A 54,405-nucleotide genomic window follows, 5' to 3' on the forward strand; every position below is an offset into this window, starting at 1 on the left:
CAGCTGCCCGACCAGCAGTTCGCGAACCTCTACTGGTTCCGCTACGACTGGTTCACCGACCCGAAGACGATGGAGGACTTCAAGGCCAAGTATGGCTATGACCTCGGCGTGCCGCGCAACTGGGCGGCCTACGAAGACATCGCCGAGTTCTTCACCGGCCGCGACATGTCCTACATCGGCGGTCCGGCGACCGGCGTCTATGGCAACATGGACTATGGCAAGAAGGACCCCTCGCTTGGCTGGCGCTACACCGACGCGTGGATGTCGATGGCCGGCATGGGCGACGTGGGTGAACCGAACGGCCTGCCCGTCGACGAATGGGGCATCCGCGTGGACGAAAACTCCCGTCCCGTCGGGTCCTGCGTGGCGCGCGGTGGTGCGACCAACGACGCGGCGGCGGTCTATGCCGTGACCAAGGCCATCGAATGGCTGCAGAAGTACACGCCGCCGGAAGCCCAGGGCATGACCTTTGGCGAAGCGGGTCCGGTCCCTGCGCAAGGGTCGATCGCCCAGCAGATGTTCTGGTACACCGCCTTCACCGCCGACATGGTCAAGGAAGGCCTGCCCGTGATGAACGAGGACGGCACGCCCAAGTGGCGCATGGCCCCCTCGCCGCATGGTGTCTACTGGCAGGAAGGCATGAAGGTCGGCTACCAGGACGCCGGAAGCTGGACGCTTCTGAAGTCCACGCCCATCGACCGTGCCCAGGCGGCCTGGCTCTATGCCCAGTTCGTCACCTCGAAGACCGTCGACGTGAAGAAGTCCCACGTCGGCCTGACCTTCATCCGCGAGTCCACCATCCAGCACGAGTCGTTCACCGAACGCGCGCCGAAGCTGGGCGGCCTGGTCGAGTTCTACCGCTCGCCCGCCCGCGTCCAGTGGTCGCCGACGGGGACCAACGTGCCGGACTATCCGAAGCTGGCGCAGCTCTGGTGGCAGAACATCGGCGATGCCATGTCGGGGGCGAAGACCCCGCAGGAAGCGCTCGATGCCCTCTGCGAGCAGCAGGAAGCGGTGTTGGAGCGACTGGAACGCGCTGGCGTCCAGGGCGACATCGGCCCGAAGATGAACGAGCCGCAGGACCCGCAGGTCTGGCTTGACGCTCCCGGTGCTCCGGTCGCCAAGCTGGAGAACGAGGATGAAACGCCCGAGACCATCAGCTACGACGAGCTGATCAAGTCCTGGCAGCAGTAAGCCAACCGGCCCGCGCGGAGCGCACCAGTTCCGCCCGGGCTCAAATTTCTTGAGTAAGAAATTTGGCAAGAATTTTACTGAAAATTCTTGTCTCCCGGTGCTGGCGTCCGGCTCTGACCACAGGTTAAGATTCCCCTAACGCCCGCGACCAAGCTCTTGTAATCCTTGACACTCCAGCGTTTGTCCACCGTGGACACTTCTTCCGGCAGGCCTCTGACATGACCCATATCCTCGCCATCGACCAGGGCACCACCTCCTCCCGCGCGATCCTGTTCGACGCCGCCCTGAGGCCCGTCGCCTCCGCCCAGGAAGAGTTCCCTCAGCACTATCCCCGCCCCGGCTGGGTAGAACACGATCCCGCCGATCTCTGGTCCACCGTCGCCGCCACCGCCCGGGCCGCGATCGAGAAGGCCGGGAAGGGCGCGACCTCCATCGCCGCCATCGGCATCACCAACCAGCGCGAGACGACGCTCATCTGGGACCGCAAGACCGGCCAGCCGATCCACCCCGCCATCGTCTGGCAGGACCGGAGGACCGCTGACACTTGCGCCGCCCTGAAAGAGCAGGGCCACGAGCCGTCGATCACTGCCAAGACCGGCCTCCTCCTCGACCCCTACTTCTCGGGAACCAAGGTCAAGTGGCTCCTCGACCACGTCGAAGGTGCCCGACACCGGGCCAACCGGGGAGAGCTCGCCTTCGGCACCGTCGATACCTGGCTGATCTGGAACCTGACCGGCGGAAAGGTCCACGCCACCGACGCCACGAACGCCTCGCGGACGCTGCTCTACAACATCGCCGAGGGCGCCTGGGACGAGGAGATCTGCCAGCTCCTCGACATCCCCCTGTCCCTCCTCCCTGAAGTCCGCGACTGCGCGGCGAACTTCGGCACCACGCGTCCCGACCTCTTCGGCCGCGAGATCCCGATCCTGGGCGTCGCGGGGGACCAGCAGGCGGCCACGGTCGGGCAGGCCTGCTTCGCGCCGGGCATGATGAAGTCGACCTACGGGACCGGATGCTTCGCGCTGCTGAACACCGGGGCCGACATGGTCCCCTCGAAGAACCGGCTTCTGACCACCATCGCCTACCAGCTGCAGGGCAAGCCCACCTACGCCCTCGAAGGCTCGATCTTCATCGCCGGGGCCGTCGTCCAGTGGCTCCGCGACGGGTTGAAGATCATCCGCGAGGCGAAGGAGACCCAGCCCCTCGCGCAGGCGGCAGAGGAGGCGCAGGGCGTCATTCTTGTCCCCGCCTTCACCGGCCTTGGCGCACCCTATTGGCGGCCGGACTGCCGGGGCGCGGTCTTCGGGCTGACCCGGAACTCCGGCCCGGCAGAACTGGCCCGCGCCGCGCTGGAGAGCGTCGGCTACCAGACCCGCGACCTTCTGGAGGCAATGCGGGCCGACTGGGGCGCCGCGGCGGATGGGGTGCTGCGGGTCGACGGCGGCATGACCGCCAGCGACTGGACGATGCAGTTCCTGGCCGACATCCTGGGCGCGCCGGTGGACCGGCCGAAGGTCACCGAAACGACAGCCCTGGGTGCAGCCTACCTGGCCGCAATGCAGGCCGGCGTGATCGGCGGACCGGAGGAGTTCGCGAAATCCTGGGCGCTGGACCACCGCTTCACGCCCCAGATGGACGCCGCCACCCGTGACGCGAAATACGCCCGCTGGGGCAAGGCCATCGCCGCCACGATGTCGGTATGACCCCCTTCGGGATCACCCAGCCCGGTCGAATCCTCTTTGGTCGCGGTCAGGCCGCCAAAGCCTCGGCCCTGATCCGCGCCTTTGGGTCGCGCGGGTTGGTCGTCCATGGCGCCAACCCGGCCCGGGCCGCTTGGCTGGTCGAGGCCCTTGGCCCGGAGACGCTTGCGCTGCCCTGCGCGGGCGAGCCGACACTGTCCGATCTGGAGGCCGCCCTCTCCCTCGCCCGCGGCCATCGTCCCGACTGGGTCGCTGCAATTGGGGGCGGTGCGGCGCTTGACCTTGGCAAGGCACTGGCGGCGCTGATCCCCGCACTGGGTGGAGCGATGGACCATCTTGAGGTCGTGGGCAAAGGCCTGCCCCTGACCGCCGACCCGCTGCCCTTCATCGCCATCCCGACCACGGCGGGGACCGGGGCGGAGGTGACGAAGAACGCGGTCATCGCGGCCGACGGCCGCAAGGTCAGCCTGCGCGACGACCGCATGGTGGCGCGGTTGGCCATCGTCGACCCGGCGCTGACGGATGGCTGCCCGAAGGCGGTGACGCTGGCCTCGGGCCTCGATGCGGTGACGCAGGTGATCGAGCCCTATGTGTCGATCAAGGCTACGCCCTATACGGACGCGCTGTCACGGCCTGCGATCGCGACGGGGATGGACGCTCTGATGCGGTTGATGCAGGGCGAGGATGCCGCGGCGCGGGACCGCATGGCCTGGGTCAGCCTGTGCGGTGGGCTTGCGCTGGCCAATTCCGGCCTTGGCGCGGTGCACGGCTTTGCGGGTGTGATCGGGGGGATGACCGGGGCCGCCCACGGGGCAATCTGTGGCGCTCTTCTGGGTCCCGTCCTGTCGGCAAACCGGGAAGCGGCGACAGGCACCGACCGGGCACGGCTGGACGAGGTCTGCGCGACGCTCGCCTCTGCGCTTGGCTCCACTGCGGCCGAGGCACCCGCCGCGCTGCAGGCCTGGGCCTGGGCGGAGGGGCTGTCTGGCCTTGTCGCGCTGGGGGTGACCGAAGACCGGCACGCCGAGATCGTCGAGGCCGCCAAGGGCGCATCCTCGATGAAGGGCAACCCGGTAACCTTGCCGGACGCCACGCTGCGTTCGATCCTGGAGCGTGCCTGAGGCGCTGCCTCGTCCGCCTGGAAGCGCTTTCTTGATGCGGATCAAGGCGCGCGACGGCGAAATCTGGGAGAATTGCGCAGGACCTGCGACGGAGGGACGTCCGATGCGCCTGACGATGATTCTCTATTCGATGATTGCGACCGCCATGGCGGGGACCGGCGTGATCGCCGTCCTGACGGCGGGCTACGGCACGCTGTGGCCGATCCTGATCGCGGCGGCGGTGGGGGCGGTGCTGGCGCTTCCGGTGGCCTGGGCCGTCGCACGGCAGATCGACTAGGCTTCCAGGAAGACGCGGACGGTTTCCTCGAACTCGCGCGGCTTTTCCGCGTGGAGCCAGTGGCCGGCCCCGGGGATCTTCGCGAAGCGTGCCTTGGGGAAGAGCGCGCGGATCGTCTCGCGGTGTTCGGGGCGGACGTAGTGGCTTTCGGACCCGGTCAGGAACAGGGTGGGATGGTCGAAGCTGCTTTTGGTGCCCGGCCAGCCGACGATCTTCGGCATTTCGGCCTCCAGCACCTCAAGGTTCAGCTTCCAGCGCGGCGGCTTGTGGCGGAGGTCGAGGGATTGCAGGAAGAAGGCGCGGAGAGCGGGGTCGTCGATGGTGGCCGACAGGGCCGCGTCGGCCTCGGCCCGGGTGGCGATGCGGGACAGGTCCAGGTCGGCCATCGCGCGGGCGTTGCGGGTCTGGTCGTGGGTATAGGCGACGGGGGCGATGTCGGCGACCACCAGGCGACGGAGCAGGTCAGGCCGCGTGAGGGCAAGCTCCATCGCGGCCTTCCCTCCCATCGAATGGCCGAGAAGGTCCACCGGGGCGCCGAGCGTCTCGATCACCTCGGCCAGGTCGGCGGCCATCTCGGGATAGCTGTGGGTCGGAAAACGCGGGCTGTCGCCGTGGTTGCGCATGTCGACGGCCACCACCTCGCGCCGGTCGGCGAGGCGACGCGCGATCACGCCCCAGTTCCGGCCCGACCCGTAAAGGCCGTGAGCGATGAGAAGGATCGGCGCCGCGGCGGTGGCGCTGGCGGGGTGGCGGATCGTGGCGAGCATGGCTCTTGATACCTTCGTCGGCGGGATCAGGCCAGAGCGGTTGAACATGCCCTGAATCGCTTCTAGGTTCATCGCTCAGAGTCTCGAGGGGGTGGCGCGATGAGTGCGGTGACGATCCAGCAGATGGCGGATCGGGTGGCGCAGCTTCTGGAAGAGAGGCTGGGGCTGGGCGGGCGCGACCTGTCGGCCAAGATGAAGCGGGCGGGGCGGTCGCTGCCGAAGAAGGTCCGCGACAGCGGGCGGCTTCTGGCGACCTCGGCGCACCGGGCGCAGAATCCGAAGTTGTTGAACCAGATCGACATGGCCGAGGTGACCGAGGCCTATGATATCTGCGTGAAGCACCTGATCGGGATCGAGCCGGCGAACCGGCGGCGGGAGCTTTTTGCGGGCGTGCTCGGCTCGGTCGGGTTCGGGGTGCTGGTTCTGGCTGTGGCGGTCCTGGGCTTCCTGGTCTGGCGCGGGTACTTCTAGCACCTGTCCACCGTGGACAATTTCTGATTCACGTTGCGTATCAGGTACTTGACCGAATCCGTTTACCATTTGGCAAGCATGTCGCCCGCGCGCCCAAGGTCCACGGGATCGCGGCTGAGCGCCTTGCGGGTCACAAGCGTCACCGTGACGAAGGCGACATAGAGCAGAAGATACCAGGACCCGAGTTTGGCGAGGCTGACCAGCTCTCCCGTTACCTGGCCCGAATAGAGCCAGGTGCCCGTCGCCGTGCCCACGTTCTCGGCCACCCAGAGCGCCAAGGCGGACAGGAGGGCCGCGACGGGCAGCGGCATCCACCAGTGCCGGTCGTGGATGCGGAACCAGATCCGCGTCCGCCAGTAAAGCGCCACGGTGGCCACGAAGAGCGCAAGCCGGATGTCGGGCAGGAAATGGTGGGCGAAGAAGTTGACGTAGATCGCCACCGCCAGGGCCACGGTGAGGGGAAAGGCGGGATAGGGCGCGAAGCGCATGTCGAAGACGCGGATCACGCGGGCCATGTAGCTGCCGACGGCCGCGTACATGAAGCCCGAGAAGAGCGGCACGCCCATCAGCTTGAAGATCCCGGGCTCGGGGTAGGCCCAGGAGCCGGCGTGGACCTTGAACCACTCCATCGCCGTGCCGGTGAGGTGGAAAAGGAGGATCACGCGGGCTTCCTCCCAGGTTTCGAGCTTGCGCCAGAGGAAGATGACCTGGGTGGCGACGGCGAAGAGGAAAAGCGCGTCGTAGCGGTGGAGCGGCCAGTCGGGTTGCCAGACGAGTTTCGTGCCGATGATGGCGGCGAGGAGAAGGCCGCCGAAAAGGCAGGCCCAGCCCTGTTTCAGGACGAACATCACCAGTTCCGCCACGGCAAAAGGCAGGCGGGCGCGGGCCCAGTCGCCCATGCGGTGTTCGAGGGTACGGGTGTCGCGGGTGGTCATGCGGCCCTTCGGTTTCAGCGGATGAGACCGGGAGGCGGCGCCTGCGTCAAGGTGAGGGATCTCCGACCCCTGGACGGTCGCTTTTCGAAATGAGCGCCTGGCGGCGCGAGCCTTTTGTCTCGCCGTTTTGCGTGAAGGACGCAAAACGGCTCGGCGATGCCTCCGGCGGGGATATTTGGTGCCAGGTGAAAGGATGGGGTCGGCCGAATGAAAAAGGCTCCGCGCCGGGTCAGCACGGAGCCATCTTGAAAGAGGTTCGGGCCTCAGAGGTCCGGATAGATCGGGAAGCTCTTGCAGAGCGCCTCGACCTCGGCCTTGACCTTGGCCTCGACGGCGGCGTTGCCGTCCTCGCCGTTCTTCGCAAGGCCGTCGACGACCTCGATGATCCAGCGGGCGATCTGGCGGAATTCGGGCTCACCGAAGCCGCGGGTGGTGCCGGCGGGGGTGCCGAGGCGGACGCCCGAGGTGATCGTGGGCTTTTCGGTATCGAAGGGGATGCCGTTCTTGTTGCAGGTGATGTGGGCGCGGCCGAGGGCCTTCTCGGTGGCGTTCCCTTTCACGCCCTTCGGGCGCAGGTCCACCAGCATCAGATGCGTGTCGGTGCCGCCGGTGACGATGTCGAGGCCGCCCTTCATGAGTTCATCCGCCAGCGCCTGGGCGTTCTTGATGACCTGGGCCTGGTAGGTCTTGAACTCCGGCCGCAGCGCCTCGCCGAAGGCCACGGCCTTGGCGGCGATCACGTGCATGAGGGGGCCGCCCTGGATGCCCGGGAAGATGGCCGAGTTGACCTTCTTGGCGATGTCCTCGTCGTTCGTGAGGATCATCCCGCCGCGCGGGCCGCGCAGGGTCTTGTGGGTCGTGGTGGTGGCGACATGGGCGTGCGGGAAGGGGCTCGGGTAGAGGCCAGCCGCGACGAGGCCCGCGAAGTGGGCCATGTCGACGAGGAGGTAGGCGCCGACGGAGTCAGCGATCTCGCGCATGCGCTTGAAGTCGATCACGCGCGGGATGGCCGAGCCGCCGGCGATGATCAGCTTCGGCTTGTGTTCGGTGGCCAGTTCCTGGACCTGGTCGTAGTTCAGCTCCAGGTCCTGCTTGCGGACGCCGTACTGGACAGCGTGGAACCACTTGCCCGACTGGTTCGGGGCCGCGCCGTGGGTCAGGTGGCCGCCTGCGTCGAGCGACATGCCAAGGATGGTGTCGCCGGGCTTCAGGAGCGCCTGGAACACGCCCTGGTTCGCCTGGGAGCCGGAGTTCGGCTGGACGTTGGCGAAAGAGCAGCCGAAGAGCTTGCAGGCCCGGTCGATGGCGAGGTTTTCCGCCACGTCGACGAACTGGCAGCCGCCGTAGTAGCGCTTGCCCGGGTAGCCCTCGGCATACTTGTTGGTCATGACGGAGCCCTGGGCTTCCATCACGGCGCGGGAGACGATGTTCTCGCTGGCGATCAGCTCGATCTCATGCCGCTGGCGGCCAAGCTCCTGCGTCACCGCCCCGAACAGCTCGGGGTCGCGCGAGGACAGGGGTTCGGTGAAGAAACCGGTGTCGCGGTGGGAAGCGTTCATCGTTCTGCCCTCATGGTGAAAGTTGCGGGCTATGTAGAGCAGTCGCGGGCGTCGGGAAAGGCAGGAATGCGACCTGTTCGGGGAGCCGGGCGAAATAAAGCGACCTTGCGGAATGTGGGCGGTGCGGCCAAGACTGGCGCGGAAGGGAGACCCCATGACGAAGATCCGGTTCACGGCCTCGAAAGCGCCGGCGGCGGTGGCGGCCTTCCAGGCGCTGACGGCGGCCTATGGACAGGCCGACGCGCGGCGGGCCGAGGTGATCGTGGCGCTGGGCGGCGACGGGTTCATGCTGCAGACGCTGCACGCGGCGCATGGGCGGCGGTTGCCGGTCTATGGGATGAACTGCGGGACGATCGGGTTCCTGATGAACGCCTATGCGCTGGAGGATCTGCCCGCGCGGCTGGCGGCGGCGGAGGAGACTGTGATCAACCCGCTGGCGATGCGGGCGGAGAACGTGAAGGGCAAGGTGACGGAGGCGCTGGCGATCAACGAGGTTTCGCTGCTACGCCAGGGGCCGCAGGCGGCGAAGCTGCGGGTGTCGATCGACGGGCGCGTGCGGCTGGAGGAGCTGGTCTGCGACGGGGCGCTGGTGGCGACGCCGGCGGGGTCGACGGCCTACAACTATTCGGCCCACGGGCCGATCCTGCCCATCGGGTCGGACGTGCTGGCGCTGACGGCGATGTCGGCCTTCCGGCCCCGGCGCTGGCGGGGGGCCCTGTTGCCCAAGGCGGCGGTGGTGCGCATCGATGTGGTCGAGGGCGAGAAGCGGCCGGTGATGGCGGATGCGGACAGCCGTTCGTCGGTGAAGGATGTGGTCAGCGTCGAGGTGCGGTCGGACGAGAGCGTGCAGCACCGGCTGCTCTTCGATCCGGGGCATGGGCTGGAGGAGCGGCTGATCGGCGAGCAGTTCGTCTAGGTGGCGTGACGCCGCAAGGAAGAGCGGTCAGCTTGCCTTGGCGCCCCAGGCCTCGATCTTGCGGTAGAGAGTGGAGGGCGAGACGTCGAGGACACGCGCGGCCTTGGGGATGGATCCGCCATACTGGGCCAGCGTCGCCTCGATCAGGCGGCGTTCGGCCTCGGCCAGGGGCAGGCCAAGCAGGCTGTCCAGGCCGACCGCCTCTGGGCCTGCCAGCGGGAGGGGCGGAGCTTCTGCCGGGCGGCCCTCGTCGGCGAGGCCGGGGGGCAGCATCTCGGGCGTGACCCAGCCGCCCTGGTTCAGCACGACGACGTTGCGCATCACGTTCAGAAGCTGGCGGACGTTGCCAGGCCATGGCAGCGACAGCATCAGGTTGCGCACGGCGGGGTCGAGGCCGTGGAAGGTGCGCCCCTCTTCCTGGGCGAAGCGGGCAAGGGCGGCCTCGGCGATCTCGATGATGTCCTGGCCGCGGTCGCGCAAGGGCGGCATGTGGATCGGGACGACGTAGAGGCGGTAGTAGAGGTCCTCACGGAAATGGCCGCGGCGGACGGCATCGAGCGGGTCGCGGTTCGTGGCGCAGACGATGCGGACGTTGACCTTGCGGGGGCGGGTTGCGCCGACGGGCTGGACGGTGGAGGTCTGCAGGAACCGCAGGAGCTTGGTCTGAAGTGCGGGGGCCATCTCGCAGATCTCGTCGAGGAAGAGGGTGCCCCCGTCGGCCGCCGTCGCCGCGCCCTGCTTGTCCGAAATCGCGCCGGTGAAGCTGCCCTTCATGTGGCCGAACACCTCGGATTCCAGCAGATCCTGCGGGATCGCGCCGCAGTTCAGCGCGATGAAGGGGCCGGCGGCGCGGTTGGAGTTGGCGTGGACGGCCAGGGCGCAGAGTTCCTTCCCGGTGCCGCTTTCCCCGGTGATGAACACCGTGGCCATCGAGCGCGCGACGGATGCGATGGTGCCGTGGATGCGGGCCATCGCCTCGGACGAGCCGATGAAGCCCGAGCTTTCGGCCATCTGGGCGGGATCCGCCTTGCGTGTGACGCTGGGACCGGAGGGGCCGGAGGGCCGGAGCGCATCGCGGGGGCCCGCTTCCGCCAGGGCGTTCTGGACTGCCGACAGGAGGCGGCCTTCGTCGAAGGGCTTGACCAGGAAGTCATGGGCGCCCGCCCGCATCGCCTCGACCGCGCGGTTGACCGAGCCGTTGGCGGTGATCGCGATGACCCGGGTCTCGGGCTGGATCGACTGGATGTCCTGCATCACCTCGAGCCCGTCGCGGTCGGGCAGCATCAGGTCAAGCAGCACCACCATCGGCCTGTGGGTGCGGAACTGTTCCAACCCTTCGGCTGCGGTGGAGGCGACAGCGACGCGGTGGCCCGAGGTGGCGAGGATGGAGCGATAGACCATCTGCAGCGACATCGTGTCCTCGACCAGAAGGACAGCAGGGCGCGTAAGTGCGGTGGAGGACTTCATTCGGCGGTCCCGGTCGGAGCGCGGGTGGCGCGGATGAGGCGGATCAGGGCGGAAAGTTCGGCGTCGAGCGGTGCCATCAGGGCAGCGAGGGCGGTCGCGTCCTGGGCATGAGCGATGGCGTTCAGCGTTTCCGACATGGTCTGCAGCGACAGCGCGCCCACCGAGCCGGAGAGCGAAATCAGCACGTGGCTGCCTTCGCGCAGGCGCTTCCAGTCGCCGGTCTGGCTGCCCGCGGCCAGAAGGTCCTGGGTCGTCGTCAGGTCCTCGGTCAAGCGGGCCAGAAGCTCGGCGGCCAGGGCCGGCCCGGTGATCTGCAACAGGGTGGCAAGGCGGGAGGGGTCGAAATCGGCAATGCCCAGGGCGGGCGGCGCGACGGGCTGGGCCAGCCGAAGGGCGGCGTCCTCGATCAGAGCAAGCTCGGCCTGATCGCCCGGCGTGTCGAGATGCGGGCGAAGCGCCTGGATTGCCCGGCGCAAATCGGCCAGCGCCCCGGCCCGGGGGTCTGTCTGCATCCTGTCAGGTCGAGTCATCGGGCGCGCGGCAACAGCAAACTTTGCATAATGCAAAGATTGCCCGACTGCGTGCCGTCTGTCCAGTGCCGCGTCAGCCCTTGGCGAGGCCCAGGCTTTGCAGCGCGACCGTGATCTCATCCAGGATCGCGGGGTCGTCGATGGTGGCAGGCATCTTCCAGGGCGAGCCGTCGGCGATCTTGACCATCGTGCCGCGCAGGATCTTGCCGGATCGGGTCTTGGGCAGTCGGTCCACCACCACGGCGCGCTTAAAGTCGGCGACGGGGCCGATCTGGTCGCGGACGAGTTGCACGCATTCCTTGACGACCTCGGCATGTGGCCGGGTGGACCCCTTGTTCAGGCAAAGGAAGCCCAGGGGCGACTGGCCCTTGAGGTCGTCGGCCACGCCGATCACGGCGCATTCGGCGACGTCCTTGTGGGAGGCGAGGACTTCCTCCATCGCGCCGGTGGACAGGCGGTGGCCCGCGACGTTGATGACATCATCGGTGCGGGCCATGATGTAGAGGTAGCCGTCGGCGTCGATGTACCCGGCGTCGCCGGTCTCGTAATAGCCGGGGAAGTGGTTGAGGTAGCTCTTGCGGAAGCGGTCCTCGGCGTTCCAGAGCGTGGGAAGCGTGCCGGGGGGCAGGGGCAGTTTCACCGCAATGGCGCCCAGGGTGCCGGGGCTGACCGGGTGGCCGCCTTCGTCGAGGACCTGGACATCGTAGCCGGGCATGGGGACGGAAGGGGAGCCGATCTTGACCGGCAGGTGTTCGATCCCCAGCGGGTTCGCGGCGATGGCGTAGCCGGTTTCGGTCTGCCACCAGTGATCGATGACCGGGACCTTCAGGTGGTTTTGCGCCCAGTGGATCGTGTCGGGGTCGGCGCGTTCCCCTGCCAGGTAGAGAGCCTGGAGGGTGGGGAGTTTGGGGACCAGTTTCCCCTCGGGGTCGTCGCGCTTGATGGCGCGAAGGGCCGTGGGGGCGGTGAAGAAGCTGCGGACCTTGTGTTCGTTGATCACGCGCCAGAAGGCGGCGGCGTCGGGGGTGCCGACGGGTTTGCCTTCGTAGACCACGGTGGTGCAACCGGCGATCAGGGGGGCGTAGCAGATGTAGCTATGGCCGACGACCCAGCCCACGTCAGAGGCGGCCCAGAACACATCCCCCGCGCCGCAGTTGTAGATCGCGCGCATGGTCCAGTTCAGTGCCACCAGATGCCCGGCGGTCGGGCGGACGACGCCCTTGGGCGCGCCCGTCGTGCCGGAGGTGTAGAGGATATAGGCCGGGTGGTTGCCCTCTACGGGCGTGCAGTCGGCGGGGGTGACGCCGTACTGGAATTCGTGCCAGGCGACATCGCGGCCGGGGGTGAGCTTGGCGACCTCCTGCTCGCGTTGGAAGATCACGCAGAAGTCGGGCTTGTGGGTGGCTTGCTCGATGGCGGCGTCGAGGAGGGGTTTGTAGTGCACGACGCGGCTGGGTTCGATGCCGCAGCTGGCCGCAATGATCGCCTTCGGTGTGCAGTCGTCGATGCGGACGGCAAGTTCATGTGCGGCGAAGCCGCCGAAGACGACCGAGTGGATCGCGCCGATCCGGCCGCAGGCGAGCATCGCCTCCAGCGCCTCGGGGACCATCGGCATGTAGATGATGACGCGGTCGCCTTTGGCGATGCCCTTGGCCTTGAGCGCCCCGGCAAGGCGGGCGACGCGGTCCTGAAGCTCGGCGTAGGTGATGACGTGCTTGGTCCCGGTGACCGGGCTGTCGTGGATGATGGCCGGCTGCTTGCCACGCCCGGCGATGACGTGGCGGTCGACGGCGTTCCAGCAGGTGTTCACCTCGGCGTCGGTGAACCATTCATAAAGGGGTGCGCGGTCGGCGTTGAGGGCTTTCGTGGGTTTCTTCACCCAGTCGATTCCGTTGGCGGCGGAAAGCCAGAAGCCCTCCGGGTCCTGCTGCCACTGGCCGTAGACCTGTGCGTAGCTCATCGCGATCTCCCCCCGCTGATGCTCTGAGAGGTTCGTATGCGATGGGATGCGGTCCGCGCAACGGTGTTACCGGTAGCAGGGTGCGACTTATTTGCAGGATTTGCGATCAAGCTGGGCAGAATTTTGCAAAGTTCAGTTCGGGGAAAAGCCGGGGTTGCGGCAGCGGGCGGGTTTGCAAAGCGACGGGTGGCGCGACCGGATGATTCCCGCGCCCGAGCCGGAAAGGTGGGCGGGGGAGGCCCCGCCCGACCGGATCTAGAAGCGCATGACCACGGCGGCGTTGACCGTCTGCATGCTGGATTCAAGCCCGACCTCGGCGGCCACCGGGCCGATGAAGCCGTCGAAGAGCTCGCGGTCCGGGAAGTTGGTCACGCGGTAGTCAAGACGCAGCGAAACCTTGTCGGTGACCCTGGTCTCGATCCCGGCGCCGAGCGTCAGTCCCTGCAGCGACAGGCCGTAGTCAAGCCCAGCGAACCCGTTGCTGGTGAGAGTGCCGTCGAACTTAGCGCGGGTCACGCCGGCCAGCGCGAAGACCATGCTCTTGTCGTTCACGAGATAGCCGATCTGGCCAAGAACCGAAGTCATGCTGCTGGCGCGGTAGCGGTAGGACAGGTCCAGAGGCAGGATGAAGCCAAGGTCGAGCGCGGCATCGGTGTCGATGGCCGCATTGGAGCGCCCGACCTGAAGGCCGAGAACAAGGTTGTCGCCGAAGCGCTTGCTGTAGCCGATCTCCACGCCCGCGGTTCCGCCTTTGCCGCCAAAGTCGGGAAGGTCGAGGCCAAGGACGGGAACGGGAATGCCGGGCACTCCGGCCGTTCCGGTGATGTCGTAGGTGGTGCGCCCCGAACCAAGCGTGAAGGCAGCCCAGGGGCCGGTCCAGGGATCCGCCGGTTTCGGTGCCTCGGCGGCAACGGCGACCGGGGCTTCGGTCGCAGTCGCAATGGGGCCGCCTGCCAGGGCGGGCAGGGAAGTCAGGGTCAAAAGGGCAAGGCTTGCCGCAAGTCGGGCACAGGTCATCATCATCTCCAGGAAGGCGCGTTGGCGCAGCGTCAGCCGCGCGATCCTAGAGGGGCTGGTCGTTTGACAGCAGTCTCGCAAAAGTGAGACGGGCGTATCCTTTGATCAGCCGTAATGCGCGACGGGCGTCCCGGCGATGGCCGACATGTTCAGCAACCCGCGCGCGGTGATCGCCGGAGTGACGACGTGGGCCTTGTTGCCCATGCCCATCAGGATCGGCCCGACCTCCAGGCCCCCCGCTTTGACCTTCAGGATGTTGCGGACGCCCGAGGCGACTTCGGAAGAGGCGAAGACGAGGACGTTCGCGGCGCCTTCGTAGCGGCTGCCGGGCAGGAGACGGTCGCGGATCGACTGGTCAAGGGCCGCGTCGATGTTCATCTCGCCCTCATAGGCGAAGTCGGGCTCGCGCTGGTCCAGCATCTCCAACGCGTCGCGCATCCGGCGGGCGGAGGCGGTGTCCATGTTGCCGAACTGCGACTGGGTGCAGAGCGCGATCTTGGGCGCAAGGCCGAAGCGGCGGACGTGGCGGGCGGCGCCGATGACCGTCTCCATGATCTGCTGCGGCGTGGGTTCGGGGTGGACATGGGTGTCGGCGATGAAGAGCGGGCCGTCTTCCAGGATCATGAGGCTGAGGGCCGCTACGGGGTGCAGACCGTTCCGCGCCAGGATCTGGCGGACGTAGCCGAGGTGCCAGTTGAACTGGCCGAAGGTGCCGCAGATCATGCTGTCGGCCTCGTCCCGGTGGACCATGATCGCGCCGATCGCGGTGGTGTTGGTGCGCATCACGGCACGCGCGGTGTCCGGGGTGACGCCGCGGCGGGCCATCAGCTCGTGGTAGGTGCCCCAGTAGTCGCGGTAGCGGTGGTCGTTTTCCGGGTTCACCAGGTGGAAGTCGCGGCCCGGGCGGATCGGCAGGCCGAAGCGTTCGCAGCGGGCCTCGACCACCTCGGGGCGGCCGATGAGGATGGGCTGGTCGTTCGTCTCTTCCAGCATCGCGTTGGCGGCGCGGAGGACGCGTTCATCCTCGCCTTCCGCAAAGACGATGCGGCGGGCGGCCATCTTCGAGGCCTCGAACACGGGGCGCATCAGGAGGGCGGATTTGAAGACCGAGCCGTCGAGGTTGCGCTTGTAGGCGTCAAGGTCGGCAAGCGGCCGGGTGGCGACACCGGTTTCCATTGCGGCCTTGGCGACGGCGGAGGCGACCACGCCGATGAGGCGGGGGTCGAAGGGTTTCGGGATCAGGTAGTCGGGGCCGAAGGAGAGCGTCTCGCCTCGGTAGGCGGCGGCGGCTTCGGCGGAGGTCGTGGCGCGGGCAAGGGCGGCGATGCCTTCGATGCAGGCGATCTCCATCGCGTCGTTGATCTCGGTCGCGCCGACGTCGAGGGCGCCGCGGAAGATGAAGGGGAAGCAGAGGACGTTGTTGACCTGGTTCGGGAAGTCCGAGCGCCCGGTGGCGATGATCGCGCCGGGGGCGACCTTGCGGGCCTCGTCCGGCAGGATTTCAGGCGTGGGGTTGGCCAACGCGAAGATGATCGGGTTCGGGGCCATGGTCTGGACCATTGCCGGGGTCAGAACGCCGGGGCCGGAGAGGCCGAGGAAAAGGTCCGCGCCCTGGATGACGTCGGCGAGGGTGGCGGGTTTGTCGCCTTGCGCGAAGGCGGCCTTCTGCTGCGTCATCTGCTCGGCCCGGCCGTGGTAGACGAGGCCTTCGAGGTCGCAGAGCCAGACGTTCTCGCGTTTCACGCCCAGCTTCACCAGCATTTCCAGACAGGCGATGCCGGCAGCACCCCCGCCGGTAGAGACGACCTTGATGTCGCCGAATGTCTTGCCCGCGACGATCATCGCGTTGGTGGCCGCTGCGCCGACGACGATGGCGGTGCCGTGCTGGTCGTCGTGGAAGACGGGAATGTTCATCCGCTCGCGGCACAGCTTCTCGACGATGAAGCAGTCGGGGGCCTTGATGTCCTCAAGGTTCACCGCGCCGAAAGAGGGTTCCAGCGCGCAGACGATCTCGGCCAGTTTGACCGGGTCGGGTTCGTTCACCTCGATGTCGAAGCAGTCGATGTTCGCGAATTTCTTGAAGAGGACGGCCTTGCCTTCCATGACGGGCTTGGAGGCCAGTGCGCCGATGTTGCCAAGGCCAAGGACGGCGGTGCCGTTCGAGATGACGGCGACGAGATTGCCCTTGGAGGTGTAGCGGGAGGCGGTCGATGGGTCGGCCTTGATCTCCAGGCAGGCCTCGGCCACGCCGGGGGAATAGGCGCGGGCGAGGTCGCGGCCGTTGGCGAGCGGTTTCGTCGCGCGGATTTCCAGTTTTCCGGGCTTTGGAAACTCGTGATAGTCCAGCGCCGCCTGCCGTGCCGCCTGTTTCGCCTCGTCCTGCCGGTCGTCCATCTGTCCCCTCCTGAAGATGGTTTAACGTTGAACCATCTCTTGTGAGCCGGTTTTATTGGTTGGTGGCCGGCCTTGCGGGAGCCACCATGCCTGCAATTGCGGGTTATGGAAATCGTGGAAATCCCGCAAGCGCTTTTCGGCTTTGCAAGCAAGTGATGGCGCTAGCATTTATGGGAGTATACTGCTTGCGGGCTGTTTTGGCGGATTTGGGCCGGATAGGCTGGACATGAGGCGGAAACTGTATACTTCTTCCCTTCATGTCCCGGACCAGCCACCGTACCCGCATCCATGAGGCCCTCCGCCTGCGCCTGCTGCGCGGCGAGGTGGGGCCGGAGGCGCGACTTGTCGACCATGCGATTGCCGAGGAGATGGGGGTTAGCCGGATGCCCGTGCGCGAGGCGCTGATGCAACTGGTCAGCGAGGGCTATCTGGAAAGCACCAGCCGGGGGTTCGCCCTGCCGAACCTGTCGCCGGAGCGGATCGCCGAGGTCTTCGTGCTGCGTCGGTTGCTGGAGCCGCACGCGGTGGCCTGCGTGGCTCGGGATCGGTCTGACGGGGACCTGGAGGCGATGCGGGCCGGGCTGGACGTGGCCGAGGCGGCGGGGGCCGACGTGGCGGCCTTCCATCGCGGGTCCGAGGCGTTCCGCAATGCCTGGCTGGGGGCGGTGCGGAACGGGGAGCTACGGAATGCCATCCAGCGCTATTCCGGGCAGGTGCAGTCGGTGCGCTTTGCGACCCTGCCGGACCCGGCGGCTCGGCGCACGATCATCGCTGGGCTGCAGGCCCTGCTCGATGCTTTTGCGGCGCAGGACGGGCCGAGGGCCTCTGACCTGATGCTGCGCTTCATCTACGACGCCGAAACCGCCTACCACCGCCTTGAGGAGACACCATGACGCAAGAGATCCGCGCCGAGATCCGGCTGCCGACGCAAGAACTGCGGGACGACCTGCCGTTCTACACGAAGACGCTGGGCTTTCGGCTGGACATGATCTTTCCGGCCGACAATCCGTCGGTGGCGGTGCTGTCGGGGCATGGGGTGCGGCTGCGGATCGAGAAGGGGGCGAGCGAGGCCCCGGGCACGTTGCGCATCCTGACGGATGATCCGGGGTTTGCGGGCGGGGCGAAGTCGCTGGTGGCCCCGAACGGGACGCGGGTGGAGGTGGATGAGCTGAACCCGCCCGTGGTGACGCCCGCGACGGAGCATGCCTTCGTGGTGCGGCGGCTGGCCGACCAGGCGCCCTGGGTGATCGGGCGGGCGGGGATGGAGTATCGCGACCTGGTGCCCACGCGCCTCGGCGGGGCGATGATCGCGAGCCACATCCGCGTGCCCGATGGTCCGGTGCCGGACATGGTGCATTACCACAAGGTGGGCTTCCAGCTGATCTTCTGCGTCGCGGGCTGGGTGGATGTTCTCTATGAAGATCAAGGCGGTATCCGCCGCATCCATGCCGGGGACTGCTTCATCCAGCCGCCGGGCATCCGCCACAAAGTGCTGCATTCCGAGGGCGTGCAGGTGGTGGAGATCGGCGTGCCGGCCGAGCATGTGACCGAGATCGACCACGAGATGACGCTCCCCACGCCGCACTACCGGCCTGAGCGGGAGTGGGACGGGCAGCGGTTCGTGCATGACATCGGGAAGGACGGGGTGTTCAAGCCCTTCCGCATCCCGGGCTTCGAGGCGCGGGATACCGGGATCATGGCGGCGACGAAGGGCGTGGCCTCGGTCATGGTGGCGCGGCCGGTGGGGGAAGCGCCCTGGACGGTGCATGAGGGGGACATTCTGTTCACCTTTGTCATGCAGGGCGGGATGACGCTGGACGGCGAGGGGAAGGAGCCGTTCCGCCTGTCGCCGGGCGATGCCTTCGTCATCCCTCCCGGCATGGCGACGCGGTATGCGGAGGCGACGGCGGACCTGGAGTTGCTGGAAGTGACGCTGCCGGGCAATCCGGAGACGCGGGTAGTCCAAAGGTAGCGCCTCCTCGTGCGCTTCGCTTCTCGTCGGGAGGTCGGCGAGGAGAAGCCGAAGGCGCACGACGAGCGGTGCTTGCGAAAAGCGCGGCGCGGCATCACACTCTGACCAAATGGTCAAGGAGAGCGCCATGACGCTACTGGAAGCGGCAACCGCAGTGCGGGAGCGGGCCTATGCGCCCTATTCGCGGTTCAAGGTGGGGGCGGCGTTGCGGTCGACCTCTGGCGCGGTGCATGTCGGCTGCAATGTCGAGAACGTGGCCTACCCGGAAGGGACTTGTGCCGAGGCCGGGGCCATCGCGGCGATGATTGCGGCGGGGGACACGCAGATCGCCGAGGTCTGCGTGATCGCCGACAGCCCGGATCCGGTGCCGCCCTGTGGCGGCTGCCGCCAGAAGATCGCCGAGTTCGCGGGGCAGGACGTGCGCGTCACCCTCTGCACCACGGACGGAAAGCAGAAGGTGATGACGGTGGCCGAGCTTCTGCCCGGCGTCTTCACCGCCGCGCATATGGAACGGACGTGACCGACGCGCGGGCGGTGATCGCGAAGATCCGCGACGGGGGGCAGCCCTCGGTCGAGGAGTTGCGGTGGTTTGCTTCCGGGTTGGCCTCGGGCGCGGTGACGGACGCGCAGGCGGGCGCCTTTGCGATGGCGGTTCTTCTGAAGGGGCTATCGGAGGAAGGGCGGGTCGCGCTGACGCGGGGGATGCGCGACAGCGGCAAGGTGCTGGAGTGGGTCCTGCCCGGCCCGGTGGTGGATAAGCATTCGACGGGGGGGATCGGGGATTGCACCTCGCTCCTCTTGGCCCCGGCGCTGGCCTGTTGCGGGGCCTATGTGCCGATGATCTCCGGCCGCGGGTTGGGGCATACCGGGGGGACGTTGGACAAGCTGGAGGCGATCCCGGGGTTCCGGACGGGGCTGAACGAGGCGGCGCTGCGCAAGCAGATGGCCGAGGTGAAGTGCGCTATCGTGGCGGCTTCGGCGGATTTGGCCCCAGCGGACCGGCGGCTTTATGCGATCCGCGATGTCTCGGCGACGGTGGAGTCGATCGACCTGATCACCGCCTCGATCCTGTCGAAGAAGCTGGCGGCGGGGCTGGAGGCGCTGGTGCTGGACGTCAAGTGCGGCTCGGGCGCGTTCATGAAGACGGCGGAGCAGGCGGAGGCCTTGGCCCGGTCGCTGGTCAAGACGGCGCAGGGGGCGGGGTGCATGACTTCGGCGCTGATCACCGACATGTCGCAGCCGCTGGCCACGGCGGCGGGTAATGCGCTGGAGGTGATAGAGGTTATGGAGACGCTGACCGGGACCTCTGTCAACGCGGCCTTGTGGGACGTGACGGTGGCGCTGGGCGGTGAGGTGCTGGCGCTGGCGGGGCTCGCGTCGGACGCGGCGGATGGCGAGGGGCGGATCGCGCAGGCGCTCGAATCGGGTGCGGCGGCAGAGTGTTTCGGGCGCATGGTCGTGGCGCAGGGGGGACCCGCGGATTTTGTGGAGCGCTGGCCGGACCGCCTGCCCTCGGCCGCGGTGATGATGGAGGTGCCCGCGCCGAAGGACGGGTTCGTCGCCTCGATCGACGGCGAGGCGCTGGGCCTGGCCGTGGTGCATCTGGGCGGAGGGCGGTTGCGCGAGGGGGACAAGGTGAACCCCTCGGTCGGGCTGTCGGACCTTGCGGGCGTCGGCGAGGAGACGGGCGAGGGCGTGCCGTTGGCGATGGTCCATGCGGTGACCGAGGATGCCGCGCGGGCCGCCGTGCAGGTCGTTCAGGCGGCCTATCGGATCGTGCCCGAGGTTCCCGACGAACCGGCTCTGATCCAGAAGAGGATAACCTGATGGCCCGCGCGTTCCTGATCGTGATGGACTCGGTCGGCTGCGGCGGCGCGCCGGACGCGGCGGCCTTCGGGGACGAAGGGTCGAACACTCTGGGCCATATCGCGGCGGCCTGTGCCGAGGGGCGGGCGGAGGTCGGGCGGTCGGGTCCGCTGAAGATGCGGAACCTGGACCGGCTGGGGCTGGGGGCGGCGATCCGGCTGGCCTCCGGTTCGGCGACGCCGGGGCTGGAGGCGGTGCCGGAGGGGCTGTGGGGCGCGGCAGAGGAGGTGTCGCGGGGCAAGGATACTCCGTCCGGGCATTGGGAGCTGGCAGGGGTGCCGGTGCCCTGGGACTGGACTTATTTTCCGGACACGGTGCCGGCGTTCCCGGCTGACATCGTGGCCGAGGTTTGCCGACTGGCGGGGACTGAGGGGATTTTGGGGAACTGCCATGCCTCGGGTGTGCCGATCATCGCAGAGCATTGCGAGGAGCATCTGCGGACGGGCTGGCCGATCTGCTATACCAGCGCAGACAGCGTGTTCCAGATCGCTTGCCATGAAGAGGCCTTCGGGCTGGAGCGGCTGTTGAAGCTGTGCAAGGACCTGGCCCCGATGCTGCATGCGCGGAAGGTCGGGCGGGTCATCGCGCGGCCGTTCACGGGGGGGCCGGGGAACTTCAAGCGGACCTCGAACCGGAAGGATTTCGCCATCGAACCGCCGTCTCCGACGCTTCTGGACTGGGTGGCGGGGGCGGGGCGGACGACGCACGGGATCGGGAAGATCGGCGACATCTTTTCGATGCGAGGGATTGGCAAGCTGCACAAGGGCAAGTCCGACGCTGACCTCTTCGAACATCTTGTCCGGCTTGGGGCGGAGGCGGAGGAGGGCAGCTTGACCTTTGCGAACTTCGTGGAGTTCGACACGCTTTATGGTCACCCTCGGGACGTGTCGGGCTATGCGCGCGCGCTGGAGTGGTTCGACGCGGGGCTGCCGCGGTTCTTCGCGAAGCTGCGGCCAGGGGATCTGGCAATCTTCACTGCGGACCACGGGAACGACCCGACCTTTAAGGGCACCGAGCATACGCGGGAGCGGGTGCCGGTGGTGGGCTGGGGCTTGGGTCGGCGTGAGGTGGGGCTGCGCGGGTTCGTCGATGTGGGGGCCAGCGTGGCGGCGCATCTGGGAGTGGTGAGCCAAGGGCCGGGGCGGAGTTTCCTGTGACCGGCCCCCGGGGGCGCTTCGCCCCCCGGACCCCCAGAGGATATTTGGGCAAAGATGAAATCAGGAGCGTTTCGTGAGCGGATTGCCGAAGGTCGAGTTGCATCTGCATCTGGAGGGCGCGGCGCCTCCTGCGTTCATCGCGGGACTGGCGAAGGAGAAGCATCTGGACATATCCGGGGTGTTCGATGCGCGCGGTCAGTACAAGTACAGGGACTTCTGGGATTTCCTGAAGGTCTATGAGGCGGCGACCTCGGCGCTGCAGAGCCCGGAGGATTATGCGCGGCTGACGTTGGCGGTTCTGGAGGAATCGGCGAAGTCGGGGGTGGTCTATTCCGAGACCTTCCTGTCGCCGGATTTCTGTGGCGGGCGGGATGTGGGCGCGTGGCGGGAGTACCTTCACGCGATGCGCGAGGCGGCGGATCAGGCAGAGCGGCAGATGGGGATCACCCTGCGCGGGATCATCACCTGCATCCGGCATTTCGGGCCGGAGAAGGCTCGGGAAACGGCGATCTGCGCGGCCGAGACGGCGGGGGACTGGATCGTGGGCTTCGGCATCGCGGGGGATGAGAAGATCGGCGCGCCCAAGGATTTCCGCTGGGCCTTCGACTGCGCGCGGGAGGCGGGGTTGCGGTTGACGGCCCATGCGGGGGAGTGGGGTGGGCCGGACTCTGTGCGCGATGCGGTGCGGGACCTGGAGGTGGAGCGGATCGGGCACGGGGTGCGGGCGATCGAGGACCTCGCCCTCGTCGATGAGCTGGCCGAGAAGGGGATCGTGCTGGAGGTCTGTCCGGGGTCGAACGTAACCTTGGGCATCTACAAGACGTTCAAGGACCATCCGATCAATGAACTCGACCGGCGGGGGGTGAAGGTCACCGTTTCGACCGACGACCCGCCGTTCTTCCACACCACGATGGCGCGGGAGTACGAGGAGCTGCACAAGGCGTTCGACTGGGACGAGGGGCAATTCCGGCGGATCGCGCGGCAGTCGCTTGACGCGGCCTTTTGCGATGCCGATACCAAGGCGAGGATCGGAAAGCTGTTGGAGGCCTGAAATGCTGGATCACCTGACCGTCGTGTCGCACCCCCTGGTCCAGCACAAGCTGACCCTGATGCGCGAGAAGGACACCTCGACCGCGTCGTTCCGGAAGCTCTTGCGCGAGATCAGCCTGCTTCTGGCCTACGAGGTCACGCGGGAACTGCCGATGACGACGAAGCGGATCGAGACGCCGCTGGAGGAGATGGACGCGCCCGCCATCGAGGGGAAGAAGCTGGCGCTGGTTTCGATCCTGCGGGCGGGGAATGGCCTCTTGGACGGCATCCTGGAGCTGATCCCGGCGGCTCGGGTCGGTTTCGTGGGGCTTTACCGCGACCCCGAGACGCTGCAGCCGGTGCAGTACTACTGCAAGCTGCCCGAGAAGATGGAGGACCGGATCGCCATCGTCGTGGACCCGATGCTGGCCACGGGGAACTCGAGCGCGGCGGCGGTCAGCCTGTTGAAGAAGGCCGGAGCCAAGCAGATCCGGTTCCTCTGCCTTCTGGCAGCCCCGGAAGGGATCGCCCGGATGAAGGAAGCGCATCCCGATGTGCCGATCGTCACCGCGGCGGTGGACAGCCACCTGAACGACCACGGCTACATCGTGCCCGGCCTGGGCGACGCCGGGGACCGGATGTTCGGGACGAAATGATGCGGGCGCTGGGGATCGTGCTGGTGCTGGCCGCAGGTCCGGCCGTGGCCGAGCCGCCAGAGCCCGCCGAACTGCCGCCGGCCGATTACGCCGGGCTGCAGTATGTGGACAGCAAGGGGTGCCTCTTCGTCCGCGCTGGTGACGGAGCGGACGTGGTCTGGATCCCGAGGGTGTCGCGCCAGGGCGTGCCGGACTGCGAGAACCCGCCCTCGGGCAGGCCGGTACCCGTCGTCGAGGAAGTGGGTGTCCAACCCATCCCCGAAGCCTCTGCCGACACCGCCGGAGACTGAGGCCGCGCCCTATCCGCTGCAGATGCCCTGCATGGCGATCCAGCTTTCGTCCGGGATCAGCGGCGAGGGCGCAAGGCCCTTGTAGGGATCGTTCGAGGCAAGCCCCGCATTCGCCTCGGGCGAGACGGCAAGGGCATAGGGCGTGGCCGGAATTTGGGCCGCCTCGAAGGCGGACAGGATGCTGGTTTGCGGCAATGCGGCGGGTGGGGCCCGCAAGAGCGCCTCGCCATATCCGGCCAGCGCGGTATCGGGCAGTTCGGCCGTGGTCAGAAGCTGCACCGTGGCCTTCATGCCGGCATGATCCAGAAGGGGAATGATCGGGTCCTGGGTCCGGCTGCGCAGGCGTTCCACCAGCGCGGCCCCGGCAACCGCCTCGGGGCCGTTGGCCTGTTCGATCAGGCGGCGGGGCAGGATGATGACGTCGCCCGGCAGGTGCAGCGGGTTCTCCACCCCCTCGGGCAGCACATAGAGGATCGGCGTATCCACCGGGCCGAACACCCGTTCCGACAGCGCCGCAAGGGCCTGGAGGCCAAGCTGGTTGTTGCAGGCCGCGCCGGTCACGCGGGTCAGGTCGTCCAAGGCGCGCTGCCCGATATCGGCGCGCTGCGCCAGCGGCACGACCGAGGCGGTGTGGCGGACAAGGGCACCGGGAAGCCAGAGGACGCCCACCAGGACCACGGCCAGGGCGGCCCCGCCAAGAAGGACGCCGCGCAGGCGGCCGGGCTTGGCCGTGGCGGCCTGCACGGCATGGCGGACGGCGCCAAGGGCCGCGATCATGTCGGGGTCGGTCAGTTCCAGACTTTCGCTGGCATCCGGGCCGGGGGCGAAGATGGGCGGCTCTTCGCCGCGGTTCACCCGCTCGATGGCGGGCAGGGACCAATGCGAGATGGCAGTGCCGCTTTTCGGGTCGGAGAGGACAAGCGTCGCCTCGCCGAAGCGCACGAGGACTTCGCGGCGCTGGTCCTGCGGCGTCTCGCGCCACAAGCCACCACATTCCAGCCGTTGATACTTTCGGAGCGCCGTCATCGGCTGCGGGGTCTCTGCCTGTTTTGCGGCAAGCTTATCCGTCCCGGCGGTCGGGGACAATCCACCCGTGCCGAGTTCACCGATGCACGCAAGCGACCGCGATTTGCCCCAAATGGTCGCGTTCGGGCTGGCAAGCGCGGCGTATGTCAGGTCCTGTCGGGAAAATTACGCTGGACGTGCATATGACCGAGACGCCGAACCGAACCCTGGCCGCCTTTGGCGCGGTGTTGATCTATGCCTCGGTCATCGCCTTCACCGACAACTATGTGCGGGTCATCGCCCGGGATGCGGGGCTGTGGCAGTTCCACGCCACACGGACGGCGATGGCCTTCTTGATCCTCGCGCTGGTGGCGGTGCCTTTCGGGCTGAAGCTTTGGCCCAAGCGACCCAAGGCGGTGGTGGCGCGGTCGGCCATCCACGGGGCGGCGATGGTGATCTATTTCGGCGCGCTGGCCTTTCTGCCGGTGGCCCAGGTCGCTGCGGGGCTGTTCACGGCGCCGATCTTCGTCCTGTTGATCCAGCGCTTCGCCTATGGCCGCCCGATCCAGGGCCTTCAGATCCTGGCCGTGGTCGTGGGCTTTGCCGGCGTGGTCATGGTTCTGGGACCCGAGGCGCTGTCGGGCGCCACCTTCGCGGCGCTGTTGCCGGTGATCTCGGGTGCGCTTTATGCGATGGGCAACATCGCGACGCGGGAATGGTGCGAGGGCGAGACGCCCGAGACGATCCTGGCCGGGTTCTTCGGAATGCTTGGGGTGATCGGAGTGATTGGCATGGCGGTCCTTCTGGTGATGCCGATGACGGTGCCCGAGGGGCCCGAGGGCTTTTTGCAGCGTGGTCCGGTCTGGCCGACGGGCGAGTTCCTGTGGTGGACCTTCGTTCAGGCGGCGGGCTCGCTTCTGGGTGTCGGGATGATCGTCAAGGCCTATCAGATCGCCGAAGCCTCGCGCGTGTCGGTCTTCGAATACGTGATCCTGCCGGCCTCGGCCGCCTGGGGGTTCATCCTTTGGGGCGAAACGCTGACCTGGCTGGCCGTGGCCGGGATGGCGCTGATCGTGCTGGCGGGCGTGATGATTGCCCGGCCTCAGCCCGTTCAGTCGCCCATCGCCTCGCGCCAGTGACGGCGGCAGAGGCTGACGTAGGTCTCGTTCCCGCCGATCACGACCTGCTCGCCTTCCCGCAGCGCGCGCCCGTCCGGGCCGCGGCGGATGACCATGGTGGCCTTTTTGCCGCAATGGCAGATCGTGCGCACCTCGCGCATTTCGTCCGCCCAGGCCAGAAGCGCGGCCGAGCCGGGAAAGAGGTTTCCCTGGAAGTCGACGCGCAGGCCGTAGCACATGATCGGGACGCCCAGGTCATCGACGGCGCGGGCCAGTTGCCAAACCTGGTCCTTGGACAGAAACTGCGCTTCGTCGATGAAGACGCAGGCCACGGGGCCCTTCTCGAACCGCGACTTCAGCTTTTCGAACATGTCCTCGCCGGGGCCGAAGGTGTCGGCGGGCTCACCGATGCCGATGCGGCTGGCGATCCGTCCCTGTCCGGCGCGGTTGTCGAATTGCGCGGTGATGAGGTAGGTCTGCATCCCACCTTCGCGGTAGTTGTGCGACGCCTGCAAGAGCGAGGTCGATTTCCCCGCGTTCATCGTGGAATAATGGAAGTAGAGCTTGGCCATGGCGCGATCCCCTAGCCGATCACCGGGCCGCGCTGCAAGCCTGTTGGCTGGCAGGCACGGCCCGGCTTTTTGGGGAACCGTTCGATGGGCAGGGTCGCGGCCCGACGTACCACTTACACACACAAGAGCGGCCCATGCCGCTTACCGGAAAACACGGGCCCGCCGCGTTTCGTCGGCACCGCCGTCACCCCGAGGCCGGGGAGATGCGGCGGGCCCCACCCAAACCGATGCTGGGGACATCGGCCACTCACTAACGTTCCGGATGGTCCGGAACCTCTTTGACAAATGGTTTCCATCCGATTAATGGGAAAAAAACAGCCGGTTTCCCCATGCGTTACGGTGGGGAAGGTTCGTGGAGCAAGTGATGTCGGTCGCGTCCTATCTGAAGAAGCACACCGAGGCTTTGGTCAAGGATGTGGGGATCGAGGCGGCCTGTGAACTGACCGGCAAGTCCAAGGCGACCTTGGGACGGTATTATTCGGACAGCGACGAACATGACGACCGGTTCATGCCGATCGACGTGGTGGCCCAGCTGGAGGCGTCGAGCCGCTTTCCCCATGTGACCGCCGCACTGGCCGATCTGCGCGGGATCACGCTTTCCTATGACGGCGAGCGCCGGAATGCCGCCAGCACCGGGGTGAACCATGACGTGGTGGCGCTGGCGCAGCGGTTCGGAATCCTGATGGCCGAGTACAACCAGGCCATCGGGGATGGGAAGATCTCGGTCAACGAGGCCAAGCGGCTTCTGCGCGAGACGCTGGCAATCCAGCAGGTGCTGCTGGAGATGAAACTCAACCTTGAGGAAGAGGCAAGCTGAAGGGCCGGTCGGACCGGCCCCTTAGGCTTTAGCGCGCGTCGCGGCGCGGCGCGAAGCTTCCGCCCTGCGGTTTTGCCGGGCGCTGTCCGCCAGGCTTGCCCTGGCCCTGGGGCCGACCCTGGCCGGGCTTGGCCGGGCGCTGGCCTTGCGGCTTGGCGGTCAGCTTCTGGCCCTGCCGCCCGCCGTTGCCGGGCCGCTGGCCACGGTTCTGGCCGGGCTTCGGGGCGGCCGCGACGACATCCGCCGCCCAGGGAGCACCCCCCACAACCGGCAGGGGCGCTTTCAAGAGCTTCTCGATCGCCTGCAACTCGCCCATCTCGGCGGGCGCGCAGAAGCTGATCGAGGACCCGTTGGCCCCCGCCCGCGCCGTGCGGCCGATGCGGTGGACGTAGTTCTCGGGAACGTTCGGCATGTCGAAGTTGTAGACATGGCGAACGGTCGGGATGTCGATCCCGCGCGCGGCGACGTCGGTGGCGACGAGGACGTCAAGCTCGCCATTCCGGAACTCGGTCAGGGTGCGGTCGCGCTGGTTCTGGCTTTTGTTGCCGTGGATCGAGCCGACCTTGAAGCCCCAGGTGGCCAGAAGCTTCGCCAGTTTCTCGGACCCGTGCTTGGTGCGGCCGAAGACCAGGGCCTGCTCGCCGGGGTGCTTCTTGAGATATTCTTCAAGCAGCTTCGCCTTGTCGCCGTTCGGGATGTAGTGGACGCCCTGGGTGATCCGTTCGACGGGTTTGCCGGGCGGGGCGACCTGCACCTTGATCGGATCGCGCAGGTAGGTGTCGGCGATCTCGCCGATGTCCTTGGGCATGGTGGCGCTGAAAAGCAGCGTCTGGCGCTTCAAGGGGATGTGCTTGGCGATCTTCCGCAGGGAATGGATGAAGCCCATGTCCAGCATGTGGTCGGCCTCGTCGAGGACGAGGTAACCGCATTTCTCAAGGCTCACGTCGCCGCGTTCCAGAAGGTCGATCAGGCGGCCGGGGGTCGCCACAAGGACGTCGGTCCCCTTGGACAGCGCCTGCGCCTGCTTGAAGAGCGAGGCGCCGCCGACGACCATCGTCACTTTGACGGCAGTGCCCTTGGTGAAGACCTCGAAGTTGTCCTTGATCTGGGAAATCAGTTCCCGGGTCGGCGCAAGGATCAGCGCGCGGACGTTCTTCGGACCCGGCGGGTGGCCGATGTCGAGCAGCCGGTGCAGAAGCGGCAGGCCGAAGGCGGCGGTCTTGCCGGTGCCAGTCTGCGCGAGGCCCATCAGATCGCGGCCTTGCATGATATGCGGGATGGCCTGCGCCTGGATCGGCGTCGGCGTCTTCAGCGTGGTCTTTTCCAGCGCTTTCAGGATTTTCGGCGAAAGGCCGAGGTCGGCAAAAGTGGTCATGGGAATCCCATTCGTTCAGAGGGCCTGCGACCCTCGTCCCGGACCAATGCCCGTGACCGTGCCGCAAGCGGCGCCCCTGCGTGACTAATGGGAACCAGAGCGTCCGGGCCTTTCGGTGCTCACGCGGCACGGGCTTCGGACACGGGGGGACATGGGGGCTTTCCGGGCGCAAGTCAATGCCAAAGCGGTTGGAAGAGCAGGCTGGACCTTGTTTCCACGCAGGCGTATGACTTCCGCCGTCAACGTACAGAGTCTTGCCCTGCTTCCGGCCGTCGGGCCAATATGGGACCCGTGACGGGAGAAGTCTTTTCCGATCAACCGCTTATCCGGGTTCCGCGAAGCCATGCCGAGATTTCATCGAATTGCCGCCCTTTGCGTCATGGCAGGCGCCGTCGCCTGGATCGTGACGGGAGAGTTCTCGTCGGTCGGCAGCGCGCAGACTGCCGAGGGTACGGAATCCCAGACGGTCGAGACCGCGGCGGCCGAGGGCGCCCCGCTGGTCCGCACCGTCTCGGCGGTTGAGCCGGTGTTCATCGACCATGCGCGGTCCATCCGCTTGTCCGGCATCACCGAGGCGGACAAGCGGGTCGAACTGGCGGCGCGCGCAGAGGGGGTGATTGCCTCGCTGGCGCTGGTCAAGGGCGGGGCGGTCGAGGCCGGGGCCGTGGTGATGGAGCTGGAAGGCCCCGAGGCCGTGGCCCAGGAAGAGATCGCCCGCATCGCGCTGGAGCAGAAGGAGCGTGACCTGGAGGTGGCGCAGAAGCTGTTCGAGGGCGGCAGCACGTCGGAGTCGAACCTGACCAATGCTCGTTCCGCCCGAGACGCGGCGCAAGCCGAGCTGAACCGCGCCCAGGCCTCGGCCGACCGGCTGCGCCTGAAGGCGCCCTTTGCCGGGATCGTCGATACGGTCGCGGTCGAACTTGGCGAATGGGTCCAGACGGGGACTCCCGTTGCCACCATCCTGTCGCTGGACCCGATCCTGGTGAAGGCCGAGGTCAGCGAGGTTGACCTGGGCGCGGTGTCTGCCGGGTCCACGGCCAAGGTGAAGCTGGTCAACGGGACGGAGATGGACGGCACCGTCCGGCTGGTCGCCCGGGAAGCAAGCGCCCAGACCCGGACCTTCCCGGTCGAGATCGCCCTGCCGAACCCGCGCATGACGCTGCCCTCGGGCATGACCGCCGAGGTCCTGCTGTACGCAGCCCCGGTGCGGGCAGTCGTGGTTCCGCGCTCGATCATCACGCTTTCGGACAAGGGCGAGCTGGGGCTGCGCGTCGTTGGGTCGGACAATGTGGCCCAGTTCGCCGCCGTGCAGATCATTGACGACACCGCCGATGGCCTGGTCGTGACGGGGGTGCCCGACGGCGTGCGGATCATCACCGCGGGCCAGGACCTGGTGCGCAACGGCGATACCGTCGAGGTCGTCTCCGGGGTCGGTCAATGAAGATCGTCGAAACCGCCATCGCCAATGCCCGGCTGACCATCTCGGTCCTCTTGTTCCTGATGCTGGCCGGGACGATGGCCTATGTCTCGATCCCCAAGGAGGCCGAGCCCGACGTCCAGATCCCGATCCTCTACGTCTCGATGCACTACACCGGCATCTCGCCCGAGGACAGCGAGCGGCTTCTGTTGCGCCCGATGGAGACGGCGCTGAAGTCGATCACCGGGATCAAGAAGATGACCTCGACCGCCTACCAGGGCGGGGGGAACGTGCTGATCGAGTTCCAGGCCGGGGCCGACCTGAAGAAGGCGCTGGATGATGTGAGGAACAAGGTCGACATGGCGCGGCCCGAGCTTCCCGATGGCGCGGACGAGCCGACGGTGAACGAGGTCAACCTGTCGGAGTTCCCGATCCTGGTCATCACCCTGTCGGGCGACGTACCGGAGCGGGTGCTCGCCAAGGCCGGGCGCGAGCTGCGCGACCGGATCGAGGAACTGCCGCCGGTCCTGAATGCCGAGTTGCAGGGGGTCCGCGATGACCTTGTCGAGGTGGTGATCGACCCGGGCAAGCTGGCCACCTACGGGCTGCGGCCGGACATCCTGATCGCGGGCTTCGCTGCCGGGAACCAGCTGGTGGCCGCAGGGTCTCTGGAAGGGGCCGAGGGCCGCTATGCGATCAAGGTGCCGTCGCTTCTGGAAACCATCGAGGACGTGGCGAACCTGCCTGTGGTGTCCACCGGGACGGCGACGGTCCGGGTGCGCGACATCGCCACGATCCTGCCGACGCTCAAGGAACCCGAGACGGTCACCCGCCTGAACGGCGCGCCCGCCATCGCCATCGAGGTTTCGAAGCGCACCGGGGCGAACCTGATCGAGACGGTCGACCAAGTGAAGGCCGTCACCGAAGAGTTCAAGCAGTTCCTGCCCGAAGGCACCGAGGTCACCTTCAGCCAGGACAAGTCCAAGGACATCCGCCAGCTTCTGTTCGACCTGCAGAATTCCGTCCTGACGGCAGTGATCCTGGTCTTCATCGTGATCCTTTACGCACTGTCGGTCCGCGCCTCGATCCTGATCGGCCTGGCCATCCCGGCGTCCTTCCTGATGGGGATGCTGGCGCTGTCGCTTTGGGGCTTCACCGTGAACATCGTGGTCCTGTTCAGCCTGATCCTGGCTGTCGGGATGCTGGTCGACGACGCGATCATCGTCACGGAATACGCCGAACGGCGGATGTCCGAGGGGATGGACAAGCGCGAAGCCTTCGCCATGGCGTCGCACAAGATGACCGGCCCGGTGGTCGCGGCGACGATGACGCGGGTGGCGGCCTTCTCGCCATTGCTCTTCTGGCCGGGGATCGTCGGCGAGTTCATGAAATACCTGCCCATCACGCTGATCGTGACGCTGTCCGCCTCGCTCATCTACGCGCTGATCTTCGTGCCCACGCTGGGCGCGCTGATCGCCAAACCCTTCAAGCACCCGCCCGAGCACAAGGACGGGGCCTACATGTGGGTCGTGGGCAAAGCGGTGCGCCATCCCTGGACGGTGCTGACGCTGGCCATCGCGCTTCTGGCGGCGGTGCCCTATGCCTATGTCCAGTACGGCAAGGGCGTGATCTTCTTCCCCGACGTCGAGCCGGAATTCGGCCTTCTCTACGTGAAGGCGCGTGGGAACCTGTCGATTGCCGAGAAGGACGCGCTGGTGGCCCAAGCCGAAGAGCGCATCCTGGGCTGGCCCGGGGTCGAGACGGTCTATACCCGCACGGGCGCGGGCGGCGGCATGGGGCAGGAGGTCGATGCCGACGTGATCGGCGTCATCCAGTACGAATTCGTCGACTGGCGGGAACGGAAGAACGCCAATGCCATCCTGGCCGACCTGCGGCAGGCGATGGTGGGGATCCCGGGCGTGGACATCCAGGTCTCGGTGCCTCAGGCGGGACCGCCCACGGGCAAGGCGATCCAGATCCAGCTTTCGGCGGACGATCCGACCTATCTGAACGAGGTCGCGGTCCAGGTGGCCGAGCGTCTGGCGCAGGTGCCGGACGTGATCGACATCTCGAACGGCCTGCCGCCGCCCGGCGTCGACTGGGAGCTGCAGGTCGACCGCGCCGCCGCCTCGCGCTATGGCATCGCGCCGTCGACCGTGGGGGGCATGGTGCAGCTGGTGACCGGGGGCCTCAAGCTGTCGGACTACCGCCCGGCTGGGGCCGATGACGCGGTGGATATCGTCCTGCGCCTGCCTGCCGACCAGCGGACGATCTCGGCGCTGGACCAGCTCCGCATCCAGACGGCGGACGGGTCGGTTCCGATCTCGAACTTCGTGACCCGGAAGCCTGCCCCCACCACGGGCACGCTGACCCGGCTGGACGGGTCACGCACCGTGACGGTCCAGGCCGGGATCCGCGAGGGCGTGCAGCCCGACAAGATCTACGCGCAGATCACCGCAGCGCTGGATGAGGCGAACCTTGACCAGTATGGCATCCGCTGGAAGCTGGCGGGCGAGGATGCCGAACAGGCCGAGGCCGGGGCCTTCCTGTCCAAGGCCTTCCTCGCGGCGATCTTCCTGATCTTCATCGTGCTTCTGGCCCAGTTCAACAACTTCACCTCGGTCTGGCTGGTCTTGTCCGCCGTCGTCATGTCCACGATCGGCGTGCTTCTTGGCCTGATGATCATGGGCCAGCCCTTCACCATGGTGATGACCGGCATCGGGATCATCGCGCTGGCCGGGGTGGTGGTGAACAACAACATCGTGCTGATCGACACCTACGACACGCTGCGCCGCGAGGGGCGTCCGAAGATCGAGGCGATCCTGCAGACCTGCCGGGAACGGGCGCGTCCGGTGGTGCTGACCGCGCTGACCGCGATCCTCGGGGTGCTTCCCATCGCCTTCGGGCTGAACATGGAGCTTCTGAACCACGAGGTGACCATCGGCGCGCCATCGACCCAATGGTGGATCGCGCTGTCGTCGGCCATCGTCTACGGGCTGGCCTTCGCCACCGTCCTGACGCTGATCATCATCCCGTCGATGCTGATGCTGGTCACCCGGGACGACAACCCCAAGCCTTGGGTCTGGCAGCGGCAGAAGCGGCGCGAGTGGTATGCCCGCTTCCGGCCCGAAAAGCAGCGCGGCCGGGCCCAGCCGGCCGAGTAGGTCAGTACATCGAGGCCCGGTAGTCGGCCTCGAGCCCCTCGTCGACCTTCTGCATCTCGGCCGGATCGGTCGGGGCACCGGTGGTCTGGTCCAGGATCATCTTGAGGAGTGAGGGCATTTCCTTGCGATCCTGCCGCGCCGCCGGGTCCCAGAGCCGGGAACGGCGGAAGGCCTTGGCGCAGTGCAGGAAGACCTCGGCCACGGTGACGACGATGGCGAGGGTCGGCACCCGGTCGTTCACCGCCATGCTGCGCAGAAGGTCCGGGTCGGTCGAAAGCTGCGCCGTCCCGTTGATCCGCAACGTGTCGTCGAAGCCGGGGACCATGAAAAGAAGGCCGACGTTCGGGTTGGCCAGGATGTTCGACAGCGTGTCCAGCCGGTTGTTCCCGGGCCGGTCGGGAATCGCCAGGGTCCGGTCATCCAGCACGTGGACAAATCCTGCCGGATCGCCTCGCGGGCTGACGTCGGCGCGGCCCTCGCGATTCTGGGTGCCGATGGTCAGGAAGGGAGAGCGTCGGATGAACTCCCGCGCGTGGGGGTCGAGGTGGTTCAGGCTCTTCAGCGCGGCGAGCGTATGGACCGGCGGGAAAAGGGCTCTGAGCGCGGTTTCGGACGGCACCAGGTATTCGGCTTTGATCACGGATTGGGACATGTAAAATCCTTTACGAAAGCGCGGTGCTTTTCGTGGATACGGGTTGAACAGGCTGTGTGAGGGGCCCGATCATGAAAGCTGATCCCCGACAGAAATCAAGAAATATCTTCGACGGCGAAAATTATTCGGTCGGCCCTGCCGGAGATTGGCTGGCTCAGGCACCTTTGATGAACGGTGACGGCAGAAAATCCACTGTTTAGCCGCGCATTTGCTTCAGGCGATGAAGCAAAAAACCGAACGGCCCGCTTCCTGGGAAGCGGGCCGATTCAGGTCAGAACCCGAAGGTTCTCTTTGGTGGAGCCAGGGAGGATCGAACTCCCGACCTCTTGAATGCCATTCAAGCGCTCTCCCATCTGAGCTATGACCCCACCGGAGAGAAGCATCGCGGCGCTGCCGTCGCGATGCCGGCTATCTAGGACAGGTCGCCGGGGGGTGCAAGTGGGAAAATCGCCCTTGTCACCCGGCGTTTGTCCTTAGACTTCTTCCTCGTCGCCCGGCACGTCGGCGAGGTCGTCGAGCGAGACGTTGTCGTCCGCGTCGTCTTCCAGAAGATCATCGTCCATCTCGGCGTCATCGGCCACGGCGCCGTCGAGGAGCGCGTCTTCGGTTTCCAGATCCTCGACCAGGACGTCGTCGTCTTTTTCCGGAACGGCGCGCGAAATGACCGAGGCGGCCATCTTGCGGCGGACGGATTCGATGTCCACGATCTCGCCCGTGTAGGGGCTGACGATCGGGGATTTGTTGAGGTCGTAGAAGCGCTTGCCGGTCGTCGGGCAGATGCGCTTCGTGCCCCATTCTGCTTTGGGCATGGTGATCCCTTTGGATGGTGGGTAAGCAGGAAAGCTGCCGCTTGCCACAGGTGCAGGCGACTGTCAAAGCCTTTTGTGTGCTCGTGGAAGTGGCTATGCTGAGGCACGCTTTCAAGGGGATTTCATGCCGGTTCTGCCAGGACCTCCTCCGGTCGAGGTGCATCTCAAGCGCTCGGCCCGCGCGCGGCGATTCTCGCTGCGGGTGTCGCGGCTGGATGGGAAGGTCACGCTGTCGGTGCCGCTGCGCGCCCGCGAGGGCGAGGCGCTGGCCTTCCTGAAGGGCAACGAGGACTGGGTGCGCGAGACGCTGTCGGCACTGCCGGGTGCGGCGCTGCGCCCTGTGGGTCCGGGGTCGGTCGTGCCGGTCGAGGGGGACGAGCTGGTGCTGACCCCCGCGACGGGCCGTGGGGTTCGGGTCGAGGGCAACCAGCTTCTGGTCCCCGGCGCGGTCGAAACGATGGGGCCGCGGGTGGCCGCCTGGCTGAAGGTGCTGGCGCGGGACCGGCTGGCTACCGCCTCGACGCGCTATGCGGGGCTGGTGGGGCGGCAGTATGCGTCGCTTGCTATCCGGGATACGCGGTCGCGTTGGGGGTCGTGTTCCCCCGACGGGCGGCTCATGTATTCCTGGCGGCTGATCATGGCCCCGCCGGCGGTGCTGGACTATGTCGCCGCGCACGAGGTGGCGCATCTGGTCGAGCTGAACCATTCCTCCGCATTCTGGAAGGTCGTGACGGGGATCTGCCCGGACTGGAAGGACCACCGCGCCTGGCTGAAGACCCATGGCAACAGCCTGCACCGGGTTCGCTTTCAGGATTGACCGCCCGGCCCGACGGGTGTTCCCCTGCGCGTCATGCTGACCCCGCGCCCCACGGATCCCAATGCTGCCGCCCATGAGCGGGTCTACCGGACGCTGCGCCAGCAGGTCATGCACGGCGAGCTGGACCCCGGCCAGTCACTGACCTTGCGGGGGCTGGGCAAGCAGTTCGGCGTCTCGATGACCCCCGCCCGTGAGGCCGTGCGGCGGCTGGTGGCGGAGGGGGCGCTGACCCTGTCCTCCTCGGGCCGGATTTCGACGCCGGAGCTGACCCCGGAGAGGATCGAGGAGCTGGCGGCGATCCGGGCTTTGCTAGAGCCGGAGATGGCCGCTCGGGCTCTGCCTAGGGCCCACTTCGCGCTGATCGAACGGCTGACGGCGATCAACCTGATGAACGGCGAGGCGGCGGTCCGGGGGGATGCGGTCACCTATGTCCGCACGAACCTGGAGTTCCACCGGACGCTCTACCTGCGGGCCCAGACTCCGGCGATGCTGGCGATGTGCGAGACGGTCTGGCTGCAGCTGGGGCCGACCATGCGGGCGGTCTATGCGCGGGTCAAGCGGCGCGAGCCGCCGACCCACCACCGGATGATCCTGGCGGCCCTGAAGGCGGGGGATGAACCCGGCCTGCGGCTGGCGGTCCGGACGGATGTGACCCAGGGACTGCGGCACCTGACGGGGTAGTGTCCACGGTGGACGAACGTCGGCACCCGTTGGAAACCAATGGCTTGGCCGCGGCGTTTAACGCTTTGTAAAGATTTCTGACCGCGAGTTTCCGTGGCCTTCACCCCATTCCTGACCAGGAGTTACGGCATGAAACGCATTTCGCATCGGGACATTTCGCTGGCGACGGAGAGCTTCGGGACGGCTGGCAATCCGGCCCTGGTGATGGTCATGGGGGCGACGGCCTCGATGCTGGGCTGGCCGGAGGCGCTCTGTCAGGCGCTGGCCGGCAAGGGCCTTTACGTCATCCGGTTCGATCATCGGGACACGGGGGAATCGACCACGGTTCCGCCGGGCGAAGCCAGCTATTCGGTGGAGGATATGGCCGGGGATGTGCTGGCGGTCATGGAGGGATACGGGCTGGAACGCGCCCATCTGGCGGGGATGTCGCTGGGGGGCTACATCGCGCAGATGGTCGCGCTGCAAGAGCCGGAACGGGTCGCCTCGCTGACGCTGATCGCTTCGGAGCCGCTGGGCTGGGATGGGCCTGCACTGCCGCATATCTCGGAGGCGTTCCTGGAGCATTTCGCGGCGCTGGGGTCTCTGGACTGGTCGAATCGCGATGCGGCGGCGGACTTCCTGGTGGAGAGCGAGCGGCTTTGCGCCGGAAGCGGTGCGCCCTTCGATGCGGCGGCGGCCAAGGCGGTCGCCTTGCGGGTGCTGGCGCGGACGGACAGCCCTGCAAGCATGTTCAACCACGGTTCTGTCACGACGCGCGCGGACTGGACCGGACGGTTCCGCGAAATTTCCTGCCCGGTGCTGGTGATCCACGGCGACGAGGACCCGATCCTTCCGGTCGAAAATGGCCAAGCCATCGCCGACGGGATTCCCGGGGCAGAGATCGACGTTCTCCGTGGGGTCGGGCATGAGCTGCCCCCGCGTTGGTTGGACTGGATCGCGGACCGGGTTGCAAAGCACGTGTCCGACGCAGGACTTTAGCGACGCCCCCCGACATCGCACTTGCCCCAGCCGCGTGATGCAGCTGGGGCGGTGTCCTACACCTTCATGTCCGGATCATGCGTGTGGTGGCGGTCCTGCTCTCCTCCTCCACCGGAGGTCTTGCTGCGGGTGCGGCGGTCCTGGGGATCGGGCGGAGGCTTCTTCGGGTCCTTCGGCGCCTTGGCATTCTCGTGCGAGGCACCGGGGCCGCCCTGGCGGATGGTGGCGTCGGATTTGTCGGAGGTGGACATGGTTAGCGGTCCTGCTGATGGCCCTGGTTCGTGGTGTTGATCCGGGTGTTGCCGGCCTGGCCGGTCTTGTCCGGATTGGCCTTGTTGCCACTGCTGTCGCCCCGGGACTGATCGGAGGCTGAAGTGGCCGAGCCTTCACCGGGGCCTTTCGGGCTGCGGTTTTCGGGCGGGATCGGGGGTTGCTTGGCCGTCATTCCTTGTCCTCCACGATGTCGGCAATCTTTGCGGTGGCGCCTTCGCCTTCGGTGTCCAGCTGGGCGGCATCCACGTCGTCGGGGTCCACGGCCGAGCCGTCGCGCTTGCCCTCCACCGGGTCAGAGTTGGCAAGCCGGGCTGCGGCATGGTCCTGCAACTGCTCGGTCTGCACCGCCTTGCTGTCGAGGCCGCGGTCCTCGGAATGGCGGGACTTGTCGCGGTTGGAGAGCACGGCGTTGGCGGGAATCTCGCTTGCGTCGAGGTCGGTCATGCCGCCGGTGCCGTCGCCCTTGCCCTGAACGGCGGGGCCGTGATGCTTCTTGTCTGCGTTTGCCATTGGTGGGTCGTCCTTCCCGTCGCGGCTTTCGCGCCGCATGGGGTCAACCGGCCGGGACCGGAGGTTGTTCCGGCCGGGAAGGGTGCGGTGCGCCCTTGCACAGGGTCTGCTTGCATTTGCGCCTTGGCGCAGGGGCCGTGTCGCCCCATGTTCTGCGCAACGCAAATTCAGGAGAGACCCATGTCCATCCGTCCCGTGATCGAGACCCGCCGCGCCCAGCCGCATATCGAGGGCGCCGGCGTCCATTTGCACCGCGCCTTCGGGTTCCAGGACCCGACCGAGGCGGACCCGTTCCTCTTGTTCGACGATTTCCGGGGCGAGCATCCCCGGGATTACTCGGCAGGCTTCCCGTGGCACCCGCACCGGGGGATCGAGACGATCACCTACGTCCTTGCCGGGACCGTGGAGCATGGCGATAGCTTGGGCAACCGGGGCATCCTGGGGCCGGGGTCGCTGCAGCTGATGACGGCGGGGCGGGGGATCCTGCACCAGGAGATGCCGAAGGGCGACGACAAGGGGCGGATGCATGGCTTCCAGCTCTGGGGCAACCTGCCGAAGGCCTTGAAGATGACCGCGCCGCGCTATCAGGACATGCCGGCCGAGGCGCTGCCCGAGCGGCATGAGGATGACGGCACCAGTATCCGCGTGGTGATCGGGGATTACCGGGGGGTGAAAAGCCCGGTCGAGGGGATCGCGGCGGACCCGCAGTATCTGGACGTCTTCGTCCCGGCGGGCAAGCGGAAGACGTTCAAGGTCGACACCCGGCGTCGGGCGTTCGCCTATGTGTTCGAAGGGTCGGCGTCCTTCCGCGATGCGGCGCGGCCCGAGGGCGTGCTGCTGGAGAAGGAAGTCCGTGGGCAGGAGGTCAACATCCGTGACCTGTCGGGAAACCGGACTCTGGTTCGGTTCGGTGCGGGCAACGAGGTGACGGTCACGGCGGGGCCGGAGGGGGTGCGGTTCCTGCTGGTCAGTGGTGCCCCGATCGAGGAACCCGTCGCTTGGGCGGGGCCGATCGTGATGAACACCGAGGCCGAGCTGCGCCAGGCCTTCACCGAACTGCGCAACGGGACCTTCATCCGGCCCGCGCACTGACGTCCTGCGGATTGCAGGCGAAGGGCCCGCCACCCCGGCGGGCCCTTTCGCTTGGGCCGGGTTGCGAAGCCGCCCGCTCCCCGGCATGGTGACCCGGGTAAAGTCGCGGGTCCGGTGATGTACCTCAAAGCCTCTGGCATCCTGCATTACCGCTTCCTGCGCGGCCTGCATGAGGCGTGCCTCTTCGACTGGTATCTGGAAGTGGGGTGCCGGTCGGGGGAAAGCTTTGCTCCGGTCCGTTCGAAGACCATCGCGGTGGACCCATTCTTCCAGGCAGAGATCAACATCATCGGGAAGAAACCCGCTCTGCATGTGTTTCAGCAGACGAGCGACGACTTCTTTGCCAGCGGCTTCCTTGCGCGGAACGGGATCCGGCTGGGGCTGGCCTTCCTGGACGGGATGCATCTGTTTGAATACCTGCTGCGGGATTTCATGCACACCGAGGCGGCGATGGCACCCGGAGGGGTGATCCTGCTGCATGACTGCGTGCCCTACGGGCCGGGAATGACGACGCGGGACCTGTCGCGCTTGCCGAAGGGGTCCTGGACGGGCGATGTCTGGAAGCTGATCCCGATCCTGCAGGAATACCGGCCGGACCTGACGCTGACGGTGCTGGATTGCCGCTCGACGGGGCTGGTCGCTGTCTCGGGCCTGGACCCCGACAATCGCGTGCTGGCCGGGGCCTATGACCGGATCGTCGCGGATTGGGCCGGGGTGGAGCTTGAGGACTACGGGGTCAAGCGCTTCTTCGGGTCGTTCGAGATGGTCAGCGCCCGGGCCGAGAAACAGGCGGGATATCCGCTGTTCCGCTCGGCCAGGATCGAGGGGGTCGGACTGGAGCCGGTTCCGGTGACCCCCTAGTCCTGAGCGCGCAGCGTCCTTGCCGGGCGCGCGTTCAGCGGCCTGAGCGCGAAGAAGAGGCCGGCGAGAAGGGTGGCGAGGACGCCGCCCAGGACGATGCCGATGGCCGACAGGGGTTCGAAGCGGTAGGTCGAGTCCATGACGAAGGTCATGACGGCCCAGCCGGATATGCCGCCCGCGATGACGGCGACCACGCCTGCGGCGGCGCCCATGAGGGCGGACCGGAGGGCGAAGCTGGCGAGGATTTTCCCGCGCGTCGCGCCGAGGGTTTTCAGGATCGCGGATTCGTAGATGCGGGCGCGTTCGCCTGCGGCGGCGGCTCCGATCAGGACGACGAAGCCGGTGATGAGGGTGCCCGCGGCGGCCCAGGCGGTGGCGGTGGCGATGGCGGAAAGCGCCTCGGCCACGCGGTCCACGGCCTCACGGATGCCGATGGCGGTGATGTTCGGCCAGGTTTTTGTGACGTCCTTGAGGATTTGGGCTTCGGCCTCGGGCGGCGCGTAGACGGTGGCGATGTGGGTGTGGGGAGCCCCGGCCAGTGCGGCGGGGTTGAGCGTCATCACGAAGCCCATCCCGGCGTTGGAGAAGTCGACCTCGCGGAACGAGGTGATCGTCGCGGTCAGGTCGCGGCCGAGGATGTTGACGGTCATCGTGTCGCCGAGCTTGAGGCCGATTTCCTCGGCTTCCTCGGCGGCGAAGCTGATCTGGGGGTCGCCGGTGTAGTCCTCGGGCCAGTAGGTGCCCGCAGTGATGCGAGTCTTTGCACCGGGGGTGGCGGCGTAGGTGATGCCGCGGTCGCCGCGGACGACCCAGTGGTCCCCGGCGACCTCACGCGCTGGCTTGCCGTTGATCTGGGTGATGACGCCGCGGAGCATGGGGGCGGTTTCGATCTCGGTCACGGCGGGGTTGCCGTCCACCGTGGCGAGGAACGGGTCCAGCTGGTCGGGCTGGATGTCGACGAAGAAGAAGGCGGGGGCGCGGGTGGGCAGGTCGGTGGCGATGGCCTGGCGCAGGTTCCAGTCGATCTGGCCCACGGCGGCGAGGACGGAGAGGCCGAGGCCAAGGGAGAGGATGACGGAGGTGGCGTCGGACCTTGGCGCTCCGATGGCCGAAAGCGCCGCGCGGGTGGCGGGGCGGCCGTGGGTAAGCTTCGTGCGGGCGAGGCGTTTGGTGGCCCATCTCAGGCCCGCGGCGGCGAGGGCGAGGATGATGAGGGCGCCGAGGACTCCGCCCGCTGCGCCGAGGGCGAGTTCGGGGATGCCGGAGAGCCAGGTCGCGCTGCCGATGAGCGTCACGGAGAGGAGGGCGAGGGCGGTCAGGTAGCGTTTGCGGGGCCAGGCGCGGGTGCCGGTGCCTCCGCGATAGAGGGCAGCGGGGCGGATCCGTTCGGTCCGGGCAAGGGGGAGGAGGGTGAAGATGAGGGCGGAGAGGGTGCCGTAGAAGGCGGCCTCGATGAGCGCGCCTGGGGAGAGGCGGATTTCCGCGGGGAAGGGGAGGGCGGCTACGATCAGGGGGGCGGCCAGCAGGGGGGCCAGCGCGCCGAGGGCAAGGCCAATGGCGATGCCGATGGCGGAGAGGATCGCGGTCTGCCAGAGGTAGCTGCGGAAGATCAGGCCGCCCTCGGCCCCAAGGGTTTTCAGGGTGGCGATGGTTTCGACCTTGCCGTCGAGGTAGGACCGGATCGCGGCGGAGATGCCGACGCCCCCCACGGCCAGCCCGGCGAGGCCCACGAGGACGAGGAAGCTGCCGATGCGGTCGACGAAGGCCTCGACCCCAGGCGCGGCGTTGCGGCTATCGGTCCAGCGCATCCCCTTGTCGCGGAATGTGGTTTCGGCTTCGTCCTCAAGCGCTTGCAGGTCAGCGCCCGGGGGAAGCACCAGGCGGTAGCGGGTCTCATACATGGACCCGGACGCCAGAAGGCCGGAGTTTGCCAGGGCGTCGGATTGGACGACGGTGCGCGGGCCGAGGGTGAAGCCGGTGGAGGCGGAGTCGGGCTCGCGGGTCAGGGCGGCGGTCAGGCGGAATTCCTGGGTGCCGAGGCGGAAGGTGTCGCCGGGTTTCAGGGACAGGCGGTCGATCAGGACGGGGTCCATAATTGCGCCGGGGAGGCCATCGGTGGTGGCCAGCGCCTCGGCGACGGGGATCGGCGGGTCGAGCTGGGCGGCTCCGGTCAGGGGCCAGGCGTCGTCGACGGCCTTGATCTGGGTGAGGGCCTGGTCGCCTTCGATCAGCGCCATCGAGCGGAAGTCGTAGACCTCGGACACCTGGGTGGCGATGCGGTCCATGTAGGCGCGTTCGTCGGCGTCCGCGGTGCGGTAGGTGAAGCGCATCTCGGCATCGCCGCCGAGGATGACGGAGCCCTGGTCGGTCAGGCCCTGCTGGATGCCGGTGCGAAGCGTGCCGACGGCGGCGATGGCGGCCACGCCAAGGGCGAGGCAGGCGAGAAAGACGCGGAAGCCCTTGAGGCCGCCGCGGAGTTCACGGCGGGCGATGGTGAGGGAAAGGCTCATTCCGCGGCTTTCGCGAGGGCTTCCGGGGCCAGAAGGCCGTCGGCAAGGCGGATCACCCGGTCGCAGCGTTGCGCGAGTTCGGGGGCGTGGGTCACGAGGACCAGCGTCGCGCCGTGGCGGTCGCGGAGGCCGAAGAGGAGATCCATGATCGCCTGGCCGTTGACGCCGTCGAGGTTGCCGGTGGGTTCATCGGCCAGAAGGATCGCCGGGCGCGGCGCGGCGGCGCGGGCGAGGGCGACACGCTGCTGTTCGCCGCCGGACATCTGGCTGGGGTAGTGGTGCATGCGTTTGCCGAGGCCCACGGAGGTCAGTTCCGCCTGCGCCCGGTCAAAGGCGTCGGGTGCGCCGGCCAGTTCCAGAGGTAACGCGACGTTCTCCAAGGCCGTCATCGTCGGAATGAGGTGGAAGGATTGGAACACAACCCCCATATTCCCACGGCGGAAGCGGGCGAGCGCGTCCTCGTTCATCGCGGTCAGGTCCTGCCCGAGGGCGAGAACCTTGCCGCCGGTGGCACGCTCCAACCCGCCCATGAGCATGAGGAGCGACGACTTGCCCGACCCCGATGGCCCGATCAACCCGACCGTTTCGCCCTTGTGGACCGAAAGCGTGATGCCCTTCAGGATCTCGACCGGGCCGGCGTTTCCGGCAAGGGTAAGCCGCGCATCGGTGAGCGCGAGGACGGGATCGGTCATGCAAAAGGTCCTTCGGGTGGGTCGTTCAGTCGGATATGGCGCGGTCCGGCGAATGCGCAATGCTGCAATTGCAGTCTTGTCACTGTCAACATTCGCAATGGCTGAGCCGGTCACGATCGTGGCATTGGGCGACAGCCTGACGGCGGGCTATGGGCTTGTCGACCAGTCGCAGGGCTTTGTCCCGGTGCTGGAGGCTTGGCTGAAGGCCAAGGGGCACGATGTTGTGGTGCAGAATGCCGGGGTTTCGGGCGACACGACAGCGGGCGGCTTGGCGCGGGTCGGCTGGGCGCTGGGGCCGGAGACGGATGCGCTGATCGTGACGCTGGGGGGCAACGACCTTTTGCGGGGGATCGACCCGGCCTCGTCCAAGGCGAACCTGGACGGTATCCTGAAGGAGGCGGCGGCGCGGTCGTTGCCGGTGCTTCTGGTGTCGATGAAGGCCCCGGGAAATTTCGGACCGGAGTACAAGGCGGCGTTCGACGGGATGTATGGGGAGCTGGCGGCGGCCTATGGGACGCTGCTGGCGGATGATTTCTTCGGGGGGCTCAGGGCGGCGGGGGCCGACCCGGCCGACCCGGCCTCGATGGCGGCCTTCATGCAGGCGGACGGGCTGCACCCGAACCCCGAGGGCGTGAAGCTGATCGTCGAGGGGTTGGGCCCGAAGGTCGAGGAGCTTCTGGGCCGCGTCGGCGACTAGGAGGTCACGATCAGGTCAAGGGAATGGCGCGAAAGCCGCTCCACCCCATCGGGTTTGACCAGGACGGAGTGGCCGAGCGTCATGGCCTCTCCGGCGTCGCTGTCCATCAGGATCATGTGCAGGAAGAACACTTGGCCCGCCTGCATGATCAGCGGGTTGCCTTCGTAGAACATCGGGAAGTCGACCCAGATCGGGTTGTAGACCGCGCCCATGCCGTAGCCGCAGGCCTTGAGCCGCGCATGGGACAGGCCGCGCGCGTCGAAGACGCGGGCGTGGGCGGCGTAGACATCCCCCATCGGGGCACCGGGGCGGATGGCGGCTTCACAGGCCTCAAGGGCCGCGACGGCGGCCTCGTGCATCCGGAGGTGGTGGTCTGACGGTTTGCCCACGATCAGGGTTCGCATCATCGCGGCGTGGTAGCGGGCATAGGCGCCGGACCATTCCAGCGTCAGCTGGTCGTTCGGCGCCAGGTGGCGGCGGCCGGAGTAGTAGCGACAGAGAAGCGCGCCGGGGCCGGAGCCCAGGATGAACTCGTTCCCGGCATAATCGCCGCCGCCCTTGAAGACCGCGCCCTGCATGGCGGCGAGGATGTCGCCTTCATAGGCGCCGGGCCGTGCCAGGGCGATGGCCTGGTCCAGCGCGTCGTCGGACAGCTGCGCGGCGCGGCGGTGCATCGCGATCTCGGCAGGCGACTTGACGCGTCGGAGCGCCCGGACCAGGTCGGAGGCGTCGATCAGGCCGGGGATCGCCCTGTGCAGGGCTCGGCTCGTTCGGTCCGTCAGGCCGACGGTGTCGGATTCGTAGCCGATGGGGCCGGTGACGCCGAGGTCGGTCAAAAGGCGGGCGAGGTCCTGGGCGGGGTCCGCGCCCTCGATGTCCTGCCAGATGTGGATCTCATCGGCGGTGAGGGTCGAGGTGTAAAGCGCCTGCCGCAGGTCGGGCGTGCGGGTGAGGAGGTGGAGCTCCCCCCGCGCGGTCAGGACCATGCATTGGAACATCGCGAAGCCGAAGGTGTCGTAGCCGGAGATCCAGAAGTGGCTTTCCGGCGCGAACATGAGGATCGCGTCGAGGCCGCGGGCCTGCAGGGCGGCGCGGGCGTTGGCCAGGCGGGCGGCGTATTCGGCCGGGGTGAAATGCAGCGGCATGGCGGCAGTTGGCGCCTTGGCCCCGAGTCGGTCAAGTGTTGCATCCGCGCGCCGGTCGGGCCACGAAAGGGGGCGGAGGTGCGGCATGGCTTGGGAATTCTGGATCGACCGGGGGGGCACCTTCACCGATGTGGTGGGGCGGGCTCCGGATGGGCGGCTGGTCACGGCGAAGCTTCTGTCCGAAAACCCCGAACGCTATCCTGATGCCGCCGTGCAGGGGATCCGGGATTGCCTTGGGCTGAAGCCCGGAGAACCGATCCCGGATGGCGCGATTGCCGCGGTGAAGATGGGGACGACCGTCGCCACCAATGCGCTTCTTGAACGGAAGGGTGAGCGGGTCGCGCTTATGATCACCGAAGGGTTCGGCGACCTTCTGCGGATCGGCACACAGGCCCGCCCCTCGCTGTTCGAGCTGAACATCCGGCGGCCCGACCTGCTTTATGAACAGGTGTTCGAAATTCCCGGGCGGCTGGATGCGGACGGGATGGAAGTGCGGCCCCTGGACGAGGCGGCGGTGATTGCCGCCCTGACGGAGGCCCGCCGGCAGGGGATCGCGGCTGTGGCCGTAGCGCTGATGCACGGGCATGTGAACCCGGTCCACGAGACCCGGGTCGGCGACCTGGCGCGGGAGGCGGGGTTCACGCAGATTTCCCTTTCACATCAGGTGTCTCGCCTGGCCAAGCTGGTACCGCGGGGGGATACGACGGTCGTGGACGCCTACCTCTCGCCCATCCTGCGTCGCTACGTGGCGCAGGTCGAGGCAGCGCTCGACATGGGCCGGGCGACGCGGCGGCTTCTCTTCATGCAGTCGAACGGAGGATTGACCGAGGCAGGGAGGTTCCAGGGCAAGGACGCGATCCTGTCAGGTCCGGCCGGGGGCATCGTCGGGATGGTTCGGACCGGAGAGGCGGCCGGTTTCGACCGGTTGATCGGCTTCGACATGGGCGGAACCTCCACCGATGTCAGCCACTATGCCGGCGTATATGAACGCTCGTTCGAGACCGAGGTTGCCGGAGTGCGGATGCGCGCCCCGATGATGGATATCCACACGGTGGCGGCGGGGGGCGGGTCGATCTGTTCCTTTCGCGACGGTCGGTTCCAGGTGGGACCGGAAAGTGCGGGCGCCAATCCAGGGCCTGCGAGCTATCGGCGCGGCGGGCCGCTGACGATCACCGACTGCAACGTGATGCTGGGGCGGCTTTCGCCGCAGCATTTCCCGGCAGTGTTCGGACCCGGTGGAGACCAGCCGCTTGATGCGGAGGTGGTGCGGCAGAAGTTCGCCGCGCTGGCGCAGGAGGTGGCCTCGGTAACGGGCCGGCTGGACCCGCCAGAGGTCATCGCCGAAGGGTTCCTGCGCATTGCCATCGACAATATGGCCAATGCGATCAAGAAGATAAGCGTGCAGCGCGGGCATGACGTGACGGCCTATGCGCTGCAGTGCTTCGGGGGCGCGGGTGGGCAACATGCCTGCGGTGTGGCGGACGCGCTTGGAATGAAAACAGTTTTCATCCACCCTCAGGCAGGCGTTCTTTCGGCTTTCGGCATGGGCCTTGCCCAGTTGCGCGCCTTGCGGGAAACGCAATTCGATGCGCCCTTGTCGAAGACCGCCGAGGCGCGGGCCCGGGTCACGGCGCGTGCGGCCGAGGCGGTTGCAGAGTTGACGGCGCAGGGGATCGTCGCGCCCGAAGTCACCGCGACGGCGCATCTGCGCTATGAGGGCCAGCACCAGTCCTTGCCCGTTCCCTTCGGCTCGGCCGAGGAAATGGAACGTTCATTCACTTTGGCGCACCAGGCGCGATTTGGCTTCGTCTCGCCCGAGCGGGCAGTGCTGTTCGAGATGCTCGCGGTCGAGGCCGAGGGCGGCGGTGCGGGCTTGCCGGACCTCGCGCCCGGGGAAGGCGCCGGTCAGCCGGTCGAGCAGCTGCGGGTCTGGGCCGGCGATGGCTGGCAGGACGTGCCGCTTTACCGGCGCGAGGACTGCGGCACCGCGACGCGGATCGCGGGGCCGGCGGTCATCACCGAGGCCACCGCGACGACGCTGGTCGAGCCGGGATGGGAGGCGACAGTCGATGCGCAGGCCAACCTGATCCTGCGCCGGGTACAGGCCGTGGCCCGGCCACCCGCCGCAGGAACCGAGGCGGACCCGGTGTTGCTGGAGGTGTTCAACAACCTGTTCATGTCGGTGGCCGACCAGATGGGGGCCACGCTTGCGAACACGGCCTGGTCGGTCAACATCAAGGAAAGGCTGGATTTTTCCTGCGCCATTTTCGACGCGGCGGGCGATCTGGTGGCGAATGCGCCACATGTGCCCGTGCACCTTGGATCGATGTCGCACGCGGTGAAGACGGTCATCGCGGCCGTGGCGGCTACGGCGCAGGAGGGGGATGCGTGGATGCTGAACGCCCCCTGGAACGGGGGCACGCATCTGCCGGACGTGACCGTGATCACCCCGGTCTTCGTGGGCGGAAAGGCGGCCTTCTGGCTTGGCTCGCGCGGGCATCATGCCGACATCGGCGGACGGACGCCGGGCTCGGCTCCGCCGGACAGCACCACGATCGAAGAGGAAGGGGTGGTGATCGACCTTTTCCCGCTGGTGACGCGGGGAAGCTTGCGCGAGGCGGAGACGCGGGCGCTGCTGGGGTCGGGGCGCTGGCCGTGCCGGTCCATCGACCAGAACATGGCGGACCTGAAGGCCCAGATCGCGGCGAACGAGACGGGGCGGCGCGAGCTTTTGCGCGTCGTGGCGCTTCATGGGGCCGCGGTCGTTGCCGCCTATATGGCGCATGTGCAGAAGAACGCCGAGGAATGTGTCCGGGCGGTGATCGACCGGCTACATGATGGATCGTTCACCTATCCGATGGATATTGGAACAACCATTCAGGTAAAGGTTGCCGTGGACCATGCCACCCGATCTGCGGTGATCGACTTCACGGGAACCAGCCCCCAGCACAAGGGCAACTACAACGCCCCGCAGGCTGTGACCCGTGCGGTGGTGCTTTATGTGTTCCGGACCTTGGTCGGGAAGGCGATCCCTCTGAACGAGGGCTGCCTGAAGCCGCTGACGATCATCGTGCCGGAGGGGACGCTCTTGAACCCGGTCGCCCCTGCGGCGGTGATCGCGGGGAATACCGAGGTCAGCCAGTCGGCCTGCAATGCGCTTTACGGTGCCCTGGGGGTCGTGGCGGCGGCGCAGGGGACGATGAACAACTTCATCTGGGGCAATGACCGGTTCCAGAACTACGAGACTATCGCGGGCGGCACGGGGGCTGGGCCGGGGTTCGACGGCTGTCCGGCCGTGCAAAGTCACATGACCAACACGCGGATGACCGACCCGGAGATCCTGGAAAAGCGCTTTCCGGTACGGCTGGAGGCGTTCGGCATCCGGCGCGGCTCGGGCGGGGCGGGGCGCTGGCGCGGTGGTGACGGGGCGGTGCGGAAGCTGAGGTTCCTCGCACCCGTCACGGTCACCACCTTGTGCGGCAGCCGCAAGGTTGCGCCCTTTGGCGGCGCGGGTGGTGATCCGGGCGCGGTGGGCGAGAACGTGGTGCACTGGCCGGACGGGCGCGTGGAGACGCTGGGGGGCAACGACGAGCGCGACCTGCCAGCCGGTGCGGTCTTCGAGATGCGCACGCCGGGCGGGGGCGGCTGGGGGCGGGCCTAGGCGAAGGCTCGGAGCGCGACGTCAGTGGGCGTAAGCGGGGTCTTCGGCGTCCAGGATCGCGCGGAGCTCGCGCAGATGCGCCTCGGCAAATCCGGGGTAGGCCTCCCACTCGCGCGCGGTCTTCTCAGCGATGGCCTCGGGCAGGACGCGAAGCGGCTGGCCGGTCTGCAGGGCGCGGATGTAGGTCTCGGCGGCGCGTTCGAAGTAGTAGAGGCGGTTGAAGGTCTCGGCCACGGTCCGACCGATGACGAGGACGCCGTGGTTGCCCATGACCATCGTGGTGATCTTCGGGTCGGCCAGAAGCTGGGCACAGCGCGCGCCCTCTTCCTCGAAGGCCATGCCGCCGTAGTGTTCGTCGACGACGTGGCGGTTGTGGAACATGGCCGTGTTCTGGTCGATTGCCGGAAGCCGGCTGTCGGCAAGGCTGGCAAGCACGGTCGCATGGATGGAATGGACATGCATGACGCAGGCCGCGTGGGGACAGGCGCGGTGGATCGAGCCGTGCAGGCCCCACGCCGTCGGGTCCGGCGCATCGGGGCGGGACATCGTGGACGGGTCGTTGGCGTCGATCTCGACCAGCGACGAGGCGGTGATCCGACTGAAGTGGCGGCCGTTCGGGTTGATCAGGAATCGCGTGCCTTCCGGGTTCACGGCAAGCGAGAAATGGTTGGCCACGGATTCGTGGAGCCCAAGCCGCGCGGTCCAGCGGAAAGCGGCAGCGAGGTCCTGCCGGAGGTCCAGGAAAGTCATGTTTGTGTGAAGAGTCATCCCGCGCCCTTTCCGCGAATCAGGCCGCAGCCCATTTGAAGGCTGCAATTCGCCTCAGAATAGGTTAACAGCATCAGCATGGGTACATCCGCGTCTTGGGGGGTGAGTCTTGCAACCTGAGCGCGGAGTTCATGCCAGGCGCCGGCAACCTTGGCTTGAATGTGGCGCAGTTCGGTAGTTTTTCCTGCAAGTTTCCTTTATTCAGGCGAATGCTCTCCGCATTGTTCGACGAGATTGGCAGAAGGTAGTGGAGGAGTGCACGTGCAGACTTTCATTCAGACCGGCCGCCAGCAGGTTAAACAGCACACGCTTGGTGTGCGAGTCATGCTTCTCAGCGACCACTCCGCCGGACCCACGGCGCGGCGCCTTGCCGATTACGGATGCCTCGTGGACCTGAGCGACGACCCGGCCGAGGCGGTCGGCGCGATCCTGGAAGATCCGTTCGGATACGATCTTTTCGTGATGGACTGCGACGGCTTCGGGGGCACCGCGGGTGCCGAGCAGGCGATTGCCGCGTTGATCGCCGGCGATGCCAAGATGCGGGTCATGCTGGTCAGCCAGGACTTCGACGTGCCGGCCTATCCTCTGGGACGCCGCACGGCGGTCTGTCTGCCCGGTGACGTGTCGGAAGCAAGCTTTCGCATCGGCTTCGACCACGTGCTACGCGATCGGGCCGCGCTGACAATGAACTGAAAGGGTCGGGGGCGGGCGCGAACCCGGACCGCCCCCGGATTGGCTTACGCCAGCGCCAGGTTGGTCGCGCTTTCGCGGCCGTCACGACCGGCTTCGATGTCGAAGGTCACGGCCTGGCCGTCCTTCAGGCCACGCAGGCCAGCACGCTCAAGCGCGGTGATGTGGACGAACACGTCCTTCTTCCCGCCTTCCGGCGCGATGAAACCATAACCCTTGGTTTCGTTGAACCATTTCACGGTGCCCTTGGCCATCGTGAAGTCTCCTGTCAAAGTACCGCCCGCGGAATGCAGCGGCTTGGCCCCGTCAGCTTGTAGTCGATTGCTGTGGCCGATGGTCGGAGACAGTGGTCGAAAAGATAACGTCGCAGCCGTGAAGATAAGGAAACCGCGGTGCGAATCCAAGCGGAAATCGCCGAAAATGCTTGTGTCGGCAGACTGCAGACAAGGCTTTTCAAGGGTTTGTCGCCCATTGACGGGCTGAGAGATGCCAACGCGACGACCTTCGCCCCTGTAGTCGAGGCCGCCAGATGCAGAAATCGCTTCCCGCTTTGCGCATTTCCTCTTAGGTGGCCTGTGGCATCCGAGGGGCGGGCGCAAGGGCAAAGATGATCTTCACGGTGGCAATCGACGGGCCGGCTGCGGCGGGGAAGGGCACGATCAGCCGTGCCGTCGCGCAGCATTTCGGTTTCCGTCATCTGGATACGGGGCTTCTCTACCGCGCGGTGGGGGTCAAGGGCGGCGACCCGGTTGCGGCGGCGCGGGACCTAGGTCCTGCGGATCTGGCGCGGGACGACCTTCGCACGCTGGAGGCAGGGCAGGCGGCGAGCCGGGTCGCGGCCTTGCCCGAAGTGCGGGCAGCGCTGGTGGAGTTCCAGCGTCGGTTCGCCCGGTCCGAGGGCGGGGCGGTCCTGGACGGCCGCGACATCGGCACCGTGATCTGCCCCGAGGCGGAGGTGAAGCTTTATGTCACCGCGACCCCGGAAGTCCGCGCGCATCGCCGCTGGCTGGAGCTTGGCGGCGACGAGGCGCGCGTCCTGGCCGAGGTGAAGGAGCGCGATGCGCGCGACATGGGGCGCCAGGATGCCCCGTTGAAACCCGCCGAGGATGCGGTGCTGATCGATACCTCGGACCTGGACATCGACGCTGCGGTGGCGGCAGCGGTTACGGTGGTGAAGGCGCGGCTGGCCGGAACTTGATAGCGCCTGGCGGGTTTCCCTGAAAAGGAGCCTGCCGATGCCGACGCCGATCCGATCCCTGGCCGATCTTTGGGACTTTCTTCGCGATGTGAAGGACGAGATCCTCCGCGACCGTGTTCTGGCCGTCTCGGGTGGGGTGACGTTCTATGCGCTTCTGGCCATCGTGCCGGCGATCACCGCGCTGATCTCGGTCTTCGGACTGGTCCTCGACCCGGCCGACGTGCCCAGATTGCTGGACCCCGTGACCTCGGTCCTGCCCGAAGAGGCTTCGACGCTGATCACCGACCAGGCCACGCGGATTTCGGGCAAGGCCAATGACACGCTGTCCCTGACCGCGCTGGTCGCGCTGGTCATCGCGCTCTGGTCGGCCAATGGCGGCACCAAGGCGCTGATCGAGGCACTGGGGATCGCCTATGATGTAAAGGAAACGCGGGGGTTCGTGCAGCTGAACCTCGTGGCGCTGGCCTTCACCCTGGGGGCGATTGCGCTGGTGATCGTGCTGGGCGCCCTGGTGGCGGCGCTGCCCTTCCTGGTCGACCAGCTTGGCCCGGTCGGCGAGTCGCTGCTGCTTGCGCTGCGCTGGCCGGTGATGCTGGCGCTGCTTCTGGGGGTGCTGGCGGCGATCTACTACTGGGCGCCGGACCGGCCGGATGCCGAATGGGCCTGGATCACCCCGGGTGCCGTCGTGGCGGCGATCGGCCTGATCCTCGCCTCGGCCGGTCTGGGCTGGTACGTGACGAATTTCGGCAGCTATGACGAGACCTATGGCTCGCTGGCCGCCGTGGTGGTGCTGATGCTGTGGATCTGGCTGTCGACCGTGATGGTGCTGGTCGGTGCCGAGATCAATGCCGAGCTGGATCGGCGGACGGCACGGCGGCGGGGGAGTGTCCCGGCGGTGTAGGCCGGGTTTTCCTTGCCAGGGCCCGGTGATGGGGCTATAGGCCCCGCATCCTGAAAGGACTCACGTCCGCCGGTTTTCCGGCCGGTCGTGTATTTTCGTTCGGGGCCAAGACCGGCGGAGCCAACCGCATGGCCAGTGAAAACACGTGAAAAGGAAACTGATCTATATGTGCGCTAAAGCAAGCATGGAAGACTTCGAAGCCCTTCTGAAGGAGAGCTTCGAGATCGACACCCCCGAAGAGGGCACTGTCGTCAAAGGCAAGGTCATCGCCATCGAGGCGGGCCAGGCCATCATCGATGTCGGCTACAAGATGGAAGGCCGCATCGACCTCAAGGAATTCGCGAACCCCGGCGAGCAGCCCAACATCAACGTGGGCGACACCGTCGAGGTCTACCTGGACCGCGTCGAGAACGCCCGTGGTGAGGCTCAGATCTCCCGCGAGAAAGCTCGCCGCGAAGAAGCCTGGGACCGTCTGGAAAAGGCCTATGCCGCCGAGCAGCGCGTCGATGGCGCGATCTTCGGTCGCGTCAAGGGCGGCTTCACGGTCGACCTGGGTGGCGCAGTCGCCTTCCTTCCCGGTTCGCAGGTCGACGTCCGCCCGGTGCGTGACGCTGGCCCGCTGATGGGCATGAAGCAGCCGTTCCAGATCCTGAAGATGGACCGTCGCCGCGGCAACATCGTTGTCTCGCGCCGCGCGATCCTGGAAGAGTCGCGTGCCGAACAGCGCGCCGAAGTCATCGGCAACCTGACCGAAGGTCAAGTCGTCGACGGCGTGGTCAAGAACATCACCGAATACGGTGCCTTCGTTGACCTCGGCGGTGTGGACGGCCTCTTGCACGTCACCGACATGGCCTGGCGCCGCGTCAACCACCCGTCGGAAATCCTGTCGATCGGCGAGACCGTCAAGGTTCAGGTCATCAAGATCAACAAGGAAACCCACCGCATCAGCCTGGGCATGAAGCAGCTCCAGTCCGATCCGTGGGATGCCGTCGAGAAGATGTATGCGATCGGCACGGTCCACAAAGGCCGCGTCACGAACATCACCGACTACGGCGCCTTCGTGGAGCTGGAAGCCGGCGTCGAGGGCCTGGTTCACGTCTCGGAAATGTCCTGGACCAAGAAGAACGTGCACCCCGGCAAGATCGTCTCGACCTCTCAGGAAGTCGACGTCATGGTGCTGGAAATCGACAGCGCCAAGCGTCGCGTTTCGCTTGGCCTGAAGCAGACCCAGCGCAACCCGTGGGAAGTCTTTGCGGAAACCCACCCGGTCGGGTCGGCGATCGAAGGCGAAGTCAAGAACATCACCGAATTCGGTCTGTTCGTCGGCCTCGACAACGACATCGACGGGATGGTGCACCTCTCGGACCTGTCCTGGGACCAGCGCGGCGAGGAAGCCATCCAGAACTACCGCAAGGGCGACACGGTCAAGGCCGCCGTCACCGAAGTGGACGTCGAGAAAGAGCGTATCTCGCTCTCGATCAAGGCTCTGGGCGACGACACCTTCACCGATGCGGTTGACGGCGTGAAGCGCGGCGCGGTGATCACCGTGACCGTGACCGCGATCGAGGAAGGCGGGATCGAGGTGGAATACAACGGCGCCAAGTCGTTCATTCGCCGCTCGGACCTGGCCCGCGACCGTGCCGACCAGCGCCCCGAGCGCTTCCAGGTGGGCGACCACGTCGACGTCCGCGTGACCAACATCGACCCGAAGACCCGCAAGCTGGGCCTGTCGATCAAGGCGCGCGAGATCGCCGAAGAGAAGGAAGCAGTCGAACAGTATGGCTCGTCCGATTCGGGCGCCTCGCTGGGCGACATCCTGGGCGCGGCCCTGAAGGACCGCGGCTAAGGCTCCGCGACAAACGGAAGCAGCGGCCCCGCCACAAGCGGGGCCGTTTGCATTTGGGGGTTGAACCCCTGCCCATGCTTCCTATCTCGGGCGCGTCCGGGCCCCTCTGGCGCAGCCGTTCCGGCAGGCGCGCGATGTCGGACATCGCAAAAGCGCGCCGGGTATGGGGTCTTCATGGAGTTTCTTGCAGCCTTGTGGCTGGGCATGCCGGTCTGGGTGTGGCTGGTCTTCATCTTCGTCGTTCTGGCGCTTCTGGTCTTGGACCTGGGGGTCCTGAACCGCGAGGCGCACGAGATCGGAGTGGCCGAAAGCCTGAAGCTGTCGACACTGTACATCGGGCTTGGCCTGGCCTGGTCCGTCGCGGTCTATTTCATCTACCTGACCTACGGGAACGCGGGCGCCATCGATCCGCAGATCGCCGGGGCCGCCACGCCCGAAGACCGGGCTTGGACGGCGGTGCAGCTGTATCTGACCGGCTACCTTGTCGAGAAGACGCTGGCGATGGACAACGTGTTCATCATCTCGATGATCTTCGCCTATTTCGCCGTGCCGCGCATGTACCAGCACAGGGTGCTGTTCTGGGGCATCCTGGGGGTGATCGTGCTGCGCGCGATCATGATCGGCCTGGGTGCGGCCCTGGTCATGCAGTTTTCCTGGATCATGTATTTCTTCGCCGTGATCCTGATCCTGACCGGGATCAAGATGGTCTGGATGATGGACGCCAAGCCCGACATCGCCAACAACCCGGTTCTGAAGTTCCTGAAGAAGCGGATGCGGGTCACCGACGACCTGCACGGTCAGTCCTTCTTCGTGAAGGCACCCGACCCGGCCACGGGCAAGCTGGTGCGCTTTGCCACGCCGCTGTTCCTGTGTCTGAT

General features: G+C 67.1%; 51 protein-coding genes, 1 tRNA gene and 1 pseudogene (1 of these 53 only partly in view). 31 read left to right on the plus strand and 22 right to left on the minus strand.

The annotated features are described in order from the left end of the window. The 4 genes from ACE3Q6_RS12625 to ACE3Q6_RS12640 all read left to right on the plus strand — a co-directional run. On the plus strand, positions 1-1,194 hold a 1,194-nt coding region (locus tag ACE3Q6_RS12625), incomplete at its 5' end, for a carbohydrate ABC transporter substrate-binding protein (protein ID WP_374432745.1). Positions 1,195-1,412: 218 nt separating this feature from the next. Further along, entirely contained in the window at positions 1,413-2,897 is a 1,485-nt protein-coding gene (gene glpK, locus ACE3Q6_RS12630) for a glycerol kinase GlpK (protein ID WP_374432747.1), read from the plus strand. Then, complete coding sequence (locus ACE3Q6_RS12635; protein WP_374432750.1) at positions 2,894-4,015, plus strand: iron-containing alcohol dehydrogenase; 1,122 nt, start codon at positions 2,894-2,896, stop codon at positions 4,013-4,015. The genes glpK and ACE3Q6_RS12635 overlap by 4 nt, the downstream gene beginning before the upstream one ends. Before the next feature lie 103 nt (positions 4,016-4,118). Then, positions 4,119-4,292 (plus strand): hypothetical protein, encoded by a 174-nt coding sequence (locus tag ACE3Q6_RS12640; protein ID WP_374432752.1) that lies wholly within the window; start codon positions 4,119-4,121, stop codon positions 4,290-4,292. Here the strand turns inward: ACE3Q6_RS12640 and ACE3Q6_RS12645 are convergent. Then, positions 4,289-5,059: an alpha/beta fold hydrolase gene (locus ACE3Q6_RS12645; protein WP_374433080.1), complete on the minus strand. Its 771-nt coding sequence runs from the start codon at positions 5,057-5,059 to the stop codon at positions 4,289-4,291. The two genes, ACE3Q6_RS12640 and ACE3Q6_RS12645, sit on opposite strands and share 4 nt — an antisense overlap. Positions 5,060-5,158: 99 nt before the next feature. Between ACE3Q6_RS12645 and ACE3Q6_RS12650 the strand changes: the two genes are divergently transcribed. After that, positions 5,159-5,530 (plus strand): hypothetical protein, encoded by a 372-nt coding sequence (locus ACE3Q6_RS12650; RefSeq protein WP_374432755.1) that lies wholly within the window; start codon positions 5,159-5,161, stop codon positions 5,528-5,530. Between the two features lie 62 nt (positions 5,531-5,592). Here the strand turns inward: ACE3Q6_RS12650 and ACE3Q6_RS12655 are convergent, their stop codons facing one another. Both ACE3Q6_RS12655 and glyA read right to left on the minus strand, forming a co-directional pair. Beyond that, a complete protein-coding gene (locus ACE3Q6_RS12655; protein ID WP_374432758.1) occupies positions 5,593-6,465 on the minus strand; it encodes a DUF817 domain-containing protein in 873 nt (290 codons plus the stop codon). Positions 6,466-6,728: 263 nt separating this feature from the next. Beyond that, positions 6,729-8,024, minus strand: coding sequence for a serine hydroxymethyltransferase (glyA, locus tag ACE3Q6_RS12660; protein ID WP_374432762.1), 1,296 nt, complete (start codon positions 8,022-8,024; stop codon positions 6,729-6,731). A gap of 154 nt (positions 8,025-8,178) precedes the next feature. Here glyA and ACE3Q6_RS12665 point away from each other — a divergent pair, with 154 nt between their 5' ends. Continuing rightward, positions 8,179-8,940 carry an NAD kinase gene (locus ACE3Q6_RS12665; RefSeq protein ID WP_374432764.1) on the plus strand — a complete coding sequence of 254 codons (762 nt, stop codon included), beginning with the start codon at positions 8,179-8,181 and terminating at the stop codon, positions 8,938-8,940. A 27-nt stretch (positions 8,941-8,967) separates the two neighbouring features. On the opposite strand, the gene ACE3Q6_RS12670 is transcribed toward ACE3Q6_RS12665, so the two are convergent. The 5 genes from ACE3Q6_RS12670 to ACE3Q6_RS12690 all read right to left on the minus strand — a co-directional run bounded on the left by ACE3Q6_RS12670 (position 8,968) and on the right by ACE3Q6_RS12690 (position 16,308). Further along, positions 8,968-10,407 carry a sigma-54-dependent transcriptional regulator gene (locus tag ACE3Q6_RS12670; RefSeq protein ID WP_374432766.1) on the minus strand — a complete coding sequence of 480 codons (1,440 nt, stop codon included), beginning with the start codon at positions 10,405-10,407 and terminating at the stop codon, positions 8,968-8,970. Then, complete coding sequence (locus ACE3Q6_RS12675; protein ID WP_374432769.1) at positions 10,404-10,919, minus strand: hypothetical protein; 516 nt, start codon at positions 10,917-10,919, stop codon at positions 10,404-10,406. Before ACE3Q6_RS12675 ends, ACE3Q6_RS12670 begins: the two co-directional genes overlap by 4 nt. A gap of 91 nt (positions 10,920-11,010) precedes the next feature. Further along, positions 11,011-12,897, minus strand: coding sequence for a propionyl-CoA synthetase (locus tag ACE3Q6_RS12680; RefSeq protein WP_374432771.1), 1,887 nt, complete (start codon positions 12,895-12,897; stop codon positions 11,011-11,013). A 255-nt stretch (positions 12,898-13,152) separates the two neighbouring features. Then, positions 13,153-13,914, minus strand: a complete 762-nt coding sequence (locus tag ACE3Q6_RS12685; protein WP_374432775.1) for an outer membrane protein — start codon at positions 13,912-13,914, stop codon at positions 13,153-13,155. A 105-nt stretch (positions 13,915-14,019) separates the two neighbouring features. Further along, positions 14,020-16,308, minus strand: a complete 2,289-nt coding sequence (locus ACE3Q6_RS12690) for an NADP-dependent malic enzyme (RefSeq protein WP_374432777.1) — start codon at positions 16,306-16,308, stop codon at positions 14,020-14,022. A 257-nt stretch (positions 16,309-16,565) separates the two neighbouring features. Here ACE3Q6_RS12690 and ACE3Q6_RS12695 point away from each other — a divergent pair, with 257 nt between their 5' ends. The 8 genes and pseudogenes from ACE3Q6_RS12695 (at position 16,566) to ACE3Q6_RS12730 (ending at position 23,278) form a co-directional block, all read left to right on the plus strand. Continuing rightward, positions 16,566-17,201 carry a GntR family transcriptional regulator gene (locus tag ACE3Q6_RS12695; protein ID WP_374432780.1) on the plus strand — a complete coding sequence of 212 codons (636 nt, stop codon included), beginning with the start codon at positions 16,566-16,568 and terminating at the stop codon, positions 17,199-17,201. Then, on the plus strand, positions 17,198-18,280 hold the full coding sequence (locus tag ACE3Q6_RS12700) for a cupin domain-containing protein (RefSeq protein WP_374432782.1): 1,083 nt from the start codon (positions 17,198-17,200) through the stop codon (positions 18,278-18,280). Before ACE3Q6_RS12695 ends, ACE3Q6_RS12700 begins: the two co-directional genes overlap by 4 nt. 100 nt (positions 18,281-18,380) lie before the next feature. Then, positions 18,381-18,800: pseudogene (locus ACE3Q6_RS12705) on the plus strand (cytidine deaminase); the annotation flags it as partial. Then, entirely contained in the window at positions 18,797-20,107 is a 1,311-nt protein-coding gene (locus tag ACE3Q6_RS12710) for a thymidine phosphorylase (RefSeq protein ID WP_374432785.1), read from the plus strand. The pseudogene ACE3Q6_RS12705 and the gene ACE3Q6_RS12710, both read left to right, overlap by 4 nt. Continuing rightward, a complete protein-coding gene (locus tag ACE3Q6_RS12715) occupies positions 20,107-21,303 on the plus strand; it encodes a phosphopentomutase (RefSeq protein WP_374432788.1) in 1,197 nt (398 codons plus the stop codon). Before ACE3Q6_RS12710 ends, ACE3Q6_RS12715 begins: the two co-directional genes overlap by 1 nt. A gap of 73 nt (positions 21,304-21,376) precedes the next feature. After that, positions 21,377-22,354: an adenosine deaminase gene (locus ACE3Q6_RS12720; RefSeq protein ID WP_374432791.1), complete on the plus strand. Its 978-nt coding sequence runs from the start codon at positions 21,377-21,379 to the stop codon at positions 22,352-22,354. A 1-nt stretch (position 22,355) separates the two neighbouring features. Then, complete coding sequence (gene upp, locus ACE3Q6_RS12725; RefSeq protein WP_374432793.1) at positions 22,356-22,988, plus strand: uracil phosphoribosyltransferase; 633 nt, start codon at positions 22,356-22,358, stop codon at positions 22,986-22,988. Beyond that, positions 22,985-23,278 (plus strand): hypothetical protein, encoded by a 294-nt coding sequence (locus ACE3Q6_RS12730; RefSeq protein WP_374432795.1) that lies wholly within the window; start codon positions 22,985-22,987, stop codon positions 23,276-23,278. The genes upp and ACE3Q6_RS12730 overlap by 4 nt, the downstream gene beginning before the upstream one ends. A 9-nt stretch (positions 23,279-23,287) precedes the next feature. On the opposite strand, the gene ACE3Q6_RS12735 is transcribed toward ACE3Q6_RS12730, so the two are convergent. Then, on the minus strand, positions 23,288-24,304 hold the full coding sequence (locus ACE3Q6_RS12735) for a hypothetical protein (protein WP_374432798.1): 1,017 nt from the start codon (positions 24,302-24,304) through the stop codon (positions 23,288-23,290). A gap of 182 nt (positions 24,305-24,486) precedes the next feature. Here ACE3Q6_RS12735 and ACE3Q6_RS12740 point away from each other — a divergent pair, with 182 nt between their 5' ends. Further along, positions 24,487-25,422 carry a DMT family transporter gene (locus tag ACE3Q6_RS12740; RefSeq protein WP_374432800.1) on the plus strand — a complete coding sequence of 312 codons (936 nt, stop codon included), beginning with the start codon at positions 24,487-24,489 and terminating at the stop codon, positions 25,420-25,422. Here the strand turns inward: ACE3Q6_RS12740 and ACE3Q6_RS12745 are convergent. Then, positions 25,395-25,973 carry a thymidine kinase gene (locus ACE3Q6_RS12745; protein ID WP_374432802.1) on the minus strand — a complete coding sequence of 193 codons (579 nt, stop codon included), beginning with the start codon at positions 25,971-25,973 and terminating at the stop codon, positions 25,395-25,397. The two genes, ACE3Q6_RS12740 and ACE3Q6_RS12745, sit on opposite strands and share 28 nt — an antisense overlap. A 364-nt stretch (positions 25,974-26,337) precedes the next feature. Here ACE3Q6_RS12745 and ACE3Q6_RS12750 point away from each other — a divergent pair, with 364 nt between their 5' ends. Beyond that, the gene (locus ACE3Q6_RS12750) at positions 26,338-26,790 is read left to right on the plus strand and encodes a hypothetical protein (RefSeq protein ID WP_374432804.1); all 453 of its coding nucleotides are present in this window, start codon (positions 26,338-26,340) and stop codon (positions 26,788-26,790) included. 28 nt (positions 26,791-26,818) lie between these two features. Here ACE3Q6_RS12750 and ACE3Q6_RS12755 read toward each other — a convergent pair whose 3' ends face one another. After that, positions 26,819-28,165, minus strand: coding sequence for a DEAD/DEAH box helicase (locus ACE3Q6_RS12755; RefSeq protein ID WP_374432807.1), 1,347 nt, complete (start codon positions 28,163-28,165; stop codon positions 26,819-26,821). Positions 28,166-28,544: 379 nt separating this feature from the next. Here ACE3Q6_RS12755 and ACE3Q6_RS12760 point away from each other — a divergent pair, with 379 nt between their 5' ends. Together ACE3Q6_RS12760 and ACE3Q6_RS12765 are read left to right on the plus strand one after the other, a co-directional pair. Then, the gene (locus ACE3Q6_RS12760) at positions 28,545-29,606 is read left to right on the plus strand and encodes an efflux RND transporter periplasmic adaptor subunit (RefSeq protein WP_374432809.1); all 1,062 of its coding nucleotides are present in this window, start codon (positions 28,545-28,547) and stop codon (positions 29,604-29,606) included. Then, positions 29,603-32,746, plus strand: coding sequence for an efflux RND transporter permease subunit (locus ACE3Q6_RS12765; protein WP_374432812.1), 3,144 nt, complete (start codon positions 29,603-29,605; stop codon positions 32,744-32,746). The genes ACE3Q6_RS12760 and ACE3Q6_RS12765 overlap by 4 nt, the downstream gene beginning before the upstream one ends. Position 32,747: 1 nt before the next feature. Here ACE3Q6_RS12765 and ACE3Q6_RS12770 read toward each other — a convergent pair whose 3' ends face one another. Then, the gene (locus tag ACE3Q6_RS12770; protein ID WP_374432814.1) at positions 32,748-33,398 is read right to left on the minus strand and encodes a pyridoxamine 5'-phosphate oxidase family protein; all 651 of its coding nucleotides are present in this window, start codon (positions 33,396-33,398) and stop codon (positions 32,748-32,750) included. A gap of 71 nt (positions 33,399-33,469) precedes the next feature. Between ACE3Q6_RS12770 and ACE3Q6_RS12775 the strand changes: the two genes are divergently transcribed. After that, positions 33,470-33,598: a hypothetical protein gene (locus ACE3Q6_RS12775; RefSeq protein ID WP_374432818.1), complete on the plus strand. Its 129-nt coding sequence runs from the start codon at positions 33,470-33,472 to the stop codon at positions 33,596-33,598. Positions 33,599-33,690: 92 nt separating this feature from the next. Here ACE3Q6_RS12775 and ACE3Q6_RS12780 read toward each other — a convergent pair. Together ACE3Q6_RS12780 and ACE3Q6_RS12785 are read right to left on the minus strand one after the other, a co-directional pair. Beyond that, a tRNA-Ala gene (locus tag ACE3Q6_RS12780) sits at positions 33,691-33,766 on the minus strand. 105 nt (positions 33,767-33,871) lie between these two features. Beyond that, positions 33,872-34,207: a TIGR02300 family protein gene (locus ACE3Q6_RS12785; protein ID WP_374432820.1), complete on the minus strand. Its 336-nt coding sequence runs from the start codon at positions 34,205-34,207 to the stop codon at positions 33,872-33,874. A gap of 124 nt (positions 34,208-34,331) precedes the next feature. Between ACE3Q6_RS12785 and ACE3Q6_RS12790 the strand changes: the two genes are divergently transcribed. The 3 genes from ACE3Q6_RS12790 (at position 34,332) to ACE3Q6_RS12800 (ending at position 36,683) form a co-directional block, all read left to right on the plus strand. Continuing rightward, the gene (locus tag ACE3Q6_RS12790; RefSeq protein ID WP_374432823.1) at positions 34,332-35,024 is read left to right on the plus strand and encodes a M48 family metallopeptidase; all 693 of its coding nucleotides are present in this window, start codon (positions 34,332-34,334) and stop codon (positions 35,022-35,024) included. A 33-nt stretch (positions 35,025-35,057) separates the two neighbouring features. Continuing rightward, complete coding sequence (locus ACE3Q6_RS12795) at positions 35,058-35,705, plus strand: GntR family transcriptional regulator (protein WP_374432826.1); 648 nt, start codon at positions 35,058-35,060, stop codon at positions 35,703-35,705. A gap of 129 nt (positions 35,706-35,834) precedes the next feature. Beyond that, positions 35,835-36,683: an alpha/beta fold hydrolase gene (locus tag ACE3Q6_RS12800; RefSeq protein ID WP_374432831.1), complete on the plus strand. Its 849-nt coding sequence runs from the start codon at positions 35,835-35,837 to the stop codon at positions 36,681-36,683. Between the two features lie 56 nt (positions 36,684-36,739). On the opposite strand, the gene ACE3Q6_RS12805 is transcribed toward ACE3Q6_RS12800, so the two are convergent. From ACE3Q6_RS12805 to ACE3Q6_RS12815, 3 genes are read right to left on the minus strand one after another with little or no spacing between them, the layout of a single operon-like run. Next, the gene (locus ACE3Q6_RS12805; protein ID WP_374432833.1) at positions 36,740-36,934 is read right to left on the minus strand and encodes a hypothetical protein; all 195 of its coding nucleotides are present in this window, start codon (positions 36,932-36,934) and stop codon (positions 36,740-36,742) included. 2 nt (positions 36,935-36,936) lie between these two features. Beyond that, a complete protein-coding gene (locus tag ACE3Q6_RS12810; protein ID WP_374432836.1) occupies positions 36,937-37,128 on the minus strand; it encodes a hypothetical protein in 192 nt (63 codons plus the stop codon). Beyond that, positions 37,125-37,466, minus strand: a complete 342-nt coding sequence (locus ACE3Q6_RS12815; RefSeq protein WP_374432838.1) for a hypothetical protein — start codon at positions 37,464-37,466, stop codon at positions 37,125-37,127. The genes ACE3Q6_RS12810 and ACE3Q6_RS12815 overlap by 4 nt, the downstream gene beginning before the upstream one ends. 180 nt (positions 37,467-37,646) lie before the next feature. On the opposite strand from ACE3Q6_RS12815, the gene ACE3Q6_RS12820 reads away from it, so the two are divergent. Together ACE3Q6_RS12820 and ACE3Q6_RS12825 are read left to right on the plus strand one after the other, a co-directional pair. Then, positions 37,647-38,558 (plus strand): pirin family protein, encoded by a 912-nt coding sequence (locus tag ACE3Q6_RS12820; RefSeq protein ID WP_374432840.1) that lies wholly within the window; start codon positions 37,647-37,649, stop codon positions 38,556-38,558. Positions 38,559-38,675: 117 nt separating this feature from the next. Next, positions 38,676-39,419 carry a class I SAM-dependent methyltransferase gene (locus ACE3Q6_RS12825; protein WP_374432843.1) on the plus strand — a complete coding sequence of 248 codons (744 nt, stop codon included), beginning with the start codon at positions 38,676-38,678 and terminating at the stop codon, positions 39,417-39,419. Here ACE3Q6_RS12825 and ACE3Q6_RS12830 read toward each other — a convergent pair. Both ACE3Q6_RS12830 and ACE3Q6_RS12835 read right to left on the minus strand, forming a co-directional pair. Next, positions 39,416-41,929 carry an ABC transporter permease gene (locus ACE3Q6_RS12830; protein WP_374432845.1) on the minus strand — a complete coding sequence of 838 codons (2,514 nt, stop codon included), beginning with the start codon at positions 41,927-41,929 and terminating at the stop codon, positions 39,416-39,418. The two genes, ACE3Q6_RS12825 and ACE3Q6_RS12830, sit on opposite strands and share 4 nt — an antisense overlap. After that, on the minus strand, positions 41,926-42,621 hold the full coding sequence (locus tag ACE3Q6_RS12835) for an ABC transporter ATP-binding protein (protein ID WP_374432848.1): 696 nt from the start codon (positions 42,619-42,621) through the stop codon (positions 41,926-41,928). The genes ACE3Q6_RS12830 and ACE3Q6_RS12835 overlap by 4 nt, the downstream gene beginning before the upstream one ends. A gap of 52 nt (positions 42,622-42,673) precedes the next feature. Here ACE3Q6_RS12835 and ACE3Q6_RS12840 point away from each other — a divergent pair, with 52 nt between their 5' ends. Further along, positions 42,674-43,318 (plus strand): arylesterase, encoded by a 645-nt coding sequence (locus ACE3Q6_RS12840; protein WP_374432850.1) that lies wholly within the window; start codon positions 42,674-42,676, stop codon positions 43,316-43,318. Here the strand turns inward: ACE3Q6_RS12840 and ACE3Q6_RS12845 are convergent. Further along, entirely contained in the window at positions 43,315-44,463 is a 1,149-nt protein-coding gene (locus ACE3Q6_RS12845; protein ID WP_374432852.1) for a M24 family metallopeptidase, read from the minus strand. The genes ACE3Q6_RS12840 and ACE3Q6_RS12845 overlap by 4 nt on opposite strands. A gap of 85 nt (positions 44,464-44,548) precedes the next feature. Here ACE3Q6_RS12845 and ACE3Q6_RS12850 point away from each other — a divergent pair, with 85 nt between their 5' ends. Beyond that, positions 44,549-48,124 carry a hydantoinase B/oxoprolinase family protein gene (locus ACE3Q6_RS12850; protein WP_374432854.1) on the plus strand — a complete coding sequence of 1,192 codons (3,576 nt, stop codon included), beginning with the start codon at positions 44,549-44,551 and terminating at the stop codon, positions 48,122-48,124. A 21-nt stretch (positions 48,125-48,145) separates the two neighbouring features. Here the strand turns inward: ACE3Q6_RS12850 and ACE3Q6_RS12855 are convergent, their stop codons facing one another. Beyond that, on the minus strand, positions 48,146-48,874 hold the full coding sequence (locus ACE3Q6_RS12855; RefSeq protein ID WP_374432855.1) for a class II aldolase and adducin N-terminal domain-containing protein: 729 nt from the start codon (positions 48,872-48,874) through the stop codon (positions 48,146-48,148). 279 nt (positions 48,875-49,153) lie between these two features. Here ACE3Q6_RS12855 and ACE3Q6_RS12860 point away from each other — a divergent pair, with 279 nt between their 5' ends. Next, a complete protein-coding gene (locus ACE3Q6_RS12860; RefSeq protein ID WP_374432858.1) occupies positions 49,154-49,585 on the plus strand; it encodes a hypothetical protein in 432 nt (143 codons plus the stop codon). A gap of 44 nt (positions 49,586-49,629) precedes the next feature. Here the strand turns inward: ACE3Q6_RS12860 and ACE3Q6_RS12865 are convergent, their stop codons facing one another. Continuing rightward, positions 49,630-49,836, minus strand: a complete 207-nt coding sequence (locus tag ACE3Q6_RS12865; RefSeq protein WP_023665438.1) for a cold-shock protein — start codon at positions 49,834-49,836, stop codon at positions 49,630-49,632. A 353-nt stretch (positions 49,837-50,189) separates the two neighbouring features. Between ACE3Q6_RS12865 and ACE3Q6_RS12870 the strand changes: the two genes are divergently transcribed. The 4 genes from ACE3Q6_RS12870 to ACE3Q6_RS12885 form a co-directional block, all read left to right on the plus strand. Continuing rightward, positions 50,190-50,780, plus strand: a complete 591-nt coding sequence (locus ACE3Q6_RS12870; protein WP_374432863.1) for a d(CMP) kinase — start codon at positions 50,190-50,192, stop codon at positions 50,778-50,780. 37 nt (positions 50,781-50,817) lie between these two features. Next, positions 50,818-51,681 carry a YihY/virulence factor BrkB family protein gene (locus tag ACE3Q6_RS12875; RefSeq protein WP_374432865.1) on the plus strand — a complete coding sequence of 288 codons (864 nt, stop codon included), beginning with the start codon at positions 50,818-50,820 and terminating at the stop codon, positions 51,679-51,681. Between the two features lie 166 nt (positions 51,682-51,847). After that, complete coding sequence (gene rpsA, locus ACE3Q6_RS12880; protein WP_374432868.1) at positions 51,848-53,527, plus strand: 30S ribosomal protein S1; 1,680 nt, start codon at positions 51,848-51,850, stop codon at positions 53,525-53,527. Between the two features lie 174 nt (positions 53,528-53,701). Beyond that, on the plus strand, positions 53,702-54,405 hold the 5' portion of the coding sequence (locus tag ACE3Q6_RS12885) for a TerC/Alx family metal homeostasis membrane protein (RefSeq protein ID WP_374432872.1). Its footprint extends 346 nt past the window's final position; only the first 704 of its 1,050 coding nucleotides appear in the window; it begins with the start codon at positions 53,702-53,704; its stop codon lies beyond the right edge, outside the window.

This window comes from Tabrizicola sp. (assembly GCF_041913445.1).
Classification (GTDB): domain Bacteria; phylum Pseudomonadota; class Alphaproteobacteria; order Rhodobacterales; family Rhodobacteraceae; genus Tabrizicola.

Excerpts from the sequence above, each read along its gene's own strand:
- ACE3Q6_RS12770 (WP_374432814.1), bottom strand. The coding sequence starts at position 33,398 with ATGTCCCAATCCGTGATCAAAGCCGAATACCTGGTGCCGTCCGAAACC.
- ACE3Q6_RS12840 (WP_374432850.1), top strand. The coding sequence starts at position 42,674 with ATGCGCAATGCTGCAATTGCAGTCTTGTCACTGTCAACATTCGCAATG.
- ACE3Q6_RS12680 (WP_374432771.1), bottom strand. The coding sequence starts at position 12,897 with ATGAGCTACGCACAGGTCTACGGCCAGTGGCAGCAGGACCCGGAGGGC.
- glpK (WP_374432747.1), top strand. The coding sequence starts at position 1,413 with ATGACCCATATCCTCGCCATCGACCAGGGCACCACCTCCTCCCGCGCG.
- ACE3Q6_RS12845 (WP_374432852.1), bottom strand. The coding sequence starts at position 44,463 with ATGCCGCTGCATTTCACCCCGGCCGAATACGCCGCCCGCCTGGCCAAC.
- ACE3Q6_RS12695 (WP_374432780.1), top strand. The coding sequence starts at position 16,566 with ATGTCCCGGACCAGCCACCGTACCCGCATCCATGAGGCCCTCCGCCTG.
- ACE3Q6_RS12855 (WP_374432855.1), bottom strand. The coding sequence starts at position 48,874 with ATGACTTTCCTGGACCTCCGGCAGGACCTCGCTGCCGCTTTCCGCTGG.
- ACE3Q6_RS12675 (WP_374432769.1), bottom strand. The coding sequence starts at position 10,919 with ATGCAGACAGACCCCCGGGCCGGGGCGCTGGCCGATTTGCGCCGGGCA.
- ACE3Q6_RS12865 (WP_023665438.1), bottom strand. The coding sequence starts at position 49,836 with ATGGCCAAGGGCACCGTGAAATGGTTCAACGAAACCAAGGGTTATGGT.
- ACE3Q6_RS12740 (WP_374432800.1), top strand. The coding sequence starts at position 24,487 with ATGACCGAGACGCCGAACCGAACCCTGGCCGCCTTTGGCGCGGTGTTG.
- ACE3Q6_RS12790 (WP_374432823.1), top strand. The coding sequence starts at position 34,332 with ATGCCGGTTCTGCCAGGACCTCCTCCGGTCGAGGTGCATCTCAAGCGC.
- ACE3Q6_RS12685 (WP_374432775.1), bottom strand. The coding sequence starts at position 13,914 with ATGACCTGTGCCCGACTTGCGGCAAGCCTTGCCCTTTTGACCCTGACT.
- ACE3Q6_RS12785 (WP_374432820.1), bottom strand. The coding sequence starts at position 34,207 with ATGCCCAAAGCAGAATGGGGCACGAAGCGCATCTGCCCGACGACCGGC.
- ACE3Q6_RS12750 (WP_374432804.1), top strand. The coding sequence starts at position 26,338 with ATGTCGGTCGCGTCCTATCTGAAGAAGCACACCGAGGCTTTGGTCAAG.
- ACE3Q6_RS12700 (WP_374432782.1), top strand. The coding sequence starts at position 17,198 with ATGACGCAAGAGATCCGCGCCGAGATCCGGCTGCCGACGCAAGAACTG.
- ACE3Q6_RS12735 (WP_374432798.1), bottom strand. The coding sequence starts at position 24,304 with ATGACGGCGCTCCGAAAGTATCAACGGCTGGAATGTGGTGGCTTGTGG.
- ACE3Q6_RS12690 (WP_374432777.1), bottom strand. The coding sequence starts at position 16,308 with ATGGACGACCGGCAGGACGAGGCGAAACAGGCGGCACGGCAGGCGGCG.
- ACE3Q6_RS12875 (WP_374432865.1), top strand. The coding sequence starts at position 50,818 with ATGCCGACGCCGATCCGATCCCTGGCCGATCTTTGGGACTTTCTTCGC.
- rpsA (WP_374432868.1), top strand. The coding sequence starts at position 51,848 with ATGTGCGCTAAAGCAAGCATGGAAGACTTCGAAGCCCTTCTGAAGGAG.
- ACE3Q6_RS12870 (WP_374432863.1), top strand. The coding sequence starts at position 50,190 with ATGATCTTCACGGTGGCAATCGACGGGCCGGCTGCGGCGGGGAAGGGC.
- ACE3Q6_RS12635 (WP_374432750.1), top strand. The coding sequence starts at position 2,894 with ATGACCCCCTTCGGGATCACCCAGCCCGGTCGAATCCTCTTTGGTCGC.
- ACE3Q6_RS12755 (WP_374432807.1), bottom strand. The coding sequence starts at position 28,165 with ATGACCACTTTTGCCGACCTCGGCCTTTCGCCGAAAATCCTGAAAGCG.
- ACE3Q6_RS12655 (WP_374432758.1), bottom strand. The coding sequence starts at position 6,465 with ATGACCACCCGCGACACCCGTACCCTCGAACACCGCATGGGCGACTGG.
- ACE3Q6_RS12820 (WP_374432840.1), top strand. The coding sequence starts at position 37,647 with ATGTCCATCCGTCCCGTGATCGAGACCCGCCGCGCCCAGCCGCATATC.
- ACE3Q6_RS12640 (WP_374432752.1), top strand. The coding sequence starts at position 4,119 with ATGCGCCTGACGATGATTCTCTATTCGATGATTGCGACCGCCATGGCG.
- ACE3Q6_RS12830 (WP_374432845.1), bottom strand. The coding sequence starts at position 41,929 with ATGAGCCTTTCCCTCACCATCGCCCGCCGTGAACTCCGCGGCGGCCTC.
- ACE3Q6_RS12745 (WP_374432802.1), bottom strand. The coding sequence starts at position 25,973 with ATGGCCAAGCTCTACTTCCATTATTCCACGATGAACGCGGGGAAATCG.
- ACE3Q6_RS12765 (WP_374432812.1), top strand. The coding sequence starts at position 29,603 with ATGAAGATCGTCGAAACCGCCATCGCCAATGCCCGGCTGACCATCTCG.
- ACE3Q6_RS12730 (WP_374432795.1), top strand. The coding sequence starts at position 22,985 with ATGATGCGGGCGCTGGGGATCGTGCTGGTGCTGGCCGCAGGTCCGGCC.
- ACE3Q6_RS12650 (WP_374432755.1), top strand. The coding sequence starts at position 5,159 with ATGAGTGCGGTGACGATCCAGCAGATGGCGGATCGGGTGGCGCAGCTT.
- upp (WP_374432793.1), top strand. The coding sequence starts at position 22,356 with ATGCTGGATCACCTGACCGTCGTGTCGCACCCCCTGGTCCAGCACAAG.
- ACE3Q6_RS12775 (WP_374432818.1), top strand. The coding sequence starts at position 33,470 with ATGAAAGCTGATCCCCGACAGAAATCAAGAAATATCTTCGACGGCGAA.
- ACE3Q6_RS12815 (WP_374432838.1), bottom strand. The coding sequence starts at position 37,466 with ATGGCAAACGCAGACAAGAAGCATCACGGCCCCGCCGTTCAGGGCAAG.
- ACE3Q6_RS12715 (WP_374432788.1), top strand. The coding sequence starts at position 20,107 with ATGGCCCGCGCGTTCCTGATCGTGATGGACTCGGTCGGCTGCGGCGGC.
- ACE3Q6_RS12760 (WP_374432809.1), top strand. The coding sequence starts at position 28,545 with ATGGCAGGCGCCGTCGCCTGGATCGTGACGGGAGAGTTCTCGTCGGTC.
- ACE3Q6_RS12835 (WP_374432848.1), bottom strand. The coding sequence starts at position 42,621 with ATGACCGATCCCGTCCTCGCGCTCACCGATGCGCGGCTTACCCTTGCC.
- ACE3Q6_RS12805 (WP_374432833.1), bottom strand. The coding sequence starts at position 36,934 with ATGTCCACCTCCGACAAATCCGACGCCACCATCCGCCAGGGCGGCCCC.
- ACE3Q6_RS12800 (WP_374432831.1), top strand. The coding sequence starts at position 35,835 with ATGAAACGCATTTCGCATCGGGACATTTCGCTGGCGACGGAGAGCTTC.
- ACE3Q6_RS12810 (WP_374432836.1), bottom strand. The coding sequence starts at position 37,128 with ATGACGGCCAAGCAACCCCCGATCCCGCCCGAAAACCGCAGCCCGAAA.
- ACE3Q6_RS12665 (WP_374432764.1), top strand. The coding sequence starts at position 8,179 with ATGACGAAGATCCGGTTCACGGCCTCGAAAGCGCCGGCGGCGGTGGCG.
- ACE3Q6_RS12670 (WP_374432766.1), bottom strand. The coding sequence starts at position 10,407 with ATGAAGTCCTCCACCGCACTTACGCGCCCTGCTGTCCTTCTGGTCGAG.
- ACE3Q6_RS12645 (WP_374433080.1), bottom strand. The coding sequence starts at position 5,059 with ATGCTCGCCACGATCCGCCACCCCGCCAGCGCCACCGCCGCGGCGCCG.
- ACE3Q6_RS12825 (WP_374432843.1), top strand. The coding sequence starts at position 38,676 with ATGTACCTCAAAGCCTCTGGCATCCTGCATTACCGCTTCCTGCGCGGC.
- ACE3Q6_RS12795 (WP_374432826.1), top strand. The coding sequence starts at position 35,058 with ATGCTGACCCCGCGCCCCACGGATCCCAATGCTGCCGCCCATGAGCGG.
- glyA (WP_374432762.1), bottom strand. The coding sequence starts at position 8,024 with ATGAACGCTTCCCACCGCGACACCGGTTTCTTCACCGAACCCCTGTCC.
- ACE3Q6_RS12850 (WP_374432854.1), top strand. The coding sequence starts at position 44,549 with ATGGCTTGGGAATTCTGGATCGACCGGGGGGGCACCTTCACCGATGTG.